Annotated in this window: 52 protein-coding genes, 1 tRNA gene and 1 other RNA gene (2 of these 54 only partly in view); 17 read left to right on the top strand and 37 right to left on the bottom strand. The window is 68.5% G+C overall.

Annotated features, from left to right (window positions below):
* A protein-coding gene (locus D6860_RS09045; protein WP_017468429.1) for a hypothetical protein crosses the window boundary here: on the top strand, positions 1–13 show its 3' portion. Its footprint begins 182 nt before the window's first position; only the last 13 of its 195 coding nucleotides appear in the window; its start codon lies off the left edge, out of view; the stop codon is at positions 11–13.
* 80 nt (positions 14–93) lie between these two features.
* Here D6860_RS09045 and ilvC read toward each other — a convergent pair whose 3' ends face one another.
* Positions 94–1,143 (bottom strand): ketol-acid reductoisomerase, encoded by a 1,050-nt coding sequence (gene ilvC, locus D6860_RS09040; protein ID WP_256359818.1) that lies wholly within the window; start codon positions 1,141–1,143, stop codon positions 94–96.
* A 105-nt stretch (positions 1,144–1,248) separates the two neighbouring features.
* Between ilvC and D6860_RS09035 the strand changes: the two genes are divergently transcribed.
* The 3 genes from D6860_RS09035 to D6860_RS09025 all read left to right on the top strand — a co-directional run bounded on the left by D6860_RS09035 (position 1,249) and on the right by D6860_RS09025 (position 3,451).
* Complete coding sequence (locus D6860_RS09035) at positions 1,249–1,704, top strand: Lrp/AsnC family transcriptional regulator (RefSeq protein WP_076623711.1); 456 nt, start codon at positions 1,249–1,251, stop codon at positions 1,702–1,704.
* Positions 1,701–2,168 carry an Lrp/AsnC family transcriptional regulator gene (locus tag D6860_RS09030; RefSeq protein WP_076623712.1) on the top strand — a complete coding sequence of 156 codons (468 nt, stop codon included), beginning with the start codon at positions 1,701–1,703 and terminating at the stop codon, positions 2,166–2,168. The genes D6860_RS09035 and D6860_RS09030 overlap by 4 nt, the downstream gene beginning before the upstream one ends.
* 158 nt (positions 2,169–2,326) lie before the next feature.
* Positions 2,327–3,451 carry an aminotransferase class V-fold PLP-dependent enzyme gene (locus D6860_RS09025; protein WP_076623713.1) on the top strand — a complete coding sequence of 375 codons (1,125 nt, stop codon included), beginning with the start codon at positions 2,327–2,329 and terminating at the stop codon, positions 3,449–3,451.
* A 190-nt stretch (positions 3,452–3,641) separates the two neighbouring features.
* Here D6860_RS09025 and D6860_RS09020 read toward each other — a convergent pair whose 3' ends face one another.
* From D6860_RS09020 to D6860_RS09010, 3 genes are all read right to left on the bottom strand, one after another.
* Positions 3,642–4,835: a UbiH/UbiF family hydroxylase gene (locus D6860_RS09020; protein WP_076623714.1), complete on the bottom strand. Its 1,194-nt coding sequence runs from the start codon at positions 4,833–4,835 to the stop codon at positions 3,642–3,644.
* Positions 4,836–4,913: 78 nt separating this feature from the next.
* A complete protein-coding gene (locus D6860_RS09015) occupies positions 4,914–5,135 on the bottom strand; it encodes a hypothetical protein (RefSeq protein ID WP_076623715.1) in 222 nt (73 codons plus the stop codon).
* 117 nt (positions 5,136–5,252) lie between these two features.
* Entirely contained in the window at positions 5,253–5,897 is a 645-nt protein-coding gene (locus D6860_RS09010) for a pyrimidine 5'-nucleotidase (protein ID WP_076623716.1), read from the bottom strand.
* 99 nt (positions 5,898–5,996) lie between these two features.
* Between D6860_RS09010 and D6860_RS09005 the strand changes: the two genes are divergently transcribed.
* Complete coding sequence (locus tag D6860_RS09005; protein ID WP_076623717.1) at positions 5,997–6,641, top strand: GntR family transcriptional regulator; 645 nt, start codon at positions 5,997–5,999, stop codon at positions 6,639–6,641.
* 6 nt (positions 6,642–6,647) lie between these two features.
* On the opposite strand, the gene D6860_RS09000 is transcribed toward D6860_RS09005, so the two are convergent.
* Together D6860_RS09000 and carA are read right to left on the bottom strand one after the other, a co-directional pair.
* Complete coding sequence (locus D6860_RS09000) at positions 6,648–8,546, bottom strand: glycosyltransferase family 2 protein (RefSeq protein WP_229743308.1); 1,899 nt, start codon at positions 8,544–8,546, stop codon at positions 6,648–6,650.
* 91 nt (positions 8,547–8,637) lie between these two features.
* Positions 8,638–9,777, bottom strand: a complete 1,140-nt coding sequence (carA, locus tag D6860_RS08995) for a glutamine-hydrolyzing carbamoyl-phosphate synthase small subunit (protein WP_093412062.1) — start codon at positions 9,775–9,777, stop codon at positions 8,638–8,640.
* Positions 9,778–9,973: 196 nt separating this feature from the next.
* Here carA and D6860_RS08990 point away from each other — a divergent pair, with 196 nt between their 5' ends.
* Entirely contained in the window at positions 9,974–10,441 is a 468-nt protein-coding gene (locus tag D6860_RS08990) for a GatB/YqeY domain-containing protein (protein ID WP_076623718.1), read from the top strand.
* A 15-nt stretch (positions 10,442–10,456) separates the two neighbouring features.
* Here D6860_RS08990 and D6860_RS08985 read toward each other — a convergent pair whose 3' ends face one another.
* From D6860_RS08985 to ctaD, 3 genes are all read right to left on the bottom strand, one after another.
* Complete coding sequence (locus D6860_RS08985; RefSeq protein WP_076623719.1) at positions 10,457–11,353, bottom strand: hypothetical protein; 897 nt, start codon at positions 11,351–11,353, stop codon at positions 10,457–10,459.
* Between the two features lie 30 nt (positions 11,354–11,383).
* Positions 11,384–11,881: a DUF2244 domain-containing protein gene (locus tag D6860_RS08980; RefSeq protein WP_017469991.1), complete on the bottom strand. Its 498-nt coding sequence runs from the start codon at positions 11,879–11,881 to the stop codon at positions 11,384–11,386.
* Between the two features lie 145 nt (positions 11,882–12,026).
* Positions 12,027–13,700, bottom strand: coding sequence for a cytochrome c oxidase subunit I (gene ctaD / locus D6860_RS08975; RefSeq protein ID WP_076623720.1), 1,674 nt, complete (start codon positions 13,698–13,700; stop codon positions 12,027–12,029).
* 294 nt (positions 13,701–13,994) lie between these two features.
* Here ctaD and D6860_RS08970 point away from each other — a divergent pair, with 294 nt between their 5' ends.
* Both D6860_RS08970 and D6860_RS08965 read left to right on the top strand, forming a co-directional pair.
* On the top strand, positions 13,995–14,216 hold the full coding sequence (locus tag D6860_RS08970; RefSeq protein ID WP_229743309.1) for a hypothetical protein: 222 nt from the start codon (positions 13,995–13,997) through the stop codon (positions 14,214–14,216).
* A 161-nt stretch (positions 14,217–14,377) separates the two neighbouring features.
* Positions 14,378–14,839, top strand: coding sequence for a GNAT family N-acetyltransferase (locus D6860_RS08965; protein ID WP_017468492.1), 462 nt, complete (start codon positions 14,378–14,380; stop codon positions 14,837–14,839).
* Positions 14,840–14,849: 10 nt separating this feature from the next.
* On the opposite strand, the gene lipB is transcribed toward D6860_RS08965, so the two are convergent.
* Entirely contained in the window at positions 14,850–15,500 is a 651-nt protein-coding gene (lipB, locus tag D6860_RS08960) for a lipoyl(octanoyl) transferase LipB (protein ID WP_017468491.1), read from the bottom strand.
* A 203-nt stretch (positions 15,501–15,703) separates the two neighbouring features.
* On the opposite strand from lipB, the gene D6860_RS08955 reads away from it, so the two are divergent.
* Positions 15,704–15,790, top strand: a tRNA-Leu gene (locus D6860_RS08955).
* Between the two features lie 199 nt (positions 15,791–15,989).
* On the opposite strand, the gene D6860_RS08950 is transcribed toward D6860_RS08955, so the two are convergent.
* Complete coding sequence (locus D6860_RS08950; RefSeq protein WP_254681406.1) at positions 15,990–17,213, bottom strand: putative bifunctional diguanylate cyclase/phosphodiesterase; 1,224 nt, start codon at positions 17,211–17,213, stop codon at positions 15,990–15,992.
* Between D6860_RS08950 and D6860_RS25660 the strand changes: the two genes are divergently transcribed.
* Positions 17,148–17,645 (top strand): hypothetical protein, encoded by a 498-nt coding sequence (locus tag D6860_RS25660; protein WP_254681407.1) that lies wholly within the window; start codon positions 17,148–17,150, stop codon positions 17,643–17,645. The two genes, D6860_RS08950 and D6860_RS25660, sit on opposite strands and share 66 nt — an antisense overlap.
* A gap of 264 nt (positions 17,646–17,909) precedes the next feature.
* Here D6860_RS25660 and D6860_RS08945 read toward each other — a convergent pair whose 3' ends face one another.
* Positions 17,910–22,202, bottom strand: coding sequence for a translocation/assembly module TamB domain-containing protein (locus D6860_RS08945; protein WP_076623722.1), 4,293 nt, complete (start codon positions 22,200–22,202; stop codon positions 17,910–17,912).
* Positions 22,199–24,001, bottom strand: a complete 1,803-nt coding sequence (locus D6860_RS08940; protein ID WP_076623723.1) for an autotransporter assembly complex protein TamA — start codon at positions 23,999–24,001, stop codon at positions 22,199–22,201. Before D6860_RS08940 ends, D6860_RS08945 begins: the two co-directional genes overlap by 4 nt.
* Before the next feature lie 246 nt (positions 24,002–24,247).
* Between D6860_RS08940 and D6860_RS08935 the strand changes: the two genes are divergently transcribed.
* A complete protein-coding gene (locus D6860_RS08935; protein ID WP_076625375.1) occupies positions 24,248–25,351 on the top strand; it encodes an NAD(P)/FAD-dependent oxidoreductase in 1,104 nt (367 codons plus the stop codon).
* Positions 25,348–26,265: an NAD-dependent epimerase/dehydratase family protein gene (locus tag D6860_RS08930; RefSeq protein ID WP_076623724.1), complete on the top strand. Its 918-nt coding sequence runs from the start codon at positions 25,348–25,350 to the stop codon at positions 26,263–26,265. The genes D6860_RS08935 and D6860_RS08930 overlap by 4 nt, the downstream gene beginning before the upstream one ends.
* A gap of 335 nt (positions 26,266–26,600) precedes the next feature.
* Here the strand turns inward: D6860_RS08930 and D6860_RS08925 are convergent, their stop codons facing one another.
* Entirely contained in the window at positions 26,601–28,364 is a 1,764-nt protein-coding gene (locus tag D6860_RS08925; protein ID WP_076623725.1) for a DNA polymerase III subunit gamma/tau, read from the bottom strand.
* Between the two features lie 388 nt (positions 28,365–28,752).
* On the opposite strand from D6860_RS08925, the gene D6860_RS08920 reads away from it, so the two are divergent.
* A complete protein-coding gene (locus tag D6860_RS08920) occupies positions 28,753–29,262 on the top strand; it encodes a phosphatase domain-containing protein (RefSeq protein ID WP_017468867.1) in 510 nt (169 codons plus the stop codon).
* 205 nt (positions 29,263–29,467) lie between these two features.
* Here D6860_RS08920 and ffs read toward each other — a convergent pair.
* Positions 29,468–29,566: signal recognition particle sRNA small type (ffs, locus tag D6860_RS08915), an RNA gene on the bottom strand.
* Between the two features lie 70 nt (positions 29,567–29,636).
* Positions 29,637–31,613 carry a bifunctional 2',3'-cyclic-nucleotide 2'-phosphodiesterase/3'-nucleotidase gene (locus D6860_RS08910; RefSeq protein WP_076623726.1) on the bottom strand — a complete coding sequence of 659 codons (1,977 nt, stop codon included), beginning with the start codon at positions 31,611–31,613 and terminating at the stop codon, positions 29,637–29,639.
* Between the two features lie 191 nt (positions 31,614–31,804).
* Between D6860_RS08910 and nudC the strand changes: the two genes are divergently transcribed.
* Both nudC and D6860_RS08900 read left to right on the top strand, forming a co-directional pair.
* The gene (gene nudC, locus D6860_RS08905) at positions 31,805–32,764 is read left to right on the top strand and encodes an NAD(+) diphosphatase (protein ID WP_076623727.1); all 960 of its coding nucleotides are present in this window, start codon (positions 31,805–31,807) and stop codon (positions 32,762–32,764) included.
* A gap of 47 nt (positions 32,765–32,811) precedes the next feature.
* Complete coding sequence (locus D6860_RS08900) at positions 32,812–33,300, top strand: SRPBCC family protein (RefSeq protein ID WP_076623728.1); 489 nt, start codon at positions 32,812–32,814, stop codon at positions 33,298–33,300.
* A 14-nt stretch (positions 33,301–33,314) separates the two neighbouring features.
* Here D6860_RS08900 and D6860_RS08895 read toward each other — a convergent pair whose 3' ends face one another.
* The 3 genes from D6860_RS08895 to D6860_RS08885 all read right to left on the bottom strand — a co-directional run bounded on the left by D6860_RS08895 (position 33,315) and on the right by D6860_RS08885 (position 36,879).
* Positions 33,315–33,962 (bottom strand): ATP-binding cassette domain-containing protein, encoded by a 648-nt coding sequence (locus D6860_RS08895; protein ID WP_076623729.1) that lies wholly within the window; start codon positions 33,960–33,962, stop codon positions 33,315–33,317.
* Entirely contained in the window at positions 33,955–35,595 is a 1,641-nt protein-coding gene (locus D6860_RS08890; RefSeq protein ID WP_076625376.1) for an ABC transporter permease, read from the bottom strand. Before D6860_RS08890 ends, D6860_RS08895 begins: the two co-directional genes overlap by 8 nt.
* A gap of 78 nt (positions 35,596–35,673) precedes the next feature.
* Positions 35,674–36,879, bottom strand: a complete 1,206-nt coding sequence (locus D6860_RS08885; protein ID WP_076623730.1) for an ABC transporter substrate-binding protein — start codon at positions 36,877–36,879, stop codon at positions 35,674–35,676.
* Between the two features lie 163 nt (positions 36,880–37,042).
* On the opposite strand from D6860_RS08885, the gene D6860_RS08880 reads away from it, so the two are divergent.
* Entirely contained in the window at positions 37,043–37,642 is a 600-nt protein-coding gene (locus tag D6860_RS08880; RefSeq protein WP_076623731.1) for an SAM-dependent methyltransferase, read from the top strand.
* 19 nt (positions 37,643–37,661) lie between these two features.
* On the opposite strand, the gene D6860_RS08875 is transcribed toward D6860_RS08880, so the two are convergent.
* From D6860_RS08875 to D6860_RS08815, 13 genes are all read right to left on the bottom strand, one after another.
* Entirely contained in the window at positions 37,662–38,357 is a 696-nt protein-coding gene (locus D6860_RS08875) for an HAD-IA family hydrolase (RefSeq protein ID WP_076623732.1), read from the bottom strand.
* A complete protein-coding gene (gene gph, locus D6860_RS08870) occupies positions 38,354–39,019 on the bottom strand; it encodes a phosphoglycolate phosphatase (RefSeq protein WP_076623733.1) in 666 nt (221 codons plus the stop codon). The genes D6860_RS08875 and gph overlap by 4 nt, the downstream gene beginning before the upstream one ends.
* A gap of 23 nt (positions 39,020–39,042) precedes the next feature.
* A complete protein-coding gene (locus tag D6860_RS08865) occupies positions 39,043–39,597 on the bottom strand; it encodes a thioredoxin family protein (RefSeq protein ID WP_076623734.1) in 555 nt (184 codons plus the stop codon).
* A gap of 4 nt (positions 39,598–39,601) precedes the next feature.
* Positions 39,602–40,303: a ribulose-phosphate 3-epimerase gene (gene rpe, locus D6860_RS08860; protein WP_076623735.1), complete on the bottom strand. Its 702-nt coding sequence runs from the start codon at positions 40,301–40,303 to the stop codon at positions 39,602–39,604.
* A complete protein-coding gene (gene cbbX, locus D6860_RS08855; RefSeq protein WP_076623736.1) occupies positions 40,300–41,226 on the bottom strand; it encodes a CbbX protein in 927 nt (308 codons plus the stop codon). The genes rpe and cbbX overlap by 4 nt, the downstream gene beginning before the upstream one ends.
* A 95-nt stretch (positions 41,227–41,321) precedes the next feature.
* Positions 41,322–41,741: a ribulose bisphosphate carboxylase small subunit gene (locus D6860_RS08850; RefSeq protein WP_017470096.1), complete on the bottom strand. Its 420-nt coding sequence runs from the start codon at positions 41,739–41,741 to the stop codon at positions 41,322–41,324.
* Positions 41,742–41,807: 66 nt separating this feature from the next.
* Positions 41,808–43,271, bottom strand: coding sequence for a form I ribulose bisphosphate carboxylase large subunit (locus D6860_RS08845; RefSeq protein ID WP_076623737.1), 1,464 nt, complete (start codon positions 43,269–43,271; stop codon positions 41,808–41,810).
* Between the two features lie 24 nt (positions 43,272–43,295).
* The gene (fba, locus tag D6860_RS08840; RefSeq protein ID WP_076623738.1) at positions 43,296–44,375 is read right to left on the bottom strand and encodes a class II fructose-bisphosphate aldolase; all 1,080 of its coding nucleotides are present in this window, start codon (positions 44,373–44,375) and stop codon (positions 43,296–43,298) included.
* Positions 44,376–44,391: 16 nt separating this feature from the next.
* A complete protein-coding gene (pgk, locus tag D6860_RS08835) occupies positions 44,392–45,600 on the bottom strand; it encodes a phosphoglycerate kinase (RefSeq protein ID WP_076623739.1) in 1,209 nt (402 codons plus the stop codon).
* A complete protein-coding gene (gene gap / locus D6860_RS08830; protein WP_076623740.1) occupies positions 45,600–46,601 on the bottom strand; it encodes a type I glyceraldehyde-3-phosphate dehydrogenase in 1,002 nt (333 codons plus the stop codon). The genes pgk and gap overlap by 1 nt, the downstream gene beginning before the upstream one ends.
* 17 nt (positions 46,602–46,618) lie before the next feature.
* Positions 46,619–48,604 (bottom strand): transketolase, encoded by a 1,986-nt coding sequence (gene tkt, locus D6860_RS08825; protein WP_076623741.1) that lies wholly within the window; start codon positions 48,602–48,604, stop codon positions 46,619–46,621.
* 11 nt (positions 48,605–48,615) lie between these two features.
* Positions 48,616–49,488 carry a phosphoribulokinase gene (locus D6860_RS08820; protein ID WP_017467522.1) on the bottom strand — a complete coding sequence of 291 codons (873 nt, stop codon included), beginning with the start codon at positions 49,486–49,488 and terminating at the stop codon, positions 48,616–48,618.
* Between the two features lie 28 nt (positions 49,489–49,516).
* On the bottom strand, positions 49,517–50,524 hold the full coding sequence (locus D6860_RS08815; RefSeq protein ID WP_017467521.1) for a class 1 fructose-bisphosphatase: 1,008 nt from the start codon (positions 50,522–50,524) through the stop codon (positions 49,517–49,519).
* A gap of 101 nt (positions 50,525–50,625) precedes the next feature.
* On the opposite strand from D6860_RS08815, the gene cbbR reads away from it, so the two are divergent.
* Positions 50,626–51,558: a LysR family regulator CbbR gene (gene cbbR / locus D6860_RS08810; RefSeq protein WP_076623742.1), complete on the top strand. Its 933-nt coding sequence runs from the start codon at positions 50,626–50,628 to the stop codon at positions 51,556–51,558.
* Between the two features lie 79 nt (positions 51,559–51,637).
* On the opposite strand, the gene D6860_RS08805 is transcribed toward cbbR, so the two are convergent.
* The 5 genes in view from D6860_RS08805 to D6860_RS08785 are tightly spaced (at most 4 nt apart) and all read right to left on the bottom strand, a layout consistent with a single transcriptional unit that may run on beyond the window.
* Positions 51,638–52,561, bottom strand: a complete 924-nt coding sequence (locus D6860_RS08805) for a hypothetical protein (protein ID WP_076623743.1) — start codon at positions 52,559–52,561, stop codon at positions 51,638–51,640.
* Complete coding sequence (locus tag D6860_RS08800) at positions 52,558–53,301, bottom strand: TSUP family transporter (RefSeq protein WP_076623744.1); 744 nt, start codon at positions 53,299–53,301, stop codon at positions 52,558–52,560. Before D6860_RS08800 ends, D6860_RS08805 begins: the two co-directional genes overlap by 4 nt.
* Positions 53,302–53,305: 4 nt before the next feature.
* Positions 53,306–54,619 (bottom strand): TRAP transporter large permease, encoded by a 1,314-nt coding sequence (locus D6860_RS08795; RefSeq protein ID WP_076623745.1) that lies wholly within the window; start codon positions 54,617–54,619, stop codon positions 53,306–53,308.
* Between the two features lies 1 nt (position 54,620).
* Positions 54,621–55,142 (bottom strand): TRAP transporter small permease, encoded by a 522-nt coding sequence (locus D6860_RS08790; protein WP_076623746.1) that lies wholly within the window; start codon positions 55,140–55,142, stop codon positions 54,621–54,623.
* Positions 55,139–55,813, bottom strand: the 3' portion of a protein-coding gene (locus D6860_RS08785) for a class I SAM-dependent methyltransferase (RefSeq protein WP_076623747.1). Its footprint extends 132 nt past the window's final position; 675 of the gene's 807 nt are visible here — the last part of the coding sequence; its start codon lies beyond the right edge, outside the window; it ends in the stop codon at positions 55,139–55,141. The genes D6860_RS08790 and D6860_RS08785 overlap by 4 nt, the downstream gene beginning before the upstream one ends.

Below are 55,813 nucleotides of genomic sequence, written 5' to 3'. Positions count from 1 at the left end.
CCCGGCGCTGTAAGCCCCAAGCCCGTGCCCGGAACGAGAAAGGCCCACGCCGGGGTGGCGCGGGCCTCGTGATGCGAACCGGATCGGTGGCGATCAGTTCTTTGCCTTGTCGACCATCTTGCCGGCCGAGATCCACGGCATCATCTCGCGCAGCTTCTCGCCGACCTGCTCGATCTGGTGCTCGTCGTTGATCCGGCGGGTCGCCTTGAAGAACGGCTGACCGACGGCGTTTTCCTGCATGAAGTCACGCACGAACTTGCCCTGCTGGATGTCGGTGAGCACGTCCTTCATGCGCTTCTTGGTCTCCTCGTAGGGGAGAATGCGCGGGCCGGACACGTACTCGCCGTACTCGGCGGTGTTGGAGATCGAGTAGTTCATGTTCGCGATGCCGCCTTCGTAGATCAGGTCCACGATCAGCTTCACCTCGTGCAGGCACTCGAAATAGGCCATCTCGGGGGCGTAGCCGGCTTCCACGAGGGTCTCGAAGCCCATGCGGATCAGCTCGACGAGACCGCCGCAAAGCACGACCTGCTCGCCGAAGAGGTCGGTTTCGCACTCTTCGCGGAAGTTGGTCTCGATGATGCCCGAGCGGCCGCCACCGATGGCGGAGCAGTAGGACAGGCCGATTTCAAGCGCCTTGCCGGTGGCGTCGGCATCGACGGCCACGAGGCAGGGAACGCCGCCGCCCTTGACGTATTCGCCGCGCACGGTGTGGCCCGGGCCCTTCGGCGCCATCATGATCACGTCGACACCCTCGGGCGCCTCGATCAGGCCGAAGTGCACGTTCAGGCCGTGGGCAAAGGCGATGGCCGAGCCGGGCTTGAGGTTGTCGCGCACGTGCTTCTTGTAGGTCTCTGCCTGCAGCTCGTCGGGCATGGTGAACATGATCAGGTCGCACCAGGCCGCCGCTTCGGCGATGCCCATGACCTGCAGGCCCTCGCCCTCGGCCTTCTTCGCCGACGGGGAGCCCTCGCGCAGGGCGATGACCACGTTCTTGGCACCGGAATCGCGCAGGTTCAGCGCGTGGGCGTGACCCTGCGAGCCGTAGCCCAGGATCGCGACCTTCTTGTCCTTGATGAGGTTGATGTCGCAATCACGATCGTAATAGACGCGCATCTCTCGCTCCTTCCTTGCTTTTGTTATGGGCTGCACCCTAGAGATCGCCCGGCGAGAGTGGTTGCGTTTTGCTTGCGAATTTCGCCGATTGGTGAAAAATCATTCTTGCATTCCGGCAATCACGGTGAATTCATGCTCGATGACACGGATCGGCGCATCCTGCGCCAGTACCAGGCCGACCCGGGTGCGCCCTCGGTCGAACTGGCGGAGCGTGCAGGCGTCACGCCCTCGACGCTGGCCCGGCGGATCGCCGCGATGCGCGAGGCCGGCGTGCTGCGGGGCGTGCGCGGGGTGATCCACTGGCCGGCGCTCGGCTACGACATCGAGGTGATGCTGCGGGTCACGCTCGACAAGACCGCGCCGCGCGCCTTCGACGAGTTCATCGCGGGCGCGCGCGAGGTGCCCGAGGTGACCGAGATCCAGACCTTCCTTGGCTCCATCGACGTGCGGCTGGCGGTGATCGCGCGTGACCTCGCGCACTACCAGGCGCTCTACCGCGAGAAGCTGCTGACCCTGCCGCACATCGCCGACATCGAGGCGCTGATGCACGTGGCCCTCGTGCAGTCCGACGAAACGGTGCCGCTGTGAGCGCGGGGCCGCTGGAGCTTGACGAGATCGACCGGGCGCTGGTGCGCGCGCTGGCCGAGGACGCGCACGCGAGCGCCGGGGCGCTGGGACGGCGGCTGGGGCTCTCGCAGCCGGCCTGCTGGCGCCGCATCCAGCGGCTGCGGGCGGCAGGGGTGTTTCGTGGCGCGCGGCTCGATCTGGATCTCGAGCGGCTGGGGTTCGGGGTGACGGTCTTCCTCGGGATCAAGCTCGCCACCAAGGGGCGGGTGAGTCTCGAGGATTTCGAGCGCGCGGTGCGGGCGATTCCCGAGGTCCAGGTGGTCGACCACGTGCTTGGCGCCTTCGACTACCGGCTGCGGGTCGTCGCGCGTGACCTGCCGGATTTCGAGCGCGTGCTGCGGCGGCGGATCATGACGCTGCCCGGTGTGGGCAACGTCGAGGCGAACGTCATGCTGAGCGAGGAGCGTCGGCCGGGTCCGCTGTAGCGGGGCCGTCGGGACGGCGCTCGGCCTTCGGCCAATCGCCCCGCCCGCCGTCCCGTCGCTTCGCAACGGCAGGAATGCGGGCGCCCGCGACTTATGGAGCCTTTGTGCATTGCGTGCAGCGGCGATAGGACTACACCCAGAGGGAAAAGGAGACAGCCATGCCGCTTCGCGATGACGTCGACCCCGAGGGGCTCGAAGAATTTTCCGTGGTCTTCACCGACCGCTCCCTGAACCACATGTCCGCCGCTTTCCAAGGGGTGATGCGCGACATCTCCTCGATGCTGCGCGAGGTCTACCGCGCCGACGGCGTGGCGCTGGTGCCCGGTGGCGGCACCTTCGGCATGGAGGCCGTCGCCCGCCAGTTCGGGCAGGGCGCCAGGGCGCTGGTCGTGCGCAACGGCTGGTTCTCGTTCCGCTGGTCGCAGATCTTCGAGGCCGGCGGCTTCGGCGGCGAGGTGACGGTTATGAAGGCCCGGCAGACCGCCAACGAACCCACCGCGCCCTTCGCGCCCGCGCCGATCGACGAGGTGGTCGCCGCGATTCACCGCGAGAGCCCCGAGATCGTCTTTGCGCCGCATGTCGAGACCTCGGCCGGGGTGATCCTGCCCGACGACTACATCAAGGCGCTGGCCGAGGCCGCGCATGAGGTGGGCGCGCTGATGGTGCTCGACTGCATCGCCAGCGGCTGCGTCTGGGTCGACATGGCCGCGACCGGCGTCGACGTGTTGCTCTCGGCGCCGCAGAAGGGCTGGTCGGCCACGCCCTGCGCCGGTCTCGTGATGATGTCCGACCGGGCGCTGGCACGGCTCGAGGAGACCGAGTCCAACTCCTTCGCGATGGACCTCAAGAAGTGGCGCCAGATCATGGCGGCCTACGAGGAGGGCGGCCACGCCTACCACGCCACCATGCCGACGGACGGGCTGCGGATGTTCCGCGACGCGATGGTCGAGACCCGCGACATGGGCTTCGAGGCCGCCAAGGCGGCACAGTGGGATCTCGGCCAGAAGGTCCGGGCAGCGCTCGCGGCACGCGGCGTGGCCTCGGTCGCGGCCGAGGGCTTTGCCGCGCCGGGCGTGGTGGTCTGCTACACCGATGACCCCGAGGTGAAGACCGGCAAGGCCTTCGTGAAGGAAGGCGCGCAGATCGCCGCCGGGGTGCCGCTGCAGTGCGACGAGCCGGCGGGCTTCTCCACGTTCCGCCTCGGGCTCTTCGGCCTCGACAAGCTGCGCGACGTCGATGCGACGGTGGCACGGCTGGAAAAGGTGCTCGACGCCGCGCTCTGAGCGGTATGTGTGCCGGGGTGGGCTACGAGCCCACCCTAAGAGCGGCGCCCTGCGCGGAACAAGGCGCGGAGCGCCGCCGCCCTGGTGAGGCCAGCGCCGCCTGTCTAGGTCATTCGGACGTGATCGAGATGAACCGCGAGGCTTTGCAGGCAGAGCGCCAGCCCATCGACCGGCGCTCACGCGGCTTTTCCTAGCCTCGCGCGCCCAGCCCGAGCTGCATCAGGGTCTTGCGCACCGGCGTCACGCTGTAGAGCGCATCGAGCGCATGGGCGCGGGCATCGCGCAGGGGCGCGGCCGACAGCATCGAGGTGCGGTTCAGCATTGTGATCCCGGCCACCCGCGCGCGGATGTCGACGATGCGCTTGCGGTGGTAGCTCTCGAGCATCTGCCGGTCGCCAAGCCGCTCCGGCGCGGCGGTGGCGAGATCGCGCAACACCCGCAGGTCGTTCAGCGACATGTTCAGGCCCTGCGCCCCGATCGGCGGCACCACATGCGCCGCCTCGGCCACCAGCGCCAGCCGTTCGCCGTAAAGCCACTCCGCGTGCTGGGCGATGATCGGCCAGATGGTGCGCTGCGAGGCAAGCGTCAGCTGACCGAGAATGTGGCACGACCGCTCGGACATGGCGGCCTCGAGCGCGGGCGTGTCGAGTTCGAAGAGTGCCTCGGCCTTGGGGCCTTCCTCCATCCAGACCACGGCCGAGCAGGGCTGGCCCTCGTGGTCGGGCAGCGGCACCAGCGTGAAGGGGCCGCCGGTGCGGTGGATCTCGGTCGAGACGTTGCCGTGCGGGATGGGATGGGTCACGGCGAAGGCCAGCGCCTTCTGCCCGAAGCGGGTGGTCTTCACGCCGATCTCGGCCGCCTGCCGCATCGGCGAGTTGCGCCCGTCGGCGGCGACCACCAGCCGCACCTGTGCGCTGCTGCCGTCGGAGAGGCCGACGCGCGCATGGGCCTCGCGGGTGAAGAGCGTCGAGGTGCCGGTGCCCGGGCGGAAGTCGACGTTGGGCATTTCGTCGAGATGCGCGGCCATCTCGCGACGCAGCAGCCAGTTCGGCAGGTTCCAGCCAAACGGCTTGTCGGAGATGTCGGTGGCGTCGAAATCCTTGACGATACGCGGCTCGGGCCGCTCGCCGCCGGCGTCGACGATGCGCATCACCTGCAGCGGCATGGCGTGGCTCTCGAGCCGGGCCCAGAGGCCGGTTTCCTCGAGGAAGGCCTGTGCCGGTTGCAGGAAGGCGGTGGTCCGCATGTCGGCGCCGGCGGCCTCGCGGGCGGTGACCGGCGGGGCGGGGTCGACGCAGAGCACCGAGAACCCGGCGGAGCCGAAGGCGGCGGCCGCGGTCAGACCCGCGATGCCGCCGCCCGAAATGAGAATGTCGTAATCCATGACCGCACTCCTTTGCCCCCTATCTAGGGCAGGCTGCGGCGGGTTGCCAATGCGACGTGCGAGCCCGGGGGCTCGGCGTCACTTGCCCAGCGTGATGAGCAGGATGATCACGAACATCACCGGCGTCAGGCTCACGCCGAGCAGCCCCAGTGCGACCAGCCCCCAGGTCTTCACCGCAAGCACCACGAGCGTGAGGACGATGAGCAGGAAGTAGTAGATGTTGCCCTCGAAGTCGCGAACGAGATCGCGGACGAAGGGCAGGCGGTGGGTGAGCGGAAGTCGAGTCGATGTGTCGGACATGTGCGTCTCCTGTGGCACGGATCGACGCCTAGATAGGGGCCCGGCGGGCCGGTTTACATGCTCGAATTGTCGCATCCCCGGCCCATCTTTGCGACGGGGCTGGGGATCGGGTCCACCTCAGCCGAGGCGACCGAGAAACGCGGGCAGGTCCGGTGCGTGATGCTCGATATGTCCGCCCTCGCCGCGTTCGGGAGCGACATGCACGGTCCGCATTCCCATGGCGTGCGGGGCCGTGAGGTTGCGCGGATCGTCCTCGAACATGGCGGCCTGCATCGGGTCGGTGCCGTCACGATCGAACACCGCGCGAAACGCCATCTCCTGCGGCTTCGGAAGGTAGCCGGCGTGTTCCACGCCGTAGATCGCGTCAAAGGCCGCATCGAGCCCGCGCGCGCGCAGGACCTGCGCCGCGTAGGGGGCGCTGCCGTTGGTGTAGACGATCCTGCGCCCCGGCAGCTGGCCGATCAGCTCGGCAAGATGCGGATCGGGCGCGAGCGCGTCGAAGGAGATGTCGTGAACCTCTTCGAGGTAGGCGTCGGGATCGACGCGATGTTCCGCCATGAGCCCCGCGAGCGTCGTGCCGTGCGCCTGCCAGTAATGCTTGCGCAGGCGGTCGGCCTCGTCGTGGTCGGCGCCGGTGATGCGCATGACGAAGCTGGTCATCCGACGCTCGATCTGATCGAAGAGCCGGGCCGCCGGTGGGTAGAGCGTGTTGTCGAGGTCGAAGACCCAGTGCCGGACGTGGGCAAAATGCTGTTTTACCATGGGTCTGATCTTACCCCTGCGCCGCGGGAGCGGCAATGGGCGCATTGATCCTGCCGGCGTGGTGGCGCTATCTTGGACCGATCGAGCGAGGAGAGACGAATGAACCAGATCCGGACGCCCAACAAGGACGCCTACACGCTGATCCTGGAGGCGATCGATTCCGGCGTGTACCGCCCCGGCGACCGGCTGGTGGAAAGCGAGCTGGCCGAACGGTTCGGCGTCTCGCGCACCCCGATCCGCGAGGCATTGCAGCGGCTTGAAACGCAGTCGCTGCTGACCCGCGACGGGCGCTCGCTGATCGTGGCATCGCTCGACCACAACCAGATGGCCGAGCTCTACGTGGTGCGCACCGAGCTCGAGGGTCTGGCGGCCCGGCTGGCGGCACGGCACGCCACAGAGGAAGAGATCCAGGTGCTGCGCGAGATGGTGGGCGAGGACCGGGCGCTGCTCGACGACCCTTCGGCGCTGGCACGCGCGAACCGTCGGTTTCACAAGATGATCCACCTTGCCTCGCACAACCGCTTCCTGGTGCAGCAGCTCGACCTCGTGCATCGCTCGATGGCGCTGATGGCCACGACCTCGCTCGCGGCGCAGGGCCGGGGCGAGATTGCGCTGGCCGAGCACAAGGCCATCGTCGATGCCATTGCTCGGCGGGATGAAGACGCGGCCTACAAGGCTCTGCGCGACCACATCTCTGTGGCCTTCGTGACGCGGCTGAAGCTCGACAGTCACAAGGTCGACTGAAGGCACTCAGCTTCGTTTCGCAGGCCCATCCTCGGGCAGGTCGGCACCGGCGTGGTCCGGCGCCGAGCGCCCGTGCGCGGTCTTGTCCCAGTAGAACGGCTTCGAGACCAGCTCGAAAGCGGCCTTGTAGGCGGCAATCGCCCCGAGCGGGAAATACAGGAAAAGCGTCGGTGCCCAGGGCAGGAGCCCGGTGTGCGGACTGCGCGAGATCGCGGCGATGCTGACCAGCAGCGAGACACCCTCGGTCGCGAGGAAGGTCCAGAGCAGGGCGCGCAACGCGTCGGTGCCGAACAACGCGCCGAAGGGATGCGACCAACCGGCCAGCACCAGCCAGAAGGACCAGAGCGCCGGCGCCAGCAGGAATTGCAGGAAGGCGGTCAGGAAGACCAGCTGGACCCCGAATGTCTTCCAGCTGCCAAGCTCGCGCCGAAGACGCCATGGCGCGCGCATGTGGACGCGCCAGGTGATCATGTAGCCCTTGAGCCAGCGGGACCGCTGCCGGATCCATGGCCAGAGCCGGTTGTTCGCTTCCTCGCGGGTGACGATCGGCAGCAGTTCCGTGCGGTAGCCGTGCCGCGCGAGCCGCACGCCGAGGTCGGCATCCTCGGTCACGTTGTGCGCGTCCCAGCCGCCGACCGCTTCGAGCGCCTCGCGGCGGAAGAACACCGTCGTGCCTCCGAGCGGGATCGCGAAGCCGAGCCGTGCGAGCCCCGGCAGCACCACCCGGAACCAAGTGGCGTATTCGATGGTGAAGCAGCGCGACAGCCAGTTGGCTTGCGGGTTGTAGAAATCGAGGATGCCCTGCAGGCAGGCCATCTCGGGCGGGCTGCGGGCGAAGTGCCCTACGACACGCTGCAAATGGTCGGGGGCGGGCGCGTCCTCGGCATCGTAGATCCCGACGATCTCGCCCCGGGCGAAGCGCAGCGCGTAGTTCATCGCGCGCGGCTTGGTCGTGATCGGTCCGTCTGGCACCTCGATCACCCGCACGAACGGCGGTAGACACAGCCCCTCTAGCGCCCTTCGGGTGGTCTCGTCCCGTGCCTCGAGGATGAACAGGATGTCGAGCCCGGCGCGCGGGTAGTCGAGCCGCTTCAGGCGGCGCAGCAGGTCACCGGCGATATCTTCTTCCCGGAAAAGCGGGATCAGCAGCGAGACGGTCGCGCGGGTGCCATGAGCCGCGCTTTCCGTCTGGCGGCTCAGCTGACTCGCAACGAGCGCCGCCACCTTCATCAGTTGCGCGAAGAGCAATGTCCCGATCGCCAGCAGGGTCGCCATGGTGAAGAAAAGGGTCGGAGCGAGTAGCAGCCCGACGAGACACGCAAGGGCACAGAGCAGGCCCAGCCCGAGCCGCTGAGCCGCGCCCGGGCCCATGTCTCGGCAGCTTTCATGGGTCGGAACCTGCGTTTCGGCCCGCCGCGCCATCTCGTCGCCGTGTCGATCCGTGATGATCTCGTGGAGCAGCCCCTCCGGAAGCAGCGCCATCTCGATAGGGTCTGTCTCGTCCGGCAGGAGGGCCGCGAGATCCTCGAACCGTTCGGGCCGGGCGGTGGCGACGGTCAGCCTGCCGCCGCTGCGACGCCACGGCAGCACAGCATGGCGAAGGCAGACCTCCGGGGGCAGAAGGCCGGCGAGCGCCGGGTCGGGCGGATCCTTCGCGGGGTCCAGAACGAGGGCGCCGTGACGTGTGGATTGCGCTGCAAGGATCGTTTCCGGCCGTGAAAGCTCTTCCGCGAGAAGCGCTTGCGACACGTCCGCACCGCTGCGATGGGCCTCGGAGAGGGCCGTCATCGCGTCTGCCGGGGCAAGCCCGTGATCCTGCATCAGGATCGACACAATGGGGCGACGGCGGCGGGGCACCGGGCGGTGCCTTGGGGCGGTCGCCAGCGACAAATCGGTTTCACTCATGACGTGGTCCTGCACCTGCACAGGGGAAGGACACGTCATTGAGGTAAACAGGGGGTTAATTCACCCCCTGTGCCGGGAAATTATGCGCGGCTTACATCGCCGCGACGAACCGCTCGAACAGGTAGAAGCTGTCTTGCGGGCCCGGGCTCGCCTCGGGGTGGTGCTGGACCGAGAACACCGGGCGGTCGGTCATGCGGATGCCGCAGTTCGAACCGTCGAACAGCGAGACATGCGTCTCGATCACGCCGGAGGGCAGCGACTGGCCGTCGACCGCGAAGCCGTGGTTCATCGAGGTGATCTCGACCTTGCCGGTCTCGATTTCCTTCACCGGGTGGTTCGCGCCGTGGTGGCCGTGGTTCATCTTGACGGTCTTGCCACCGAGCGCCCGCGCGAGGATCTGGTGCCCGAGGCAGATGCCGAAGATCGGCAGCTCGGTATCGTCGAGGATGCTGCGGATCATCGGCACCGCGTATTCGCCGGTGGCCGCCGGGTCACCGGGGCCGTTCGACAGGAACACACCGTCCGGAGCGAAGCCGAGGATATCTTCCTTGGTGGCGGTCGCGGGCAGCACGGTCACGTCGCAGCCGGCCGAGGCGAGGCAGCGCAGGATGTTGCGCTTGGCGCCGTAGTCGATTGCGACGACCTTCTTCTTCGGTGCGGTTTGGCGGGCGTAGCCCTCGGGCCAGGCCCACCGCATCTCGTCCCAGCGGTAGCTTTGCGCGCAGGTCACGTCGCGGGCAAGGTCGACACCGGTGAGGCCGGGGAAGGCGCGTGCCGCCGCGACCAGCTTCTCGACGTCGAAGTTGCCCTCGGGATCGTGCGCCAGCGCCACGTGGGGGGCGCCCGACTGGCGGATCGCACGGGTCAGCCGGCGGGTGTCGATGCCACCGATCGCCACCCGGCCTCGTGCCGCGAGCCACTCGGAAAGCTCCTGCACCGCGCGCCAGTTCGAGGCCGTCGTGGGCATCCACTTGACCACCATGCCGGCCGCCACCGGGTCGCCGGTCTCGTCGTCGTCGGGGTTCACGCCCACGTTGCCGATGTGCGGGAAGGTGAAGGTGACGATCTGGCCCGCGTAGGACGGATCGGTCATGATCTCCTGGTAGCCCGACATGGCGGTGTTGAAGCAGAGCTCCGCCTCGGTCTGACCGACGGCGCCGAAGCCCTGTCCGTAGAAGACGGTGCCATCGGCAAGGGCGAGGCAGGCGGTGGGCTTTTGTGTCTGGGGCATGGCGCGACTCCTGTGGCAGCGGGCGGGCGGCAAATTGCGCCATAGGTAAGGTGTGGGCCGCGCGGGGTCAAGATCCTCCCGGAAATGATAAACCTAGTAAATACAGTGTGTTATGATGGCGCGGGGCAGAGTTGCGCGGGGCGGGTGCTTTGGGTAGGTTGGGGCCTTCGGGATGGATTTGGGGATACCGTTCGACATGAATTTGCGTGAACGCATATCGGCTGCGACCAAGCAGGCGATGAAGGACAAGGCGACAGACCGCCTGTCGACGCTGCGGCTGATCAACGCCGCGATCAAGGATCGTGACATTGCCGCCCGTGCCGAGGGGATCGACGGCGGGGTCGACGATACCGTCATCATGGCCATTCTCGGCAAGATGGTGAAGCAGCGCCGGGAGAGCGCGCGCACCTACGAGGAAGGCGGACGGCTCGACTTGGCCGAGCGGGAGCTGGCCGAGGTGGAGATCATCGAGGAGTATCTGCCCAAGCCGTTGAGCAAGAAAGAGATTTCAAAAGCGGTGGATGGGGCCGTCGAAGAGGTGGGCGCAAGCTCGATCCGCGACATGGGGCGCGTAATGGGCGTGCTCAAGGCGCGCTACCAGGGGCAGATGGATTTCGGCGCCGTCGGACCCATGGTCAAGGAGCGGCTTGCCAACGCGAGCTGACCCGGTCGCGGCGGCTCAGGGCGACGGAAAGTCCTTGGCCGCCGCCTTCCACTCTTGCGGGTCGAGTGCATAGCGCGCCACGAAGCGGGTCTTGAACCCGACGCGCCCGCGCCGCGCACCGAAGTTCTCGCCGTGGTTCAGCACGTAAAGCACCGAAGGCCGCCGCAGCGCCGAGAGCCTGCGGCCCGCGAGGCGTGCGAGATAGGGAAACATCCGGTGTTCGTGCGCGGTCATGGCGCGCAGGAAGCGTCGCCCTTCCGGCTGCGCGGGGTCGTGATGCACCGCCGCGCAGGAGCCGCAGAGTTTCCAGAACGGCTTGCGCAGCGGCTGTGTCAGGCGGCGCGGGCCGGCGAGCGCGACGCCGCGGGTGGCGTGGTCCATGACGTATCCGGTCTCGACGAGGTAGCCGGGGGCCTGCCGGTCGAGCATCTCGGCGACGGTTCCGTCGCGCATCAGGTCGTCAGCATCGAAGCTCATGACGTAGGCCGGTTCCGGACCCATCTCGGGAAGATAATCGCAAAGTGCCGCGAGCTTGCGCCACTTGTCGTTTCCGGGCGTCGGATCGTCGAAGGGCAACCAGTGCAGCCGGTCGTCCTCTGGCAGGGGCGGGCGCTCCTGGCAGCAGATCACCGCCTGCCAGTCGCCGCTCTGGCGCAGGAAGCTCTCGAGCGTCTGCGAAAGCCGTTCCGTGACGGCCTGCCAGTCGCCGACGTCATGCGGCCCGACGAGCGGCACGAGGAAGATCACCCGCGTGGCGGTGGCGCGCGGCGATGCCTGCGCCGTGTCACGCAGGTCGAGCGCGGCCTGCTCCGAGGGCGCGGGCGAGAGCCTGCGCGCCAATGCCGGGCTCAGGGCCGCTGCCGCCAGCAGGGCGGCGCGTTTCAGTTTCGGCGTCGCTGGGGCCTGCGCCATCCGGGAGTCCTCGTGTGTCGGGGTGCCGGGTCAGGGCTGCGTCAGCAGCCGCACCCGGTCGGTGAGCTCGGCAAATAGCGCCTTGCGTTCGTCTTCGCTCAGAAAGGCGCCGATCTCAACCTCGCGTCCGCTACCCTTGAGGGTGACGTAGTAGGGTACCGGGCCGCCCTTTTCATGCATGCTGACGCGCACCCAGTAGGTGTTGCTCTGCCAGTCCTGGTCCGGGCCGCGCGGGTTGTGCCGCTCGAGCCGCGTGAGTTCGGGGCCGAGCGTCAGGATCTCGAGCACCTGCCGGTCGCGGCTGTTGCGCTTGATCGCGAACCACAGCCCGGCGACGGCGGCAAGCATGAAGGGCAGCAGGCCCCAGAGCAGCACGGTGCCCAGCAGGCCGAAGAATGGCATCAGCGCGAGCAGGAAGAAGCTTAGGATGAAGATCGAGAAGCCGTGGGCCGAGAGGGATTGGTGCGGCCAGAGGTGAAGCTCGGCCTGCTCCGCGGGTGAGGTGGTATGTTCCCAGCGATACGGCATGTCGGAGAGAGTTCTAGCACCGGGGCGTGTCGGGTCCATCAGAAAGATGCGGTGGCGATGCAGCTTCCCGGCGGGTTCGGTTGAAGGGGCGAAACGGAAAAGGCCCCGGATCGCTCCGGGGCCTTTCGATGATCTGCGGGGCAGCTTAGTGCGCGTGCTGCTTGTCCCAGTCCTCGCGCTTCGGGAGCTGCTCGAAAGTGTGCTCCGGCGGCGGCGAGGGCAGGGTCCACTCGAGCGTGTCCGCGTACTCGTTCCACGGGTTCTTCTCGGTGGCGGGTTTGCCCGCGCGCAGCGTGTAGATCACGATGCCGAAGAACAGCAGGAACGAGGCGAAGGACAGCAGCGCACCCCAGCTCGACACGGTGTTCCAGGTGGCGAATGCCTCCGGGTAGTCGATGTAGCGGCGCGGCATGCCCTGGCGGCCCAGGAAGTGCTGCGGGAAGAACGTCAGGTTCACACCGATGAAGAACATCCAGAAGTGCAGCTTGCCGAGCGCCTCGGGATACATCTTGCCGGTCATCTTTGGCATGTAGAAGTAACAGCCCGCGAAGATCGTGAAGGCCGCCCCCATCGACATGGTGTAGTGGAAGTGCGCCACGACGTAGTAGGTGTCGTGATATGCGCGGTCCACGGCGGCCTGGCTCAGGACGATGCCGGTGACGCCGCCCACGGTGAACAGGATCAGGAAGCCGATGGCGAAGAGCATCGGCGTCTTGAACTCGATCGAGCCGCCCCACATCGTCGCGATCCACGAGAAGATCTTAACGCCGGTCGGCACCGCGATGACCATGGTCGCCAGCATGAAGTAGCTCTGCTGGGTCAGCGACATGCCCACGGTGTACATGTGGTGCGCCCACACGACGAAGCCGAGCGCGCCGATCGCGATGATCGCCCAGACCATCGGCAGGTAGCCGAAGACCGGCTTGCGCGAGAAGGTCGCGATGACGTGGCTCGCGATGCCGAAGCCCGGCAGGATCACGATGTAGACCTCGGGGTGGCCGAAGAACCACAGGATGTGCTGGTAGAGCACCGGGTCACCGCCGCCGGCGGGGTCGAAGAAGGTGGTGCCGAAGTTCCGGTCGGTCAGCAGCATGGTGATCGCGCCGGCAAGAACGGGCAGCGACAGCAGGATGAGCCACGCGGTGATGAAGACGGACCAGGCGAAGAGCGGCACCTTGAACAGCGACATGCCGGGGGCGCGCATGTTCAGGAAGGTGGTGATGATGTTGATCGCACCGAGGATCGACGAGGCGCCCGAGACGTGCACCGCGAAGATCGCGAGATCGGTCGACATGCCGGCTTCGCTGGTGGAAAGCGGCGGGTAGAGCACCCAGCCGATGCCCGAGCCGAGCTGGCCGTTGCCTCCGGGCGCGAAGACCGAGCAGACCGCCAGCGCGGAGCCTGCGAAATACAGCCAGTAGCTGAGGTTGTTCAGCCGCGGGAACGCCATGTCCGGCGCGCCGATCTGCAGCGGCATGAAGTAGTTGCCGAAACCGCCGAACAGGGCCGGAATCACCACGAAGAACATCATCAGGATGCCGTGGCCGGTGATCAGCACGTTCCACAGGTGGCCGTTGGGCGTGCAGTTCTCGGTCGCGGTGGGAATCAGCCGCGCCCCTTCCATGCACATGTATTGAACGCCGGGCTCCATGAGCTCCAGTCGCATGTATACGGTGAAGGTCACCGACACGAGGCCCACGATCGCGGCGGTAATCAGGTAGAGAATCCCGATATCCTTGTGATTCGTGGACATGAACCAGCGGGTGAAGAACCCCCGGTTGTCCTCGTGCTCGTGGCCATGAATGGCGGCGTCTGCCATTGTCTGCCTCCTGTTGGTCTCGTCCCAGGCGCCTGCAAACATGCGCAGACCACCCCTCTATTCCATTCTTCCTTTTAGAAGGTCACTGCAGTTGCGGCAATATAGCCGTTTGATCTGGATCAAACTTTATTGTCGCACCCTCTTGCGCGACGCGCCCTGCATTCACAGGGCCGCAAGGTCGTGCCCGGGTCAGGTATTCCAGACCCCGAAACTGCCGCTGCGTCAGGTTTTCCTGACCTGCGTTTCGGCGCGGCAGGGCCTAGGCTGACGACAGTTTGCTACCAGAGATTTTCAATGTCCAGTTTCAGGGAATGCCGCACCATGGCCTGCTTCGACCTGCGTCCCGCCGATCCGCTTCTGCTTCGCCTTGCACGGTTGCTCGAGACCCCCTTCGCCCGCCGCCAGCGCCAGCTTGCCGCCCGTGTGGCGGACCTGCGGGCGCTTTCCGATGACGAGCTCGCGCGGCTTGGGCTGCGGCGTGACCAGATCCTCGGGCATGTTTTCGGGGTCCGCTGAGCGGGCCGTCATTGCCGACGATCGCCACGGGGTGTTCCGACCCGGCGGCGGTCGCGCCCGGACGGTGTTGTTCCCCACCGGATCGGGCTAGGCTGGCCGGAGCGGCCGTTCTCCCCCAAGTGAGGTCGCTCCGGTCTTTTTTCTGTTCTGGGACACGCATCATGACCCATGCCGACACCGAGCTTGCGGTCGCGGGCTCCGGCGATCTTTCCGAGATCGAGGCGCTCGTGCAGGACGCCTACGCGCCCTACGTCGCGCGGATCGGAATGAAGCCGGGCCCGATGCGCGACGACTACGCGGCGCATGTACGGGCCGGGCGGCTTCGCGTGCTGCGCGCGGACGGGCGGATCGCGGGGATTCTCGCGCTGGAGCCGCAGGACGACGCGCTGCTGCTCGACAACGTGGCTGTCGCGCCATGGGCGCAGGGCAGGGGATACGGGCGCCGGCTGCTCGATGCCGCCGAACAGGTGGCAAGGGCGCAGAGGTACGAGCGCATCCGCCTCTACACCCATGTGAAGATGACCGAGAACATCGCGATCTACGCCGGGCGCGGGTATCGCGAGACCGGGCGCACCGAAGTGAACGGACTGCATCGGGTCTACATGGAGAAGACGCTCGCCTGACCGGCGGCGATCACTCCCCGAAGACCTCGTCGAAGCTGCGCCGGAGGGCCACGTCGACATCGGCCATGCTCACCGGCAGACCGAGGTCCACAAGACTGGTCACACCGAAGTCGCTGATTCCGCAGGGCACGATGCCCGAGAAATGCTCGAGTTCCGGCTCCACGTTGATCGAGATGCCGTGGAAGCTCACCCATTTGCGCAGCCGGATGCCGATGGCGGCGATCTTGTCCTCGCTCATCCGGCCGTCGGGCAGGCGCGGCCGGTCGGGGCGCTCGACCCAGACGCCGACACGTCCCTCGCGGATGTGGCCGGTAACGTTGAACTCGGCGAGCGCCGCGATCACCCAGGCCTCGAGTTGCTGGACAAAGGCGCGGATGTCGCGGCCGCGCCGGTTGAGGTCGAGCATCACGTAGACCACGCGCTGTCCGGGTCCGTGGTAGGTGTACTGCCCGCCGCGCTTGGTGTCGAAGACCGGGAACCGGTCCGGCGCGCGCAGGTCCTCGGCGCGGGCCGAGGTGCCGGCGGTGTAGAGCGGCGGATGCTCGACCAGCCAGATCGCTTCGGGCGCTTCGCCGCGCGCAATGGCAGCGGCGCGCTCCTCCATGAAACGCACGGCGTCTTCATAGCCGGTCAGGCCGTCGCTGGTGATCCATTCGGTCATGGACAAGCGGGCTAGGCCCAGACGCGGGGGGCGTCAAGATGGCAGGTGCGGGAGGTATGCTTTACGGGACCGCCGCGGCCATCCGGACGGGCGATTTTCGCCCTGTCCGATGGTCGGAAAGAAAAAATGCGCAAAGATGCGATTTCCCTCTTTTCATCCCCGGCGGGCAACTGTAAAGAGCGCGTCACCAAGTCAATGACAGTGCGGTCGTGGCGGAATTGGTAGACGCGCAGCGTTGAGGTCGCTGTGGGGTAACTCCCGTGGAAGTTCGAGTCTTCTCGACCGCACCATTTACTCTCCCGGACATGCCGGCGCGTTCCGTAAGGTTTTCGTATCGGCCTGATGATCCGTCAGTGACTTTCCCCCGTATTGCAGAAAATTCGTAGGCCAAGCCGCGTCCGATCGTGTCGGGCAGGGGTCTTGGGCTCAGCAGCTGTGACCAGGTTGCCTTTCGTAGTGAGCCATGACGAGGACCCGTGGCCCGCTGCCTCAGTCCGCGCCGAGTGGGCCGGGCGACCCGTAGTGGTAGCCCTGGACGAGATCGCATCCGAGTTTGCGCAACAGCGATGCGGTTTCTTCATCTTCCACGCCTTCAACAATGAGATCGATGCCGAAGGCCGTCGTGAGCTGAAGAAGCGCACTGACGAAGGCCGAGTCCCGGGGGCTGCTCGCGATATCCTGGATGAAGCAGCGGTCAAGCTTGAGCATGTCGACGGGCCAGCTGCGCAAATGGGCGAGCCCGGCATAGCCGGTTCCGAAGTCATCGAGCGCCACGCGTGCTCCGCGGTGCCGCAGGTTTGCAAGGGTGCGGAAGATCGGTCCCTGAACCTCACCCAGCATGGTGGTTTCGGTCACCTCGATGACGATATGTTCCCAGTCGAGTCCGTGCCGCTCGAGTGCACGGTCAAGATCTTCGACGAGCTCGGAGCGGAGGAGATCGCCTGCGCCGACGTTGAGGGTCAGCCAGAGCGGGTCTCTCTGCGGCAGGCCGGCGAAATGCGACAGCGCTTCGCCGATGATGCGCCGGCTGAGCTTCTCCGCAAGCTCGGGGGTCGAGAGCGCGAGTGAAAAGGCCTCCGGCTCCAGAACGCCCTTCTCGGGGTCGATCCAGCGCACCAGCACCTCGTATCCGGCGATCCGTCCGGAAAGCAGCGAGCGGATGGGTTGGAAGAAGGGCTGGATCCTTCGCTCTTCGAGGGCCTGCAGGAAACGCGGCCGCATGAGGCGTGCACTGAAGTTTTGATGCGTTTCAGGAGTGTAGACGGCGCCCTTGCGGTGATCGGCCCGCTTGCTCGCGTAGAGCGCGGCATCGGCGCGGTGAAGCAGGCGTGACACGTCGCGCAGTTTTTCGGTCGTGATGGCGCAGCCGATGCTGACCCGCCCGAGATCCGGTTTGCCCAGATCCGCGGCGCCGTCCTCGATGCCGGTGAAGCAGTCCCGCATGAGGCGGTCGACCGTGGCGCTGTCACCGTCCGGGAGCGCGATGAGCGCGGCGAATTCATCGCCGCCCAGTCTCCCGAGCAGCGACTTCGAGGGGAGGGCGCGGATCAGAGCGCGCGCCACTGTCTGCAGGTATTGATCGCCGAAGGGGTGCCCGTACACGTCGTTCACGGTCTTGAAGTTGTCGAGGTCCAACAGCAGCAGGGCGTGGTGGCGGATGTCCGTGCCGAGACGGTGCCGGCACCGACGTTGAAAGGCGCGGTTGTTGAGCAGGGCCGTGAGCGCGTCGCGGTCGGCCTGTCGCGACAGCGCATGCGATTGCCGGACTTCACCGGAGAGCTCTTCCTCGAGCGTGAGAAGGTCGTCCCACTGCATGAGCGTGTTGCCGAGCAGACGTGCCGCACGTTCCGCCCGGACGGAAGCCGCGGGGTCCGGGGTGGGGGCAAGTCGCAATCCAAGGGCGCCGCGAAGATTGCCGGCACTGTCCTCGATCCGGCGAGCCACGAGGGTCTCTTGCGGAGTGTGCATTATCAGAAGCGGATCGCCGCAGGTCGGGTCGGCGGTGAAGTCGACAAGCTGAAGGGTCTGCCGCCGCAACCTGGTGTCGGTATCGCCGATCATGACGCGGGGTTTGCCGGGCTCGGGAAGCGGCAGAAACAGTGCCGCATGCAGATCTTGCGAGCGCATCGCGTCGAGCGCGTCTGATACCAGACGCTCAAGCTCTTCAGGAAAGGAGTGGCGCGTCATGCCATCCGGGTCGAGAGCCGTAATCGGTGCCAAGAATACCCTTATCCCTTGTTCATGACACCCCGACGACGGGGAGGACGGGGTGCCAGAACTTCACCTCTGACAAGTAGAAATCAATTTTCCGTTAAGAGTCCCCGGGCCGGGAAACGAAAGCGCCCCGGCTGTCATGGAGGGGACAGCCGGGGCGGATCTGGTCTGGCTTGCGACGTCGCGGGCGGGGCCTCAGTAATCCTTTTCGTAGAAGATCCCGAGGCTGGTGTCGCCCGCGCTGGTTGCGCGGCCCCGCGCCTTGACGTTCTTGTTCACCTGGAGGTTCAGGTCGATCGAGGTCTCGCCGCTGCTGTCGACCTCGACGTCCGTGTAGATGTTCTCGGACAGATACTTGCCCGCCCGCAGGCCGGCGTTGCCCTCCGCATCCGTGGTGACGTCGAAATCATCCAGTCCGAAGCCCTGCCGCAGGTTGCCGATGATGCCCTCGCCGCCGCGCCCGGCGAGCGTGTTGACCGCCGCCGCGATGCGCAGCGCCTGGAAGGCCGACAGCTCGCCCACGTTGCGCCCGAAGAGCAGCAGCGCGAGCACTTCTTCCTCTGGCCGCGACGGTGTCGAGGAGAAGCTTACCTCGGGGGAGGTCGCCTCGCCCTCGATGGCGACGGTGATGGTGTTGCCGTCACGCTCGGTCACGGCCTCGACCTCGATGGTGGGAATGAAGTCTCCGGTCAGCCGCAGCACCGCCCGTTCGAGCGTGAGGCGCTGGCCGAGGATGTCCAGCCGGCCGCGGATCAGGTCGAAGCGCCCCTCGGGCACGATATCCTGCGAGGTGCCGCGCAGGCGCAGCGTGCCGCCCAGCTCGGCATCGAGGCCACGGCCCCGCACGAAGATGCGGGCCGGCGCGCGGATCTCGAGGTCGAGCGGCAGGCTGTAGGCCGAGCCACCGCCGCCATCGCCAGACTGTTCGAGCAGCCCGGCGCGGGCGCGGGTGGCGCGCACGTCCGAGGGTTCGGCGACGTGGTTGAGCGTGAAGCTGCGGCTGCCCGGGCCCATGCCGGTTTCGGGAATGCGCAGCTCGGCCTCGTTGATCTCGACCCATCCGCCGATGGCGGGGCCGGTCAGGAGCGGGCCCTCGACGGTGATCCGCCCATCTGCACGCGCCTGGTAGAGCCGGCGATCCTCGAGCAGGAGATCGCGCAGCCGCACGGCAAGATCGGCCCGGTAGGGCGCGGTCATGCCGATGGTGCCCGTGGTCTCGAGCGTGCCGCCGGTCGAGAGGCCGCCGGTGACCGACACCTGCGCCTGCCCACCGCCCAGCCGGGTCTCGATGTCGAGCCCGGTCAGGCTGAGCGCCGGTCCGGGCAGCACCGCCTCGGCGCCGTCGACGCGGATCGTGCCCGAAAGCGACGCGGGTGCGAGCGGCCCGTCGAGCCGCAGGTCGAGCCTGGCGAGACCCGACAGCAGGTTCGGCTCGATGAACGTATTGGCCAGCGACAGCGGAGCGCTGCCAGTGATGCCGAGGTTCGCATTGTCGAAGCTCTGCGCAATGCTGCCGGTCACGCGCGCCTGCGTGCCGCCCGGCGCGGTGAGGTCGGTGTTGACCTGCCACGGCCCGGAGCCGCTGCCGCTCAGCGTGCCGGTGGCGGTGGCGCGGCCCGGAAGCTGCTCGACGATCACGCCGAGGTTGTTGAGCACCACGTCGTAGCTGAGCGCGCTGTTGCCGGACTGGCCGAGGCTGCCGCTCATGGTGGCGCTGATCTGCGAGGTGGTCACGTCGAGCGTGTCGACGGTGATCGTGCCGTCGGCATCGCGCCGGGCCGAGACCACCGCCCGCCCGGTGCCGCCGATGAGCTGGTCGACCGTTGGAATGCCAAGCGCGATGTCCTGCGTGGTCAGCCGGCCTTCGGCCGAGAAGGCGCTGCTTTCTAGCGTGTAGGAACCGCCGCCGTCGAAATCGAGCGAGCCGCGCAGGGTGCGCCCGACGAGCGGGGCGAAGGCCGACAGCGCACCTGCCTCGGCGGTGCCGTCGAAGCTTACGGAGGCCACGCCCATCGGGCCGCTGCCGTCATCGCTCTTGGTGGCGGTGAGCTCGCCCGAGGCGCCGGTCTGTCCCGGTCCGCTGGCGGAGAAATCGAGCAGGTAGGCGTCGGCGCTTTCGGTCAGCTCGCCCTGCAGGCTGGCCGAGCCGGTCATCCCGGCGGCCGCGCGCGACAGTTCCGGCAGGGTGATGTCGAAGGTCGCGGTGCTGGCATCCGACAGCAGCGTGCCGTTGGCGGTCATTCGGATGCCGGGGCCGTTGACGCGCGCGTCGCGGATGGTGATGCCGCCGTCGTCGCGCACCGCGTCGACCTCGGCGCGGGTGGTGCCCTGCAGAAGCCCGTCGACCTGCGGAATGCCGATCTCGAGATCCTGCGTCACGAGCGTGCCGGAGGTGTCGAAATAGCCGGTCTCCAGGGTGTAGCTGCCGGAGCCGTCGAAGGTCAGCCCACCGGCGAGCGGCCGGTCGATAAGAGGCGCGAAGGCGGCGAGCCGTTGCGAATCCGCCGTGCCGTCGAAGCCGACCCCGACGATGCCGCCATCCTCGCCCTTGCGGGCGGTGACAACGCCGTCGATGCGGGTGTCGCCGGGACCGCTGGCCTCGAGGTCGAGCGCATAGGCGGCCTCGCCCTCGTCGAGCGTGCCGGACGCCGTCAGCTGTCCCGAGGCGTTCGGATCGACCAGCGACAGGTCCGGCAGCGTCAGGTCGAAGGTGCCCGAGCTCTCGCCGGTCTTGAGCTGGCCGTTGGCCGACAGGGTGATCGACCGGCCATCCAGATCGAGCTGGCGCAGGAAGGTGCCGCCCTCGTTGCGCTCGGCGCTCGCGGCAAGCGTCAGCCGGCCCGCCAGCAGCCCGTCGAGCTGCTCGATGTCCGCCGAAAGGTCGTCGGCGGTGCCGCTCAGGGACAGGTCGAAGCGTCCGGCGACGGGCTCCATCGTGCCCTCGAGCACGAAGTTGGCAGCCCCGCCGAGGTCACGGCCCGCCACGCCCGAGAAGCGCGACAGGTCGTCGGTGCGCACGCTGATATAGGGCTCGACCGTTGGGTCGTTGCCCTCGCTCAGGCCGAAGAGGGTGACGTCGCCGGCGACCTCGATCCCGGCGCCGTTCAGGTCGATGCCGGTGATCTCGAAGGGCGCACCCTCCTGCCAGTCGAATTGCAGCCCGCCTCTGAGGTCGCGGCCGGTGGCGTCGGCGAGCGACGCATCGGCAAGGTCCAGCCCTTCGAGCGCGAGGCTCAGCTGTCCCGAGACCTGCCCGGGCACCGAGCTGCCGGCGTTGCGCGCGATGGTTCCCTGGCCCGAGAGCGTCGCCCGCTCCAGTGCCATCTCGGGGCGGTCGAGCCCCTCGACCAGCGCCCGCAGGGTGAATTCGTCGCCCTGGGCCCGGTCGTAGAACAGCCTCAGCGTCGCCTGGTCGAGGCGCGTGACGTCCTGCGTGAAGGCGATCTGCACCGGCTCGCCATCCTCCGAGGCGATGCGGCCGTCGAGCAGGAGGCGCTCGGGCCAGCCGTCCGCGCCGATGCGCGCCGAGCCGTCGAGCGAGACCGTGGCGGTCTCCAGGTCCAGCGCGTCAAGCTGGATGGCGCCGCCGTTTTCGATCATCCCGCGGGTCTCGATGCTCTGGCTCGCGCCGAGAAAGGCACGCTGGTCCTCGGGCAGGAGCGGGCGCAGGTCACCGGACAGATCGGCGGCGAAACGCTGGCCTTCGTCGGCCACGCCCTCGAGCGTCACCGTGCCCGAGAAGCGGTCTTCGCCGTCGGTGGCGAGGGCCACGTCGGCGGTGAAATCGTCGACCGGGCCCTCGCCGTTCACCGTCAGCTTGAGCGCCGGGGCGCCGGGCAGGTTGGCGAGCTTCGTCACCAGCCCGTCCTGCGCGCCGTCGACCGCGAGGTCGATGGCGAGCTGCCGGCTTTCGTTGACGTAACTGCCGTCGAAGGTGATGGCGTCACGTGGCCCGTCGAGCCGTTGCACCGAAAGCTGGGCCTCGCCTTCGCCGTCGGCAAGCTGGGCCGACCCGGCAACCCCAAGAGCTACGGCCTCGCCGAGGATCGGTTCGCCCAGCTCGACGCGCTCGATCGACATCTCGCCGATGTTCACCGACACGGGCAGGTCGGGCAGCGAGAAGCTGCCGCCGCTGGCCTCGGGGGCGGGGGCGTCGCTGCCGCCTGCGGGCAGGCGCGCGACCTCGAGCCGCTGCGCGGTGATCTGCGAGACCTCGACGCGGCCGGTCAGCAGGGCGGCGCGGCTCCAGTTGAGCTCGGCATCCTCGAGCGTGAGCCAGATGCCCTGTTCGTCGGCGATGGTCATGCGGTCGAGCGTCGCCTCGGAACTCAGCGCGCCCCGGAAGCCGCGCACCCGGACGGTGGTGCCGTCCGACGACAGCGCGCCCTCGATCAGCCGTTCGAGACGGGTGCCTTCGTCGTCATCCTGCGCGTGCGCCGGAAGGGAGAGGCAGAACAGAAGGGGGAGTAGTGCGAGAAGCCGTTTCAAAATGCCTGACCTATGCCGATGTAGATCTGAACGCCGCTGCCGGTGTCGCCACCGGTGGGCGTTGCGACGTCGAGCCGGATCGGTCCGATGCCGGTCTGGTAGCGCACGCCGAGACCGGCGCCGGACTGCCATTCGCCACCGCTGCCGGGCGTGGCCTCGGCGCTGATGTAGCCGGCGTCGGCAAAGGCGACGACGCCCCAGCTTTCGCCGATGTCCTGACGCAGCTCTCCGGACAACCCGAGGAAGCTGCGGCCGCCGGTTTCGTCGCCGTTGCCGAGATCGACGGTCAGCGACTGGTAGGGCTGGCCGCGCACGGTGCCGGCGCCGCCCGAGTAGAACAGGAATTCCGGCTGCGTCTCGTCGAGTTCCGGGCCGACCACGGAGCCGACCTGCAGCCTGCCCGCGAGAACCGTGCCCTTGCTTTCGCCGATGCCGTAATAGCCGCGCAGGTCGCCGTAGAGCCGCGCGCCGCTGCCGGTGTCGTTGACGTTCAGGAAGGGCGTCGCCTCGGCGCCGATGTACCAGCCCGACTTGGGGTTCAGGTCGTTGTCACGCTTGTCCCACGTGAGCGACAGCGGCATCGTGAGCAGCAGGAACTCGCGGTAGCCGAGGTCGTCCTCGGTTTCCGAGTAGTTGAGCCCGAGCCCGAGCTCGCCGGTCAGGTCCTCGGTGAAGCGCCGGGTGAGGCCGGCGGTGAGGTCGATGCTGTTCGAAGTGTAGGTCGGCTCGTTCTCGCTCGCCAGTGCCGCCTGGAAGAAGGCGTCGGTGTCGGGCCCGAGCCGCGCGATGGCGGCGGGCACCTCGAGACGGGCGGTGATGCTCGCGTCGATCTCGCCGGTGTTGCCGGAGATGTCCGATACTTCGCCGTCGACACGGAAGCGCTCGGCGCCGCCCATGAAGTTGCGGTGCAGCCAGAAGCTGCTGAGCGTCAGCCCCTCGAGCGACGACAGCTCGGCGCCGAAGCCGAAGCGTCGCGGCTTGGCATCGACCACCCGCAGCTCCATGTCGAGCGTGCCGTCGGGGTTGGGCCGGTCGGCCTCGCGCACGGTGACGCTCGAGAAGGCGCCGGTGCTCGTCAGGCGGCGGGTCACGTCGTCGACCACGTCCGGGTCGAAGCGCTCTCCGGTGGGCAGCCCCGCGATGCGGCGCTGCGCGGCGGTGCGCACGGCGCTGTCGTTCACGGTGATGAGCCGCCCGAACCGCAGCTCGGGGCCGGGGGCGATGCCGATATCGACGTCGAGCTGCTGGGCGCGATGATTCGCGGTCACGTCCTGGTAAGCGAGGTCCGCCTTGGCGTGGCCCACCTGTCGCCAGCCGTCGATGGCTGCGTCCGCGGCCTCGCCCACCAGCCCGGCACGGGCCGTCGACCCGGAGGTGAAGTCCTCGGGCAGGGTCGTGTCCGGCGCGAGCGGCGCCACCCGTGTCGTGCCGAACTTGAACGACGGCCCCTTCACCACGGTAACCATGACCGTGTCGATCGTGTCCGGGGACGAAAGCAGCGGAATTTCCGAGGCTTCTCGCCCGTCGAGCGTGATGCTGATGGTGCCGCCGTAGTAACCGTTCGCGTAGAGCGTCTCGAGCAGGACGCCGTAGTCCGATAGCGCGGCGGCCAGCACGTCCTGCGTGCCGGTGCGGTCCTCGTCCTGCGCGGCACTGAGCGCGGAGTTGTTCTCGATCTGCGATCTCAGGTCCTCGTCCATGCCGGGGGTCGAGAAATTGAGATTGTCGAAGGCGGCCGCCGGCTGGGCGGCGAGGATGAGCGATATGCCGACAGTGGCGGGAACGCGCCAAATGGTCACTGAGCTGGTCCTTTCCTGCGCGGCAGGGGTGTTTGGCGCCGCGTCCTGCGTGCGTACAGACTATGGCAGCCATGGCAGCATGACCAGAGGTTAAGGCCGAATGGACGCGGCTGTTTCGGGCCTGTGATCGGGGGGCTGCAGACACCCCCGGCGGGAGGCGCGGCTTGCGCCGTGGCCGTCCCCTGACTATCCCGGAAGGAACCGGTGCCGCCGTGGCGCCGCCGGCTGGAACGCAAGGGGGAAGCCATGCCTGACATCATCGTGATCGGCGGCGGAATGGCCGGGGTCAGCGCCGCCGCCGCCCTGTCGGAGACAGCGGATGTGCTGCTGCTCGAGGCCGAACCCGGCACCGGGCGGCATTCCACCGCCCGCTCGGCGGCGATCTTCATCCGCAACTACGGAAACGCGGCGCTGCGGGCGCTGAACGACCGCTCGGCGGTGTTCTTCGAGACGCCCGACATCGAGGTCGACGCGCCGCTGCTGACCCCGCGCGGCGAGATGATGCTCGCCACCGAGGACCAGCTCGACCTGCTCGACGATTACATGGCCGGCAGCGCCGGGCTCGAGCGGCTCACCGGCCCCGAGGCCGAGGCGCTGGTGCCGATCCTGAAGCCGGGCCATGTCGCCGCGGCGGTCATCGAACGCGACGCCCGCGACATCGACGTGGAGACGATGATGCAGGGCTACCTCCGCCAGCTCCGCGCGCGCGGCGGCGAGGTCCGCGTCAAGGCGCCGGTCTCGTCGCTAAGACGCGAAGGCGGGGCCTGGCAGATCGTCGCCGGCGGCGAGACCCACGCCGCGCCGGTGGTTGTGAACGCCGCCGGGGCCTGGGCCGGCGAGATCGCCCGCATGGCCGGCGCGCAGCCGATCCCGATCCAGCCGCACCGGCGCTCTGCCGCCGTGTTGCCGGCGCCGGGAGGGCATGACGTGGACGGCTGGCCGCTCTTCGCCTCCATCGCCGAGGACTGGTACGCCAAGCCCATGGGCGGCCGGCTGATGGTCAGCCCGGCGGATGCCGATCCGGTGCCGCCGCAGGACGCCTGGGCCGACGACATGGTGCTGGCCGAGGGGCTGCACCGCTACGAATGTGCGGTGACCGAGCCGGTGACGCGGATGCTGTCGAACTGGGCCGGGCTGCGCAGCTTCGCGCCCGACAAGACTCCGGTCTGTGGCTTCGACGCCGGGGCCGAGGGCTTCTTCTGGCTCGCTGGGCAGGGTGGGCACGGCATCCAGACCGCGCCGGCGCTGGCCGAACTGACGGCGGCGCTCTGCGCCGGACGCCCGCCTGCGCTCGGCCCCGAGACCTGCGCGGCGCTGTCGCCCGCCCGCTTCGCCGGGGCCGACGCGTGAGCCGCGTCTATGTCACCGGCTCGTCCGGCGTTCTCGGCTTCGAACTGCTCGCCCATCTCACCGCGACGCTCGGCCCCGACGTGAGCGGCGTTGCGCGGCGGAGGCTGCCGCGCGGCGCGGGCCGGCTCGCGCAGATCGTCACGCCCGACGTGCTTTGGCCGGTCTGGCTGCCGCGCGACGCGCGGGGCGCCACGATCGTGCATTGCGCGGGCCTCGCCAGTCCGCGCGTGCCCTTCGAGTCCTACGCTGACCTCAGCCGCCGCGAGATCGAGCCGCAGGTGGGCTTTGCCGAGGCGCTGGTGGCGCGTGGCTGGTCGGGGCACATGGTCTATGTCTCGTCGGCCGGGGTCTACGGCGACACCGATGACCTTCCGATCGCGGAAAACGCGCCGCTCAACCCCAAGTCGTATTACGCGCTGCAGAAGATGGTGACCGAGCAGGCGCTGCTGCAACTCGCCAACCGTCACGGCTTTCGCCTGACGATCCTGCGGCTGGCCAATGCCTACGGCTCGCCGCTGGCCGGGCCGGGCTACGGCGTCGTGTCGATCCTGCTCGATGCGCTGCGGACGGGGCGTGAGTTCAAGCTCTTCGGGACCGGCGAGAGCCTGCGCGACTACATCCACGTCGCGGATTTCCGCACGGCGGTGGAGCAGGTGTGCACGCTGAAGCTGCCCGACCGCATCACCACGCTCAACCTCGGCACCGGGCAGGGCACCTCCCTCGCGCGGCTGGTGACGCTGGTGCAGGAAACGACCGGTCGGACTCTGGCTCTGCGCCGGGCACCGCTCGACAGCGAGCTGAAATCGAGCGTGCTCGACATCCGCAAGGCGCATCGGCTGCTCGGCTGGCAACCCCGCATCGGCATCGAGGACGGCTTGCGCCTGACCATCGAGGCCATGAGCCGGGTTGGGTGAGGCGAGCGTCCAACGGTTGGATTGATAACTCACCCTACAGGCGTTGCGCTGTGTGCGGAGCCGGGGATTGGACTGCGGGAGGCCTTCACCGCACGCGGGTCCGGGGGATCCGTCGTAGGTGGGTTTGCAACCCAGCATGTGGCCGGCCGTCCGGGCGCCGATCCCTTCGGCGATGATGGCCGCCCCGGTCCCGGAACGGCCTTTCGGCCACCTGTGATCTCGCAGGTCTTTCCCTATCGGATGCGGTCGCGGCCGAAGGCACCGTCAATGGCCTCGCGCGGCGGCGAAACGCATCCGTTTTGACGTGGACGACCGCGCCGGTCCCGGCGCAGCCGTCAGTCTTCCTCGAAGGGATCCCACTCGTCCTCGACCTCGGGCAGGGCTTCGGCGCTGGCTTCCTGCGCAACCTCCTCGGCGGTGCGGATCTCGAGAATCTTCGCCTTCGGAAAGGCCTCGAGCGCGGCCCTGACAAGCGGATGCTCGGAGGCCTCGGCCTTCAGGGCAAGCTCGGCGGCGTTGTTCTTCTCGTAGATCGTCGGCGCGTCGCAGCCGTTCACCACCGAGACGCCCCAGCGGTTGCCGGTCCAGCGTTGCAGGGCGCTGCCGAGGCGCTGGGCCAGGTCGGCCCGGGCGCCCTCGGCAGGCGTGAACTCGATCCGGCCCGGCTGGTAGGCCGCGAGGCGCACGCCGCGCTCGACCTCGACCAGGAGAGTCATGTCGCGGTTGGCGCGGATCAGCTCGACCGCGTGCTCGAAGGTGGGGAAACGCGCCAGCGCGTTCTCGGCAGCTACCGCCCGCACCGCGTTGCCCTGCGTGGCAACGGGGCCGGACGGGCCGGGATGCGTGGGCTGCGGCTGGCCGGTCGCCTGCGCGTTGCCGCCGCCGGGGGCTTGCGCATAGCCGCCGCCACCGCCGTTCGGGCCCGGAGCGGGCGGCGGCGGCGTGTCCTGCAGCTTTCGGATCAGCTCCTCGGGCGAGGGCAGCTCGGAGACATGGGTGAGCCGGATCACCGCCATCTCGGCGGCCATCATCGCGTTCGGCGCCTGCGCCACCTCGTCGAGCGCCTTGAGCAGCATCTGCCACATCCGCGTCAGCGCCCGCATCCCGAGGGTCTCGGCAAGGGTCTGGCCGCGGGCACGTTCGTCGGGCGAGATCGTCGGATCCTCGGCGGCCTCGGGGGTGATCTTGACCACCGAGACCCAATGGGTGAGCTCGGCAAGGTCGCACAGCACCGCCAGCGGGTCGGCCCCGTCGGCATATTGCGCCGACAGCTCGGTCAGCGCGCCGGGCGCATCGCCGCGCATGATCGTCTCGAAGAGGTCCATGACCCGCTGCCGGTCGGCGAGCCCGAGCATGGCGCGCACCTGCTCGGCGGTGGTCTCGCCGGCGCCGTGGCTGATCGCCTGGTCGAGCAGCGAGGTCGCGTCGCGGGCAGATCCCTCGGCGGCGCGAGTGATGAGCGCCAGAGCGTCGTCGGTGATCTGCGCGTTCTCGGTGCCGGCGATGCGCTTGAGCAGGCCGATCATCACCTCGGGTTCGATCCGGCGCAGGTCGAAGCGCTGGCAGCGCGACAGCACCGTTACCGGCACCTTGCGGATCTCGGTGGTGGCGAAGATGAACTTGACGTGCGCAGGCGGCTCCTCGAGCGTCTTGAGCAGCGCGTTGAAGGCCGAGGTGGACAGCATGTGCACCTCGTCGATGATGTAGATCTTGTAGCGCGCGCTGGCCGCCCGGTAGTGCACGCTGTCGATGATCTCGCGGATGTCGCCGACGCCGGTGTTCGACGCGGCGTCCATTTCCATCACGTCGACGTGGCGCCCGTCCATGATCGCGCGGCAGTGCTCGCATTCGCCGCAGGGTTCCGTCGTGGGCCCGCCCTCGCCGTCGGGCCCGATGCAGTTCATGCCCTTGGCGATGATCCGCGCGGTGGTGGTCTTCCCGGTGCCCCGGATGCCCGTCATGATGAAGGCCTGCGCGATGCGCCCGGCCTTGAAGGCGTTCTTGAGGGTGCGCACCATGGCATCCTGCCCGACGAGATCGGCGAAGGTCTCGGGTCGGTACTTGCGGGCGAGAACCTGGTACTTGGGGCTGTCGGTCATTCGGGGGCCTGTGACGAGAAGGGGTCGCTGCCAAGGTATGCGCCCGGCGGGTCGAGGTAAACCGGCCCCGGGCGAAAACAGACGGAACGCGCGGCGCGCGGCGCGACGAAGGTCTGCACCGGTGCGACGTCATTTTGCCTTAACGGTGCGGAGGCGGAACGGTATCATCGACCGAGGTTTCGAGGGGAGAGCAGGTCATGCGGTCAGGGCGTGCGCGCATTCGCCGTGACATCGGCGGGGGGAGCTGCAGGTTGCAAGCGACCTGCAGCGAAACCGGTCGGGTGGCGGTCTACCTCGCTTGTCGTCTTTCAGCCGCTGACCTGTCGGTGCCAGTGTCCGCCTCACATCGCGATGTGCCCGCGCAGCGAAGGATGGAGGCGGCCCGCGCATGATCATCCATGCACTTCCCGTATCGGGCGGTATCCTCGCCATCTCGCCGATGCCCGGAGCGGGCGGCGACGTGGAGGGCGACCTGCTACACATCGACGAATGGCGGCCGGCGCTGGTGATCTCGCTGGTAACCGCCGAGGAGCTTATCGAGGTGGACGCCCTGCAGATCGGCCAGCATGTGCAGGATCACGGCGCACGGTGGGAGCATCTTCCGATCCCGGACTACGGTGTGCCGGGCGAGGATGTCATCGGACGCTGGCCCGCCGTGAGCGGATTCGTCCGCCATGCGCTGCTCGGCGGCGGTCGGGTCCTGCTGCATTGCCGGGGGGGCTGCGGCCGCTCGGGGATGGTGGCGCTGAGGTTGATGATCGAGGCGGGCGACGCGCCGGACGAGGCGCTGGCGCGGCTTCGCGCGGTGCGGCCCTGCGCGATCGAGACAGAGGCGCAGATGGGCTGGGCCATGGCGGCCCGACGCCAGGCGGCGGTTTTCCAGCGCCATGCCGAGTGACCGCGCAAGAAAATTCGGACGAATTTTCTTCAGCGAAGATTTTTCGAATGAAAAATCTCGGTCTGCCGCGCCGTTCTCCTGGCAGCGAGATCTTTCTTGCGAAACATCTCGCCCCACGCCGGAACCGGCAGCAACATCTTGTCGGGGAAGACGGCTGCGCCGCCCGTTCATCAGCGCATGGCCATGCGAGAGGCGCACGGCGCTGAAGTGAGAGGCTGGACAACGACCCAAGCGGGGCTCGTTACGGCTGCTTCCTTCCGGACCTGACCGGGTTGGCGAGGCGCTTGCCCGCGCCAACCTCTCGAGCCCTCATCTAGGGAACCTGCGATGGATTCGCAACCCCGTGCGCGCAGCCGGTGCCGCGCGCGAACGACCTAGAGCGTGATGCGGTAGAGCGCGAAGCCGTCCTCGGACTGCCCGGCCGCGCTGATGTCGAGCGTGTCCAGCGCGTCGATGTATTGCTCTGCCGTCGGGCCGGTCTCGAAGAGCACGGTGGTGTCCTCCATCGGCACGAACGACCAGTTGCCGTCGGCGGCAGGGTCGATGGTGCCCTGCTCGACGATGTAGCGGACGATGACGTCGCGGTTGGTGTCCGGCGCCTCGAAGATGACCGTGTCGCCGGTGCCGGGGAAGCTGCCGCCGCCCGACGCCCGGTAGTTGTTGGTCGCGATCACCACCTCCATGTCGTCCGCCAGGGGCGCGCCGTCGATGGTCAGGTCCTTGATCCGGTTGGCCTCCGGGTGCGCGATCTCGCCGTCCGAGGTGAATTTCGAGGGCTCCGACAGGTCGATCCGGTAGTTCACCCCGTCGATCACGTCGAAATTGTAGCTGGGGAAATCGGGGTTCAGCAGCGGCGCATCCTCGGCGCCCGGTTCGATCCGGTTGAACATGCCCGCCGAGCGCTCGAGCCAGTCGCGCACCTGCTTGCCGGTCACCTTCACCGCACGCACGGTGTTGGGGTAGAGGTAGAGATCGGCCACGTTCTTGATCGCGATGTCGCCCGCGGGGACGTCGGTGTAATACTCCGGCCCGCCGCGACCGCCGGCCTTGAACGGTGCCGCCGCCGAGAGGACCGGCAGGTCCGCGTACTCGGTCTCGGCCAGCATCTGCTCGATGTACCATTTCTGCGCATTCGACACGATCTGCACCGAGGGGTCATCGGCCACCAGCGCGAAATAGGAGTGCAGCGGCGCCGAGGTCTTGCCAACGGCGCGCCGGACATAGGCGAGCGTCGCCTCGTGGGCCTCCTGCGAGGCAGCGATGATCTCGGGATCGTCCTCGACCAGCGCGGTGACCGACCGGTCCTCGTTGCGCTTCGCGATGGGCCGCGCCTCGGTCTCGGCCGAGACCACGCGCCAGCCGTTGCCGTCGCGCTCGAGCAGCAGGTCGATGAGCCCCATGTGCGAGCCCCAGAAGCCGCCCATCACGGCGGGCTTGCCGTGCAGCGTGCCTTTCTCCGCGTCGACGGCGGCAAAGCCCGCGTAGGTGGGCGAGGGGAAGACAAGGTGGCTGTGGCCGGTCATCACCGCGTCGATGCCCTCGACGCCGGCGAGCGGCACGCTGGCGTTCTCCATGCCCTCGGTGTGGTCGGCCGAGCCGATGCCCGAATGGCTGAGCGCCACGACGATGTCGGCGCCTTCCTCGAGGATCTGCGGCACCCATGCCTCGGCTGTCTCGACGATGTCGCGGGCCTGCACGTTGCCCTCGAGGTGCTTGCGATCCCAGTTCATCACCTGCGGCGGGGTGAAACCGATGACGCCGACGCGGATCGGGTGGGTGTTGCCGGCGCCGTCGGTGACCTCGCGGTCGAGGATCACGTAGGGCTTGAAAAGCGTCCTGTCGCCGCGCGGGCCGCTGCCGGTCTCGGTGGCGATGTTGGCCAGCACGACGGGAAAGTTGGCGCCCGCCGTGGCCTTCTTCAGGAAGTCGAGCCCGTAGTTGAACTCGTGGTTGCCGATGGTCGCGGCGTCGAAGCCGAGTACGTTCATCGCGTCGATCACCGGGTGGGTGTCGCCCTCTTTCATGCCACGCTCGTAGGCGACGTAATCGCCCATCGGGTTGCCCTGAAGGTAGTCGCCGTTGTCGACGAGCATGGTGTTCGTCGCCTCGGCGCGGATATCGTTGATGATGCTTGCCGTGCGCGACAGGCCGACCGTGTCGACCGGCTTGTCGGCGTAGTAGTCGTAGGGGCGGACGTGCACGTGAAGGTCGGTGGTCTCCATGATCCGCAGATGCGCCTGGTTGCCCGCGGCATTGGCGGAATAGGGGTGAAGCGCGATCAAGGCAGAGCCCGCGGCGGTGCCCGCCAGGAACGAGCGGCGGGTCAGGTCTGGATGTCGGGTGCGGGCCATGCGGGCTCTCCTTGTCTCGTGCGCGTCGTCTTTGCGGGAGTTTTCCAACAGACCTGCGACAAGGGGAGGGTGACGTCGCGTCGCGCAACCTTCGCAAGAACGATACGCGCGATTTGCCCGCAGGTTGAAACCGATTTGCCACGCCCCGGTGGCCGTGCCATGGCTTGTGCCGCCGCAAAGGAGAACGATGGATGCGACACGCGGAAGAGGTGACCTTCGGGGGATCGGGGCTGGATCGCGCGGCAGAGCTGCGCGGCGACATCCCCGCCATGGCCGCGCTGATGCAGGCGCCGGAGACCCGCACGCTGGCGCTGTGGCGCGGCAAGCTGCTGATCTCGGACGATGCGGCCTGCCGGCTGCCGCTCGATCACCCGGTGCTGGCCGAGGCCCGCGGCACGCCGCTGTTTCTCGGCCGCGAGGAAAGCGGGGCGGCGATCTTCGCGCATGACCTGTCGGGCTGGGAGCCCGGGGACGGTCAGGCCGAGCCGGGCGGTTTCACCGACACCAGCGAGCAGCATCACCCGGCCTGTGCCGAGGACGAGGTTTTCGTCGAACTGCGGGCGTTGCTGACGCGGTTGGCTCCGCGAGACGCGGAGCTGGCGGCGACCGCGCGGGGGCTGTTCTCGTGGCATGCGACGCACGGGTTCTGCGCCCGCTGCGGTGCTGAAAGCGACGTGACGCAGGCCGGCTGGCAGCGCGTCTGCCGCAGCTGTGGCGCCTCTCATTTCCCGCGCACCGACCCGGTGGTCATCATGCTGATCACCCGGGGAAATTCCTGCCTGCTCGGGCGCTCGCACGGCTGGCCCGAGGGCATGTATTCCTGTCTCGCGGGCTTCGTCGAGCCGGGCGAGACCCTCGAGGCCGCCGTGCGCCGCGAGGTGCACGAGGAATCCGGCGTGCGCGTCGGGCCCGTGCGCTATCTCGCCAGCCAGCCGTGGCCGTTCCCGGCCTCGCTGATGATCGGCTGTCACGGCCTTGCCGAAAGCGACGAGATCGAGATCGACCCGGTCGAGATCGAGACCGCGCGGTGGGTCAGCCGCGAGGAACTGGTGACCGCCTTCGCCGGCGAGCACCCGGGGCTTCACCCCGCGCGCAGAGGCTCGATCGCGCATTTCCTGCTGCGCAACTGGCTTGCGGACCGGCTGGATTGACGCGAAGGTAGCCTCAAACAACAACCTGAACGACGGGGACGGGGCAGATGGAGCTTTCCACACGCGAGGATATCGAGGCGCCGCTCGACCGGGTCTTTGCCGAGGCGACGGATTTCGAGCAGATGGAGCGTCTCATCATGCGCCGTGGCGTCGACGTGCGGCAGGTCTCGGGCGATCCGGCCGCGCCGGCCGAGGGCATGTCCTGGCACGCCGACTTCCGCTTCCGGGGCCGCGCGCGCGAGGCCGACATCACGCTCATCGACTACGATCCGCCCAACGCGATGACCTATCGCACCGTGATCGGCGGGCTCGAGGCGATCACGGTCGTTGATTTCATGGCGCTCTCGCGCACCCGCACGCGGGTCGGGCTGGCGATCGAGCTCAAGCCCAAGACGCTCTCGGCGCGGCTTGTCGTGCAGTCGATGAAGCTTGCGCGCGGCAGTATCGAGAAGAAGTTCCGCGTGAAGATGGCGGAATACGCCAAGGATCTCGAGGACCGGCTGAAGCGCAGCGACCCGGCAGGCCAGACGGGCTAATCGGGCCGGACCGGCTAGGGCGCCTCAGGGTCCAGGCGGATCACCCGCCCGCCCGCCGCGGCGGCATCTTCGGCGTCATGGGTCACCAGCAGCACCGGCAGCCGGTCCGCGCGGGCGCGGTCGAAGACCAGCCGGCGGACCTGGTCGCGCAGATGCGCGTCGAGCCGCGAGAACGGCTCGTCGAGCAGCAGCGCGCGGGGCGCGGCCAGCAGGGTGCGCATCAGCGCCACGCGGGCCTTCTGGCCCCCTGACAGCGTCGCCGGATCGCGCCCCGCGAAACCGGCCAGCCCGACCTCGGCGAGAGCCTCCTCGACCCGCGCCCGCCGCGCCGCCCGTCCGCGCACCGCGCGTGGCAGGCCGAAGGCGAGGTTTCCACCCACCGAAAGATGCGGAAACAGCAGCTCGTCCTGGAACAGGATGCCGGTGCGCCGGGACTCGGGGGGCAGGGCGGTGATGTCCCGCCCGTCAAGCAGCACCCGGCCGCTCAGCGCGAAGGCCGGCGCGAGCGTGCCGGTGATCGCCGCGAGCAGCGTCGACTTGCCCGAGCCCGAGGGGCCCATCACCGTCAGCACCTCGCCGGGGCCGACGGCCTCGTTCAGCGCGACGAGCATGCGCGCGCCTTGCGCGATGCGGAGGTCATCGAGGATCAGCCCCTCAGCCATGTCGCAGTCCTCTCCGGTTGCGCCACACCAGCGCCGGCACCAGCAGCGCCAGCGCGAAGGGCAGGAAGGCGGCGGCGGTCTGGGCCAGCGCCGTCACCCCGATCACCCGCCGCGCCCCGCCCGAGGCCAGCGCCACGGCCTCGGTGGTGAGCGTGGGCACACGGCCAGCGCCGAGCAACAGGGTGGGCAGGAACTGCCCCACCGAGACCGCGCAGCCGATGGCGGCGGCGGTGAGCAGCGGGCGCAGCATCATCGGCAGCCGCACGCGCCAGAACACGCCCGACGGCCCCGCGCCAAGGGCTCGTGCAACGGTTGCGTGGCGCCGGTCCCACGCCCGCCACGGGTCCGACAGCGACAGGAAAACATAGGGCAGCACGAAGACCACGTGCACCGCGATCACCGCCGCCCGCGTGCCATCGACCCCGCTCACCAGCGCGAGGATCTGCAACCCCGGCAGGAAGGCGATCTGCGGCACGATGAGCGGCAGGTAGAGCAGCCAGAGCGCGCGGGTGGAGGGGCGCAGGCCGAAGCGGTCCTCGGCCTCGAGGCAGGCGGTCACCAGCACCAGCGCCACGGCCACGGCGGCGAGCGCGATGGTGGCGGTCTGCAGCGCCGGGGACAGCAGCGCCGGGCCTTGGCGCATCCAGCTTTTCAGGGTGAACGCATCTGGCAGGAACGCGGGAAAGCCCCAGAAGCCGGCGACCGACCAGACCGCCAGCGCCGCGAGGCCGAGGAACACCGCCGCCGCGCAGAGCGTGCCCAGAACGAGCGCCGCACCGCGCAGCGCGCCGTCATGCGGACCGGGCGCACCGCTTTCGAGCCAGCCGTGGCCCAGACGGGCGATGACCATCTCGCCAAGCCGCCACAGCCCCAGCGCCGCGACGGTCAGCACCAGTTGCAGCACCGCGCCGGCGGCGGCCTGCAGGCGCATGTCGAGGTCCGGGTCGTTCATCCAGCGCAACACCTGCACCGACAGCGTCGGCGGCGTGTTCGGACCGAGGATCATCGCCACGTCGACCACGCTCATGGAATAGGCGAGCACCGCGTAGAGCGGCAGCCGGATCTGCGGGTAGAGCCTCGGGAAGATCGTCTTGAGCCAGCCCGTGCTGCGCCCGTAGCCGAGCGCCCGCGCGGTGTTCAGGCTCTGCCCGGGGCGCAGCGCGGGCAGCGCGGCGAGGGTCATCAGCAGCAGGAATGGCACCTCCTTCACCACCAGCCCGGCGATCAGCGACAGGCAGAGCGGGTCCTGCACGATCAGCAGGTCGGGAGGCCGCTCCCAGCCGGCAAGTGGCGCGAGCGCACGGGCGATCCAGCCCGAGGGCGCGATGAGAAAGGCCAGCCCGAAGGCGGCGGCGGCATGCGGCACCGACAGCAGCGGCGACAGCGCCCGTTCGAGCCAGCCGAAGGCGCGGGTGCCCTGCCAGCCGGCGCAGATCAGCATGGTGACGACCAGCGCGAGCGCGGTGGCGATCAGGCCGGAGCCAAGGCTCTGGCCGACCGCGCGCGGCAGCCCCGGCCAGCCCGCCAGCGCCTCGAAGGCGGCCAGCGTCGGCTCGGCCCGCCCCAGCGCCGGCATGATGCCGAAGGCAGGCAACAGCGTGCCCGCCAGCCCCGCAAGCACGGGGCCGAGCATCACGACAAGCGTCAGGGCCGGGGCGAACCGGAGCGGTGTCACGTCACTGGGCAGATCGCTGGGCGTTCACCGGGCAGGTCACTGGGAGACACCGTAGCGCGACGTCCAGTCCTCCTCGAGCCGTTCCATCCACGAGGGATGCGGCTCGGGCAGGGGCGTGCCCAGCTCGTCCGGCGTGAGGGTGGCGGGGCCAAAATCGATCTCGTCGAAGCGCGCCCGGTCTTCCGGCGCGAGCCGCTCGAGGTCGAGCACCGTGCCGAGCCCCCAGACATCGGGGTCGGCCATGCGGGCCTGCGCCTCGGGTGACAGCAGGATGTTGGCCACCACCATCGCGCCGGCCTTGGCGGAGGCGTTGTAGGGGATGGCGACGAAGCTCGCGTTGCCGAGCGTGCCGTCCTCGTGCAGGTGGCTGCGCACGGTGTCGGGCAGCTGTCCGTTGGCGATGGCGTTCGACGCGGCGTTTGGGTTGAACTCGAAGCCGATGTCGATCTCGTTGTCGGCCATCAGCTGGATGAGCCGCGCGGCGTTCTGCGGATAGGCGCGGCCCTGCCGCCAGAGCAGCGGCGTGAGGTCGTCCATGAAGTCCCAGAGCGGGCCGGTGGCGGTCTCGTAGTCGGCCTTGGTCACCGGGTGGGCCAGCGCGTCGGGCGTCGGCGTGAGCTCGATCAGCGCCTGCTTGAGAAATGTCGAGCCAAGGAAATCCGGCGGCTGCGGAAAGGCGAAACGTCCGGGGTTGTCGCGCAGCCAGTCGAGCAGCGCCTCCATCGAGCGCGGCGGTTCGGGCAGGCGCGCGCTGTCGTGGTAGAAGACCAGCTGCGCCGCGCCCCACGGGCTTTCGAGTCCCTCGGTGAGGACTGTGAAATCGGCGCTCAGCGCGTCGTTGGCGGGATCGGTCAGGTCGCGGTTCGGCAGGTCCTCGGCCCAGGGACCGAAGAGCAGCTCCTGCTCCTTCATCGCAGCGAAATTCTCGCCGTTGATCCAGATGAGGTCGATGCCGCCGTCGTCGTCGCGCCCGGCGGTCTTCTCGGCGAGCACCCGGCTCACCGCCTCGGCGGTGTCGGTGAGCTTCACGTGCTCGAGCGTCACGCGCTGCTCGGCGGCCTGCTCGCCCACCCAGGCGATGTAGTCGTTGACCACGTCCGAGCCGCCCCATGCGTTCCAGTAGACGGTCTGGCCCTGTGCCGCCTCGACGACCGCGTCCCAGTCGGCGGGATCGGGGTCGGCTGCGGCCGCGGGCAGCGCGAGCGTGAGCGAGGTCGCGGCGGCGATGAGCGTGGCTTTCATGTCTCTCTCCCAGCGGAGCCGGACGGGCCGGCGGATTGCCCGGCATCAGGACGATCCGCGGGCGTCCGGTCAAATGACATTCCGGTGCGTCAAGTTGCAAGCCCTGCCTTGTCGGGGTCGGTACGGCCGCCTAGCTCATGTGGAAACATCGCGAGGTTTGCACATGTGGGAAGAGCGCTACGACACCGACGATTACCTGTTCGGCCGCGCCCCGGCCCGGTTCCTGAAGACGCACGAGGCGTGCCTGACGCCGGGCGCAAAGGCGCTGTCGGTGGCTGACGGCGAGGGCCGCAACTCGGTCTTCCTCGCGCAGAAGGGGCTTGAGGTGACGGGGTTCGACTACGCGCCCAGCGCCGTCGAAAAGGCCCGGGCGCTCGCGGCCGAGGCGGGAGTGAACGTGCGCTACGAGGTCGGCGACATCGAGACGTGGGGCTGGCCCGAAGCGGCCTATGATCTCGTGGTCGGTATCTTCATCCAGTTCGCCGGCCCCGACCTGCGTCCGCGCCTCTTCGAACGGATGAAACGGGCACTGAAGCCCGGAGGTGTGCTGCTGCTGCACGGCTACACGCCGAAGCAGCTCGACCACGGCACCGGCGGGCCGAAGGTGCTCGAGAACCTCTACACCCCCGAGCTCCTGCAGGAGGCCTTCGGCGACATGGAGATCCGCGAGCTCGAAAGCTACGAGGCCGAACTCAGCGAAGGCACGGGCCACGTGGGCCGCTCGGCGCTGATCGACCTCGTCGCCGTGAAGCCCGCCCCCTGAGCATCGGCCCGGTCACGGCTCAGGTGCGGACCGACAGCATTTCGTGCAAGTCGCGGGGCAGGTCGGCGGGGGCGAGCGAGGCCACCGTCTCGGCCCCGGCGAAATCCTCGCCGATGGTGTAGATCGAAGGCCGGACGATGACGCGCAGCCCCGCTGCCCGAGCCGCCAGAACGCCGTTGCGGCTGTCCTCGAGCGCGAGCGCCGCCTCGGCGGCGATCCCGAGCCGCGCCAGCGCAAGCGTGTAGACATCGGGCGCGGGCTTCTTCGCGGCGACCTCGTCACCGGCGGCGATCACCTCGAACATCTCTTCGGCGGGCCGGCCCCAGCAGCAGCGGCAGAGCGCCTCCACGTTCGGCCGGCTGGTGGTCGTGGCGATGGCAAGCCGCAGGCCGGCCGTGCGGCCTGCGTCCATCAACTCGGCAACGCCCTCGCGCAACTCCAGCCCGCCGCGTTCGAGCAGGCTGACGTAGCGCGCCGTCTTCTCGGCGTGCAGGGCGGCCACGTCGACCGCATCGCCCGGCGCGCCCGTCTCGGCGAGATACGCGCGGATGCGCTCCTTGCCGCCGGTGGTCCGCAGCAGGCGGCGGTAGTCGTCGCGGCTCCAGCGCCAGTCCAGGCCCTCCGCCGCAAAGGTCTCGTCGAAGGCCTGCCGGTGCGCTTCCTCGGTCTCGGCGAGCGTGCCGTCGACATCGAAGAGTAGCGCCCGCAGCGTCATGCCACGGCGTCGGCGAAATGCGCCGCGACGATATCGGGCAGGCGGTCCCAGTGGTCGAAGGCATGGGCGTGCGGCAGCGCCTCGAGCGGGGTCTTGCGATAGCCCTCGGTGTAGATCGCGAAGGGTATCCCGGCGCGCTCGGCGGTCTCGGCGTCGACCTCGCTGTCGCCGACGTAAAGCGCGGTGCCGTCGGCGAGCGCGCGTGCGACGTGATGCAGCGGCGCCGGATCGGGCTTGCGCTGCGGCAGCGTGTCGCCGCTGGCCACGGCCTGCATGTAGCGGTCGAGCCCGAAGTGGCGCAGCGCGATACGGGTCGGCTGCTCGGGCTTGTTGGTGCACAGCCCCATGGTGCAGCCCATCGCCTCGAGCCGCGCGAGCGCATCCACCACCCCGGGGTAGAGCGTGGTAAGCCCCGGCTCGCCCTCGTAATGCCCCATGAACTTCGCCAGCAGTCGCGCGTGTTCCCCGGCATCGTCCCCGAGCCCCGACGCGCGCATCACCTTGCGCATCAGGTCCGCGGCGCCGTGGCCGATGAAGCTGCGGGCCTGTTCGAAACTGATGGCCGGCAGGCCCTCGCTCTGCAGCACGAGGTTGGCCGCCCGGTGCAGGTCCGGCGCGCTGTCGATCAGCGTGCCGTCGAGATCGAAGATCACGACTTTCATGAAGGCTCCTTTCCGGGCGGCGTCTAGGCCGCCTTCCACTTGATCGAGCAGCCCATCGAGGGGATCTGTTCCCGCGGGCCGTGCCCGGTCTCGGCCACCTGGCGCATCGCCTCGTAAAGATCGCGGCGCAGGTCGGCGGGGCCGGCCTCACGGCGCGAGGCGTCGAGCCGACCGCGGTACTGCAGCCCGCCCGAGGCGTCGAAGCCGAAGAAATCCGGCGTGCAGGCGGCATCGTAGGCACGCGCCACGCCCTGTCCCTCGTCGTAGAGGTAGGGGAACGGGAACGCCTTCTCGGCGGCCATCTTCCGCATGTTCTCGAAGCTGTCCTGCGGGTAGCTCTCGGCATCGTTCGCGCTGATCGCCGCGACACCGATGCCCAGCCGCTGCAGGTCACGGGCGTCGCGGATGATGCGGTCGATCACCGCAAGCACGTAGGGGCAGTGGTTGCAGATGAACATCACCAGCGTGCCCTTCGGCCCGGCGATATCCGCGTAGGTGTAAGTCCGGTCGTCGGTGCCGGGCAGCGAGAAGCCCGGCGCCGGCCAGCCGAAGTTGCAGACGGGAGGCATCACCGGCATGGGATCAGGCCGCCTCTGCCCGCGCGCCCTCGGCGGCGTCGCGGATCGCCCGCATGTTCGCGCCGTAGACCTCGGGTGTGTCGACCGAGCCGCCCTTGAACACCGCCGACCCCGCGACGAGCACGTCGGCCCCGGCCTCGGCCACCAGCGGCGCGGTCTCGGGGGTGATGCCGCCGTCGATCTGGATGTGGATCGGGCGGTCGCCGATCATCTGCCGCATCTTGCGGGTCTTCTCGACGCCGGAATGGATGAACTTCTGCCCGCCGAAGCCGGGGTTCACCGTCATGATGAGCACCATGTCGCAGAGGTCGAGCACGTCGGCCACGGCCTCGGCGGGGGTGCCCGGGTTCAGCACCACGCCGGCCTTCACGCCCTGCGCCTTGATCGCCTGCAGGGTGCGGTGGATGTGCGGCCCGGCCTCGACATGGGCGGTAATCATGTCGGCGCCCGCCTCGGCATAGGCCTCGATGTAGGGATCGACGGGCGCGATCATCAGGTGCACGTCCATGAAGGTCTTCACGTGCGGCCGGAAGGCCTTAACCGCCGGCGGGCCGAAGGTCAGGTTGGGCACGAAATGCCCGTCCATCACGTCGACATGCACCCAGTCGGCGCCCTGCGCCTCGATGGCGCGGATCTCGGCACCGAAATTGGCGAAATCGGCCGAAAGGATCGACGGGGCGATCTTGATCGAACGGTCGAAGCTCATGCGCTGGTCTCCTCTTGCGCGCGGTCCGCGCCCAGCCCTCCGGCAAAGACGCGGCTCGGGCGGATGTCCGCCTCGGTGATCGTGCTCAGCGCCGTCGCGTCGAGCGGGCCGTCCGCGGTTTCGAACAGCCGGTTGGCCTGCCGCAGCCGCGCCCGGTCGAGCGCATTGCGGATGGAGCGCGCATTGGCGAAATGCGGCTGCGCGCGCCGCTTGCCGATATACTCCTCCATCGCACGCTTGCCACCCGCGTCAAAGACGTAATTCTGCTCGCCGAGCATCGTCTCCGAGATCTGCGCGAGCTCGTCGTCGCTGTAGTCGGGAAACTCGATGTGATGGGCGACCCGCGACCGGAAGCCCGGGTTCGACTCGAAGAACCGGTCCATGCGGTCGGCGTAGCCCGCCAGCACCACGACAAGATCGTCGCGGTTGTTCTCCATCACCTGAAGCAGGATCTCGATGGCTTCCTGGCCGTAATCGCGTTCGTTCTCGGGGCGGTAGAGGTAATAGGCCTCGTCGATGAACAGCACGCCGCCCATCGCCTTCTTCAGCACCTCCTTGGTCTTCGGCGCGGTGTGACCGATGTATTGCCCCACGAGATCGTCGCGCGTCACCGTCACCAGGTGGCCCTTGCGGACGTAGCCCAGCCGGTGCAGCAGGTCGGCGATCTTCAGCGCCACCGTGGTCTTGCCGGTGCCGGGGTTGCCGGTGAAGCTCATGTGCAGGGTCGGCGTCTCGGTGGCGAGTCCCATCTCGCGCCGCGCCCGGTCGACCAGCAGCAGCGCCGCGGTTTCCTTGATGCGCTTCTTCACCGGGGCAAGGCCGATCAGCGTCTCGTCGAGCTCGCGCAGCACGTCCCGCACGCCGGACTCCTCGTAGGAGGCGGCAAGATCCACCGTCGTCGGAATCTGTGTCTCGGCATTCATGAGGCGGGCTCCCTGTCTTCTTCTGGCTGAAAATATCCTGCGGGGGTCCGGGGGCGCAAAGCCCCCGGTCCGGAGGTCGCGGCAGGCGCGACGGCTCAGGCGTAGCGTGCGCCCTCTGGCTCGCGCATGGCGTAGCTCTCGATGGTGTAGCGGATCGAGCGTCCCTCGGCCTCCTGCCGTACCACGCGGAAGCCCGGCTCCTCGGCGGGGCGGTTGACGATGAAGCTCATGCGGATCGATTCCCATCCGGCGGTGGCGTCGAAGGCAAGCACCCGGATGTATTTCGAGCCGTGCTCCTTGCGGCACTCGTTCACCTCGAAGACCACGGCGGCGGCGTCGCGGTTGTCGAACATCGGGTGGCCCCACATCTCCCAGTAGCTGTTCCGGGGGTGCGGATCGTCGGTGTATTCGACCGACACCGCCCAGCCCTGGTCGATGGCGTATTGCGCCTGGGTGCGGATGTCGTCGTCGGTGAGGTCGGGAAGAAAGCTGAACTGGCCCTGTCTCAGTCGCATGGGGTTGGTCCTTTCGGTATGAGGGTCACGGGGTAGGGTGGGCAATGCTGCCCACCCGGGGCTGGGTCAGGCGGACACTTCGGGCGTCGGCGCGAAGTCGGGCGCGTCGGTCGAGGCGTAGTCGAAGGTCACGTCCTTCCACGTGTCCAGCGCCTGCTTCAGCGGCGTGCAGGTGCGGGCGGCATCGCGCAGGATGTCCTCGCCCTCGTTCCAGATGTCGCGGCCGGCGTTGCGGGCAAAGACCATCGCCTCGAGCGCCACGCGGTTCGCCGTCGCCCCCGCCGCGATGCCGTGCGGGTGGCCGATGGTGCCGCCGCCGAACTGCAGCACCACGTCTTCGCCGAGGTAGGTGAGCAGCTGGTGCATCTGGCCGGCATGGATGCCGCCCGAGGCCACCGGCATCATCTTGTTCAGCGAGGCCCAGTCCTGGTCGAAGAACACGCCGTTCTCCAGCGCCATCGGGTTATATTCCTCGCGGAAGATGTCGTAGTAGCCCTTGGTGGTGGCCGGGTCGCCCTCGAGCTTGCCCACGACCGTGCCCGCGTGCAGGTGGTCGACGCCGGCGAGGCGCATCCACTTGGCGATGACGCGGAAGCTGACACCATGGCTGCGCTGGCGGGTGTAGGTCGAATGCCCCGCGCGGTGCAGGTGCAGGATCATGTCGTTGTCCCGCGCCCATTTCGCCATCGACTGGATCGCCGTGTAGCCGATGACGAGGTCGATCATGATGATGACCGAGCCGAGCGACTTGGCGAACTCGGCGCGGGCATACATCTCCTCCATCGTGCCGGCTGTGACGTTGAGATAGGTCCCCTTCACCTCGCCGGTCGCAGCCGAGGCGCGGTTCACCGCTTCCATGCAGTAGAGGAACCGGTCGCGCCAGTGCATGAAGGGCTGCGAGTTGATGTTCTCGTCGTCCTTGGTGAAGTCGAGCCCGCCCTTCAGCGCCTCGTAGACCACGCGGCCGTAGTTGCGGCCCGAAAGCCCCAGCTTCGGCTTCACCGTGGCGCCCAGCAGCGGGCGACCATAGGCGTTGAGCCGCTCGCGTTCCACCACGATGCCCGTCGCCGGCCCCTGGAAGGTCTTCACGTAGGCCACGGGCAGGCGCATGTCCTCGAGCCGCAGGGCCTTCAGCGGCTTGAAGCCGAAGACGTTGCCGATGATCGAGGCCGTCAGGTTGGCGATCGAGCCCGGCTCGAACAGGTCGAGATCATAGGCGATGTAGGCGAAGAACTCGCCGGGGCTGTTGGGCACCGGGTCCACGCGGTAGGCCTTGGCGCGGTACTTGTCGCAGGCGGTCAGACGGTCGGTCCATACCACCGTCCAGGTCGCCGTGGAGGACTCGCCCGCGACGGCCGCCGCCGCTTCCACCTCGTCCACGCCATCCTGCGGGGTGATGCGGAAGAGCGCGATGATGTCGGTGTCCTTGGGGGTGTAGTCCGGCTCCCAGTAGCCCATCTGGGCATATTTCATCACGCCCGCGCTGTAGCGCTTCTTGGCGTCGGTAACGGTCTTTGCGTTGTCCAGCATGGTTTTCTCCTCCTCTGGATGTCGTCAGGCGGCCCGGGCCGCGGCAATCTGGGGGTCGAGCGCACCGCTTGCGTAGCGGCGCGCCATCTCGTCGAGCGAGACGGGCTTGATCTTCGCGCTCTGGCCGGCGGTGCCGAAGCGTTCGAACCGGTCGCGGCAGAGCGCCGTGAGCTCTTCCATCGCGGGGATGGTGAACTTGCGCGGGTCGAACTCCTCGGGCTTCTCGGTGGCCACGCGGCGGAACTGGCCGGTCATCGCCATGCGGCAGTCGGTGTCGATGTTGACCTTGCGCACGCCCATGGCGATGCCGCGCTCGATCTCCTCGACCGGTACGCCCCAGGTCTGCGGCATGTGCCCGCCATTCTCGTTGATGAGATCCTGCAGGTACTGCGGCACGCTCGACGAGCCGTGCATCACGAGGTGCGTGTTCGGCAGCTTCTCGTTGATCCGGCGAATGGTCTCCATCGACAGGATCTCGCCGTCGGGCTGGCGGGTGAACTTGTAGGCCCCGTGCGAGGTGCCGCAGGCGATGGCGAGCGCGTCGCACCTGGTCGCCATGACGAACTCCATCGCCTGGTCGGGGTCGGTCAGCAGCTGGTCGTGCGACAGCTTGCCCTCGGCGCCCGAGCCGTCCTCGGCCGCGGCCTCGCCGCTTTCCAGCGAGCCCAGCACGCCCAGCTCGCCCTCGACCGAGGCGCCGACCGCATGGGCGGCGGTGGTGACACGGCGGGTGATCTCGACGTTGTACTCGAAGCTCGCGGGCGTCTTCATGTCCTCTTCGAGCGAGCCGTCCATCATCACGCTGGTGAAGCCGTGACGGATCGCCGAGAGGCAGGTGGCGTCGTTGTTGCCGTGATCCTGGTGCAGCACGACGTGGATGTCGGGATACATCTCGCACAGCGCCTCGACCATGTGGCGCAGCATGATGTCGCCGGCATAGGAGCGCGCGCCGCGGCTGGCCTGCAGGATGACCGGGGCGTCGCAGGCCTCTGCCGCCTTCATGATGGCCAGGCCCTGCTCCATGTTGTTGATGTTGAAGGCGGGCACGCCGTAGGCGTTCTCGGCGGCGTGATCCAGAAGTTGTCTCAGCGTTATCAGTGCCATGGTGTTCGGTCCTCCCTCAGGCCGCTTGCTTGGGCGCGCAAAGCGCCGCGATGCCGGGCAGCGTCTTGCCTTCCAGCCATTCCAGGAATGCCCCACCGGCGGTGGAGACATAGGTGAAGTCGCCCGTGACCCCGGCGGCGTTCAGCGCCGCGACGGTGTCGCCGCCGCCGGCGATGGCCACCGCGCGGCCCTCGTGGCAGAGGTCGGCGGCCTTCCGCGCCACCGCGACCGTCGCCGCGTCGAAGGGCGGAATCTCGAAGGCGCCGAGCGGGCCGTTCCACAGGATCGTGTGGGCGTGGTTCAGCCGCGCCATGAAGGTCGTGGCCGACCGTGGCCCGGCGTCGAGGATCATCGCGTCCTCGGCGCATTGGTCGGCGGCCACCGTCTCGCAGGGGGCGCCGGCTTTGAACTCGCGGGCGACGACCACGTCCTCGGGCAGCAGGATTTCGCAGCGCGACCGTTCGGCCAGCGCCTCGATCTCGCGCACCGTGGCGACCTGGTCGGCCTCGTGCAGCGAGCGGCCCATCGGGCAGCCGCGTGCGAAGAGGAAGGTGTTGGCCATGCCGCCGCCGACGATCACCGCGTCGAGCCTGCCGACGAGGTTCTTCAGCACCGCGATCTTGGTCGACACCTTGGCGCCGCCCACCAGCGCAACCGAGGGCCGTTCGGGGGCCTCGAGCGCGGAGGTGAGCGCCTCCATCTCCTCGACCAGCAGCGGGCCGGCGTAGGCCGGAAGCAGACCCGCGACGGCGGCGGTCGAGGCGTGGGCCCGGTGCGCACAGGAAAAGGCATCGTTGACGTAGAGGTCGCCGAGACGGGCCAGTTCCGCCGCGAAGCCCGCGTCGTTCGCGGTCTCGCCGGGGTTGTAGCGCAGGTTCTCGCAGAGCAGCACCTCGCCGTCCGCCAGCTGCTTCGACAGGATCACGGCGCCCTCGGTGGCGCAGGTGTCGGAGAAGCGCACTGGCACGCCGAGCGCCTCCGACAGTGCCGGGCGCAGCTTGTCGACCGAGAACGACGGGTCGAGCTCGCCGGGCTTCGGCCGCCCGAAGTGGGTGAGGATCACCAGCCGGGCACCGCGTGCCAGTAGCGGCTTCATGCCCTCGGCGAAGCGGGTGACGCGGGTGGCGTCCGTGACCCGGCCGTTTTCGACCGGCACGTTCAGGTCGGCACGCACGAGCAGGCGTTTGCCGGTGACGCTTTCGCCGCTGATCGGACGGATGCGCATCAGATCAGCCTCCCCATCGCGACGGCAGTGTCGGCCATGCGGTTCGAGAAGCCCCACTCGTTGTCGTACCACGACAGGATGCGGACCATGCGGCCGTCCATCACCTTGGTCTGGTCCATGTGGAAGACCGACGAATGCGGATCGTGGTTGAAGTCGATCGAGACGTTGGCGGCGGTCGTGTAGCCCAGCACCCCCTTGAGCGGGCCGTCGGCGGCGGCACGGATTGCGGTGTTGACCTCGTCGACGGTCGTGTCGCGGGCGGCCTCGAACACGAGATCGACGACCGACACGTTCGGGGTGGGCACGCGGATGGCGACGCCATCGAGCCTGCCGTTCAGTTCAGGCAGCACGAGGCCCACGGCCTTGGCGGCACCGGTCGAGGTCGGGATCATCGACAGCGCCGCGGCGCGGCCCCGGTAGAGATCCGCGTGCATGGTGTCCAGCGTCGGCTGGTCACCGGTGTAGCTGTGGATCGTGGTCATGAAGCCCTTTTCGATGCCGATGGCATCGTTGAGGGCCTTTGCCACCGGCGAGAGACAATTCGTGGTGCAGGAGGCGTTCGAGACGACGACATCGTCGGCGGTCAGGCTGTCGTGGTTCACGCCGTAGACGATGGTCTTGTCCGCGCCCGACGCCGGGGCCGAGACCAGCACGCGCTTCGCGCCGTTCTCGAGGTGCAGCGCGGCCTTGTCCCGGGCGGTGAAGAGGCCGGTGCATTCCAGCGCGATGTCCACGTCACCCCAGGGCAGGGCGGCAGGATCGCGCTCGGCGGTGACCATGATCGGTCCGGTGCCGGCGTCGATTGTGTTGCCGCTGACCGTGACCTCGCCGGGGAAGCGCCCGTGGACGCTGTCGTAGCGCAGCAGATGGCCGTTGGTCTCGACCGGGCCGAGGTCGTTGATGGCAACCACCTCGATGTCGGTGCGACCCGATTCCGCGATGGCGCGGAGCACATTTCGCCCGATACGGCCGAAGCCGTTTATCGCAACCTTGACAGTCATGGATGTCCCTTTGTCTTTTAGATCAGGTCCTTGGCGAGGCCGGTCGCGGCCTCTGCCGTGATGCCGAAATGGCGGTAGAGCTCGGGGGCGGGCGCCGATGCGCCGAAGCCGGTCATGCCGATGAAGCCGTCCTCGGGCCGCAGCATGAGATCCCATCCCTGCCGGATCGCGGCCTCGATGCCGACGCGGGGCGCGTTGCCCAGCACCTCGGCGCGATACTCCGGCGTCTGCTCGGCAAAGAGCTCGAAGCAGGGGGCCGAGACAACCGCGGCGGCGATGCCTTCGGCGGCCAGTGCCTCGTAGGCGGCCAGCGCGATCTCGACCTCGGAGCCGGTGGCGATCAGCGTCACGTCGCGCTTTGCCACGTCGCGCAGGACATAGGCGCCCCGGGCGGTGAGGTTCGCATCGGTGTGGGTCGTCCGCACCGTCGGCAGCCCCTGCCGCGACAGCGCCAGCGTGCTGGGGGTGGCGGTCTGCGTCATGGCGATCTGCCAGGCCTCGGCGGTCTCGACCGCGTCGGCGGGCCGGAACACGAGATGGTTGGGCATGGCGCGCAGGCTGGCGAGGGTCTCGACCGGCTGATGGGTCGGGCCATCCTCGCCGAGACCGATGCTGTCATGGGTCATCACGTAGACCACCGGCACGCCCATCAGGCTGCTGAGCCGCATGGCGGGCCGGCAGTAGTCGGCGAAGGCGAGGAACGTGCCGCCGTAGGGCTTCAGCCCGCCGTGCAGCGCGATGCCGTTCATCGCGGCGGCCATGCCGTGCTCGCGGATGCCGTAGTGGATGTAGCTGCCGGCGTAGTCGCCCGGCGTGACCGGCGTCTGGCCGCTGGTCTTCGTGTTGTTCGAGCCGGTGAGGTCGGCCGAGCCGCCGACTGTGTTGGGCAGCGTGCCATTGACCACCTCGAGCGCCATCTCGCTGGCCTTGCGGGTGGCGACCTTGGGCGCATCGGCCGACAGCCGGTGCTTGTAGGCGGTGATCGCCGCGTCGAGCGCAGTGGCATCGGTGGGCGCATGGGCGGCGCGGAAGGCGTCGGCGCGGGGGCTCTCGAACAGCCGCCGGGCCCATGCCGAGCGCGCCTCGGCGCCGCGCGCGGCGACCGCGCGCCAGGCGTCACGCACTTCCGGCGGCACCTCGAAGGGCGGCCAGCTCCAGCCGAGCGCCTCGCGGGTGGCCGCGATCTCGTCGTCGCCGAGTGGCGCGCCGTGCACACCGTGGGTGCCTTGCTTGCTGGGCGCGCCGTAGCCGATCACCGTCTTGCAGGCGATCATCGAGGGGCGGCCGTCGGCGCGCGCGGTCTCGATCGCGGCGGCGATGGCCGTCTTGTCATGACCATCGACGGAGGCCACGTGCCAACCCGCGGCCGCGAAGCGCGCCAGCTGATCGGTGGAGGTGGAGAGGTCGGTGCCCCCGTCGATGGTGATCCCGTTGTCGTCCCAGAAGACGATCAGGCGGGAGAGGTTCAGGTGGCCGGCAAGGTCGATGGCCTCGTGGCTGATGCCCTCCATGAGGCAGCCGTCGCCGGCGATGACATAGGTGTAATGGTCCACGAGGTCGGAGCCGAAACGCGCGTTCATCATGCGCTCGGCCAGGGCCATGCCGACGGCGGTGGAAATCCCCTGGCCGAGCGGCCCCGTGGTGGTCTCGATGCCCTTGGCGTGGCCGTATTCCGGGTGGCCGGCGGTGCGGCTGCCAAGCTGGCGGAAGCGCCTGAGCTGGTCGATCGGCATGTCGTCGTAGCCGAGCAGGTGGTTGATCGCGTAGACCAGCATCGAGCCGTGCCCGGCGCTCATCACGAAGCGGTCGCGGTCGGGCCATGTGTCGTCGCGCGGATCGACCGACATGAAGCGGTTGAACAGCACGGTCGCCACGTCGGCCATGCCCATCGGAGCGCCGGGATGGCCCGAGTTCGCGGCCTGGACCGCGTCCATCGCGAGCGCGCGGATGGCGTTGGCCATCAGATCCTCGGTGCTGGTCGAGATTGTCTGCTGCAGGGTCATCGCTCTCTCCTTCAGGCGCGCTTGGATTCGTGAACGAGCCGCTGGACCATCGGCGTGAAGATGAGCTGCATCGCGAGGTCCATCTTGCCGCCCGGGATGACGATCGAGTTCGCCCGGCTCATCCACGAATTCTGGATCATCGAGGTCAGGTAGGGGAAATCGATCCCCCGCGGGTTCTTGAAGCGGATCACCACGAGGCTCTCGTCGGCGGTGGGGATCCAGCGGGCGATGAACGGGTTCGAGGTGTCCACCACCGGCACCCGCTGGAAGTTCACGTCGGTCTCGGTGAACTGCGGGCAGATGCAGTGCACGTAGGCATGCATCCGGCGCAGGATGACGTCGGTCACCGCCTCGGTGGTGTAGCCGCGGCTGGCCTTGTCGCGGTGGATTTTCTGGATCCACTCGAGGTTGATGACCGGCACCACGCCGATCTTGAGGTCCGCCAGCGCCGAGAGGTTCACCTCGTCGTTCTTCACCGCGCCGTGCAGACCCTCGTAGAACAGCAGGTCGCTGTCGTCGTCGAAGGGTTTCCAGTCGGTGAAATGCCCCGGTGGCGTGCCATGCGCCTGGGCCTCCCGGTCGTCATGGATGTAGTGGCGGGTCTTGCCGGTGCCGGTCTCGCCGTAGGTGCGGAAGATGTCCTCGAGCGCGCCCAGCTCGTTGGCGTCGTAGGAGAAATGCGAGAACGTCTCGTCGCCGGCCTCGAGCCTGCTGGCCAGTTCGGCCTTCATGTCGGCGCGGTTGTAGCGGTGGAAGGCGTCGCCCTCGATCGACACGGCCTTGATCCCCTCGCGGCGGAAGATCTGGTCGAAGGTCGCCTTGACCGTCGTGGTGCCTGCGCCCGACGAGCCGGTGACGGAGATGATGGGGTGCTTCTTGCTCATGGTCTTGTCTGGTCTTTCGGATCTGGGGTCAGACGCGGAACAGGCCGCGATTGCCGAAGAGGGCGGAGACTTCCTGCTCGGGCAGGTCATGGTAGGCGGTGACCCGGTCGACCTTGGTGATCGAGCCGAAGACGAAGGGGGTGCGGGCGTGAAGCTCCGCCGGGACCTTGTCGAGAATGCGGGTCGTGGTGTCGGTGGCGCGGCCCTGCGCCTGCTCGACGAGCATGGCGATGGGGGCGCATTCGTAGACCATGCGCAGCCGGCCCATGTCGTAGCCGGGGCGGTCGTCGCGCGGGTAGAGGAACAGCCCGCCGCGCACGAGGATGCGGTGGGTCTCGGCGACGAGCGAGGCGATCCAGCGCATGTTGAAGTTCTTGGCGCGGGGTCCCTCGCTGCCGGCGAGGCAGTCGTCGATGTAGGCGCGCACCGGCTTCGACCAGTGCCGGTAGTTCGACGCGTTGATCGCGAACTCGGCGCTTTCCCCGGGGATCGTGAGCTGGCTGTTGACCAGCGTGAAGCGCCCGGTCTCGGGGTCGAGGATGTAGTCCTGCACGCCGTCGCCGAAGGTCACCAGCATCATGCACTGGGGGCCGTAGATGATGTAGCCAGCGGCGATCTGCTCGTGGCCCGGGCGCAGGAAGCTCGCCTCGCCCTCGGGGCCGGCCTCGCGGATCGAGAAGATGGTGCCGATGGAGACGTTGGTCTCGATGTTGGACGAGCCGTCGAGCGGGTCGATGGCCAGCGCCAGCGTGCCGCGCGGGTCGAGCTCGACGACGCCCTCCTGCTCTTCCGAGGCATACCAGCGCACGCCGGTTCCGGCGAGATCGCGGGCAAAGGCCTCGTCGGCGAGCACGTCGAGCGCCTTCTGCCGGTCGCCGTCGGCATTGTCGCCCACGGTGGCGGCGAGCTGGCCGCCGAGCGGGCCACGGGCGATGCGGCGGGACAGATCGCGGCCGACACGGCCGAGGGCTTCCATCGCGGGGCGCAGACGGGCCGGGATCGGCGCGTCGGGGGAATATGGGTTGCGGTCGGTCATCAAGGCCTCCTCCTCCTCGACGGGTGACTTGACCTTGATCTTGACGATTGCCGCTTGTTAGAAAATTTAAAAAATCTGACCACGCATTAGGAAAATGTGAAATGCGAAGACTGGCCTCGCTGACCTTCAAGCAGCTCCGTGCACTGGAAGCCGTTGATCGCACGGGATCTATTTCGCGCGCGGCCGAGGAACTGGGGCTTTCGGCGCCCGCCGTCCACAGCCAGTTGAAGGCGCTGGATCAGACCTTTGGGTGTGCCATGCTGTCGCGGGACGGCGCCGGTCCGTTCCACGCCACCCCCGAGGGCGCGGCGCTTCTACAGGCTCACGAGAAGGCCGACGCCGGTTTCCGCATGGCGCTGCACCGAATCGATGCGCTGCAGAAGGGCATGGCCGGCACCGTGGTGCTCGGCGTGGTCTCGACCGGCAAGTATTTCGCGCCGGGCATCGTCGCACGCCTGCGCCGGAGCTGCCCCGACATCGAGATCCTCCTGCAGGTCGGCAACCGCGACACGATCATCACGGCGCTGCAGGACGGGGCGCTGGATCTCGCGATCATGGGACGGCCGCCGCGCGCCCCGCCGCTCGAGGTGATCTCGCTCGGCGATCACCCGCATGTGCTGATCGCACCGCCGGACCATCCGCTTGCGGGGGCGGAGCGGATCACCCCCGACGACGTGCTGGCCGAGACGATCCTCATGCGCGAGCAGGGCTCGGGCACGCGCATCCTCGCGACGCGGTTCCTCGACCGGATCGGCGAGGGCAAGACCTACGAGCGCGTCGAGATGGGCACCAACGAGACCATCAAGCAGGCGGTCATCGCGGGGCTGGGGCTGGCGCTGATCTCCTATCACACGGTGGTCGAGGAGCTGCGCAGCGGGCGGCTGGTGGCGCTCGACCTGCCGGGGCTGCCGATCACCCGCCACTGGTTTCTGCTGCACCGCGCCGAGGCCCCGTTGAGCGGTGCGGCGCGCACCGTGTGGGAGTTCATCGCCGCCGAGAAGGACAGCTTCCTGCCCGCCTGGCCGCCGGCGTGAGGCGGAAAAGATTTTTCGTCCGAAAAATCTTGGACCAGGTGCGGAGGGGGCAAGAATTTTCGGACGAAAATTCTTTGGCTCAGGCCCGGGCCCGGTAGAAGCGGGTCATCAGCAGCGGCGTGAGATACATCGGCACCTGGTAGCAGCCGATGAACAGCAGCAGCGCCTCGGTGGTCTGGGGCGGAAGGGCCACGAGAAACAGCGCGATGTTGCGGTTTCCGGCGGTGATCGCGAGCGCCGGCACGCGGGCGTTCGGCATCCTGCCGCGCAGGAGCCTCGCGACCACCATCTGCGGGCCGAGGTTCGCAAGACAGGCGAGCGCCAGCCATCCCAGCAGCGCCACGGGCCGCTCGGTCATCGCCGGTCCGACGGCGGCCATCAGTCCGAGCACCATCACCGTCATGGTCAGCGCCGAAAGCCCGTCGATCTGGCTCAGTGCCCGCTCCGATGGCTGTTTCAGCACCGTGAGCCTCAGCGCGAACGCAAGGCCCGCCGCGAGGACGATGGTGGTCAGCAGGCGCAGCACCGCGGCGGTGACGGCGGGGGCATCGCCGAGCGCCGGCAACCCCCAGAGCACCGGCACTACCGTGAGCGGCAGGGCCGCCGTGCCGAGGACCAGCAGCCGCAACGCCGGCGCCGGATCGGCGCCGACCAGCATGGTGAGGTTCGGGCTGCCTGCAAGCGGCGGGGCGGCGAGCATCAGGATCGCCGCCAGCGCGGCGGGCGTGCCGAGGCCACCCAGCGTGGCGACGATCGTGAGCGCGGTCAGCGGCAGGACCAACTGCCAGACCAGCGTGACCGCCGCCGTCTCGCGCAGCTCGTGCAGCGCGCCGAGCGCCCGCCGGGGGCCGATCCGCAGCGCCGCGAGGAACAGCATGAGCGCCACCAGTTCCGGAAGCCAGGGCCGCACGACGCTCGCGGCCCCGGGCAGCGCCACCCCGGCCACGAGCCCGGCCACGAGGAGCCAGCGGGCGTGCCGGGCGCAGGCGAGAAGCGGGCTCATGCGAGCCCCTTCACGACCAGCGCGGCCCCGGCCGCCGCGCTGATGCCAAGCAGTGCCAGCCGGTAGCGCGCGTCGATCCTGCGGCCCAGGGTGCGCGACGCGAAGAACCCGGCCAGTGCCGCGGGCGACAGCAGCAGCGCAAGCCAGAGGTCCGTCAGGGTCGCCCAGCCGCTCGCCCAGAGGCCGGTGAGCGAGAACACCGTGCCGCAGGTGAAGATCGCGGCGAGGGTGGGTCTCGCGCGCGAGATCGGTTCGGACTGGAAGACCATGGCCAGTGGCGGTGCCCCGACCGAGGTGATGGTGGCCATGATGCCCGAAACTGTGCCCATCGCCAGAAGGTTGCGCGGCCGGTAGGCCGGCCGCAGTCCCGCCACCGACAGCCCGACCGCGCCCAGCACCAGCGCGCCAAAGACAAGCGAGAAGCCGTCTCCGGACGCGATGCTTCCCAGCAGCGCCGCCGCGACGAGCGCCCCGATGCCCCGGCCTCCGGCGGCCATCGCCGCGTCCGCCCAGCGGATCGCCCGGACCTCGCGCAGCGCGCCGCCGGCCGCCACGACGAAGCTCATCAGCAACGCCGGGACCGGCACCAGCGCCGGATCGAGCAGCGCGAGGATCGGTGCCACGGTCAGCCCGAAGCCCATGCCGAGCGAGAACTGGACCACCGCCCCTGCGAAGACCACCGCCAGAGCGAGCGCGGCGACCCATGGGGCCGCCGCGAAATGTGCAAGCGCTTCCGTCAAACTGTCAGCTCGCCGGACCCTTGCGGATGTTGTCCGGCAGCCATGTGGCGAGGTCGGGGAAGGCGATGAGCACGAAGACCATCACCACCATGATCAGGAACATCGGAATCGCCGCGCGGGCGATGAAGTTCATCTCGTGGCCGGTCATCCCCTGCAGCACGAAGAGGTTGAAGCCGATGGGGGGCGTGATCTGCGCCATCTCGACGACGACCACGATGAAGATGCCGAACCAGATGAGGTCGATGCCCGCCGCGCGGATCATCGGCTCGACCACCGCCATGGTCAGCACCACCGAGGAAATGCCGTCGAGGAAGCAGCCCAGCACCACGTAGAACACCAGCAGCGCCATCAGCAGCTGGAAGCGCGACAGCTCCCAGCTGGCGATCAGGTCGGCAAGCCCGCGTGGGATGCCGGTGAAGCCCATCGACAGCGACAGGAAGGATGCGCCTGCGAGGATCAGCGCGATCATCGCCGACGTGCGTACCGCGCCCATGAGGCTTTCCGAGAAGGTGCCCCAGGTCAGCGAACCCTGCGTCGCGGCCAGCAGCATCGAGCCGATGACGCCGAAGGCCGCGGCCTCGGTGGCGGTCGCCCAGCCCATGTACATCGAGCCGATGACCACGAGGATCAGGCAGATCACCGGGATCAGGAAACGCGAGTTCCGGAGTTTCTCGGTGAAGCTCATCGGCGGCTCGGGGTCCGGGTCGAAATCCTTGGAGACGAAGGAAGTCACCGCTACGTAGCCCATGAAGAGCGCCGCCAGCACGAGACCCGGGAACACGCCCGCCATGAAGAGCTTGGTGATGCTCTCGTTGATGGTCACGCCGTAGACGATCAGCGTCAGCGAGGGCGGGATCATCAGCCCCAGCGTCGCCGCGCCCGCGAGCGTACCGATCACCATGGTCTCGGGGTAGTTGCGCTTGCGCAGCTCGGGAATCGACATCTTGCCGACGGTGGTCAGCGTCGCCGCCGACGAGCCCGAGACGGCGGCGAAGACCGTGCAGCCGACGATGTTGGTGTGCACCAGCCCGCCGGGCAGGCGCGCCATCCATGGCGACAGGCCACGGAACATGTCCTCGGACAATCGGGTCCGGTAGAGGATCTCGCCCATCCATATGAAGAGGGGCAGGGCGGTCAGCGTCCAGCTCGACGAGGACGACCAGATCTTGGTGATCATCGCGTCGCCCGCCGGGCGCGAGGTGAAGAGCTCCATGCCGACATAGGCCACGCCCATGAGCGCGAGGCCCACCCAGACGCCGGAGCCCAGGAGCAGGAAGAGCACGAAGAGGAAGATACCGATGGGGATCAGCTGTTCCATGTCACTCTCCCTGGCTCTGGTCGACGAGATCGGTGGTGATGCCGTGGCTGCCGGTGACGATCAGGCGGATCAGGTGATCCCAGAAGGCCACGGCCAGCAGCACGGTGCCGATCGACATCGACAGCTGCGGGATCCAGATCGGCGTTGCGTCGAGCCCCTGGCTCAACTCGTTGAACCGCAGCGAGATCTGGTTGCCCCGGATGGCGTACCACGCGAACCAGGTCGAGATGGCGGTGCCGATGCCGAAGCACCAGATCTCGCCCCACTTGCGGTGGCGCCCCAGCGCGGTGAGCAGGATCGACACGCGGATATGCGCGCCGTGGTTCAGCGCGTAGGCGAAGGCGAAGAAGGATGCGGCGGCCATGCAATAGCCGGCGTAATCGGTGGCGCCCGGAAAGACCTGTCCGGTCCAGCGCGCCAGCATCTGCAGCACGATGATGACCAGGATCGCGATGAGGAAGAACGAGGCGATGACGCCCCCGATGAGATAGGCCGTGTCGAGCGTCCGGCGTAAGAGCTTCATGGTTTGCGTCCTGCGTAGAGAATGGCGGGCATCGGCACCTCGTAGCCCTGACTTGTGCGAAATCGCTCCATCCGGGCGTTCATCGCCTCGCGGATGGTCTGGCGGGTGGCGTCGTCCTGGGCCTGCACGACGAGCGGCACGCGCACGCCGAAGGACATGAAAAAGTCGAAGAAATCGCCTTCGGGCGCGCGCAGCAGCACCTGCACCACGCGGGTCTCGATGTCCTCGAGCCCGGCGTCGCGCATCATGGCGCGGGCGGCTTCCGGGTCCGACAGGCTGTAGGCGTCGGGGGCGGGCTCGGTGCGGCTCATGTCGGCATGGGCGTTCAGCACCGCCCGCAATTCGCGGTAGAGGTCCGAGCGGTCGGGGCCGAGCCACTGGCTGAAGGCGAACCGGCCGCCGGGTTTCAGCACCCGTACGCCTTCGGCGATCGCCCGGGCGGGGTGGGCGACATGGAAGAGCACGATGTTGCTGGCCACGACGTCGAAGCTCGCGTCGTCGAAGGGCAGGGCCTCGGCCTCGCCCTCGATCACCTCGAGCGTGGGGAAACGGGCACGGGCGAGCGACACCATCGCGGGCGCGAAATCGACGCCCGTGGCGCGGGCGCCGAGCGCCTGTGCGGCGCCGGCAAGATAGCCCGGTCCGCAGCCGACATCGAGCAGCCGCGCCCC

It is taken from the genome of Salipiger sp. D13, from assembly GCF_003703915.1.
In the GTDB taxonomy this organism is placed as follows: domain Bacteria; phylum Pseudomonadota; class Alphaproteobacteria; order Rhodobacterales; family Rhodobacteraceae; genus Salipiger; species Salipiger profundus.
This window is presented reverse-complemented; position numbering and strand designations above follow the sequence as displayed.

Coding starts and splice junctions, on each gene's coding strand:
- cbbR (WP_076623742.1), top strand. CDS start 50,626: ATGCGAAGACTGGCCTCGCTGACCTTCAAGCAGCTCCGTGCACTGGAA.
- nudC (WP_076623727.1), top strand. CDS start 31,805: ATGCGACACGCGGAAGAGGTGACCTTCGGGGGATCGGGGCTGGATCGC.
- D6860_RS08805 (WP_076623743.1), bottom strand. CDS start 52,561: ATGAGCCCGCTTCTCGCCTGCGCCCGGCACGCCCGCTGGCTCCTCGTG.
- lipB (WP_017468491.1), bottom strand. CDS start 15,500: ATGACCGAATGGATCACCAGCGACGGCCTGACCGGCTATGAAGACGCC.
- pgk (WP_076623739.1), bottom strand. CDS start 45,600: ATGCGCATCCGTCCGATCAGCGGCGAAAGCGTCACCGGCAAACGCCTG.
- D6860_RS08845 (WP_076623737.1), bottom strand. CDS start 43,271: ATGCTGGACAACGCAAAGACCGTTACCGACGCCAAGAAGCGCTACAGC.
- D6860_RS08815 (WP_017467521.1), bottom strand. CDS start 50,524: ATGACCGACCGCAACCCATATTCCCCCGACGCGCCGATCCCGGCCCGT.
- gap (WP_076623740.1), bottom strand. CDS start 46,601: ATGACTGTCAAGGTTGCGATAAACGGCTTCGGCCGTATCGGGCGAAAT.
- D6860_RS08880 (WP_076623731.1), top strand. CDS start 37,043: ATGTGGGAAGAGCGCTACGACACCGACGATTACCTGTTCGGCCGCGCC.
- cbbX (WP_076623736.1), bottom strand. CDS start 41,226: ATGAATGCCGAGACACAGATTCCGACGACGGTGGATCTTGCCGCCTCC.
- D6860_RS08895 (WP_076623729.1), bottom strand. CDS start 33,962: ATGGCTGAGGGGCTGATCCTCGATGACCTCCGCATCGCGCAAGGCGCG.
- D6860_RS09000 (WP_229743308.1), bottom strand. CDS start 8,546: ATGAGTGAAACCGATTTGTCGCTGGCGACCGCCCCAAGGCACCGCCCG.
- D6860_RS09015 (WP_076623715.1), bottom strand. CDS start 5,135: ATGTCCGACACATCGACTCGACTTCCGCTCACCCACCGCCTGCCCTTC.
- D6860_RS08795 (WP_076623745.1), bottom strand. CDS start 54,619: ATGGAACAGCTGATCCCCATCGGTATCTTCCTCTTCGTGCTCTTCCTG.
- D6860_RS09025 (WP_076623713.1), top strand. CDS start 2,327: ATGCCGCTTCGCGATGACGTCGACCCCGAGGGGCTCGAAGAATTTTCC.
- rpe (WP_076623735.1), bottom strand. CDS start 40,303: ATGAGCTTCGACCGTTCGATCAAGATCGCCCCGTCGATCCTTTCGGCC.
- ctaD (WP_076623720.1), bottom strand. CDS start 13,700: ATGGCAGACGCCGCCATTCATGGCCACGAGCACGAGGACAACCGGGGG.
- carA (WP_093412062.1), bottom strand. CDS start 9,777: ATGCCCCAGACACAAAAGCCCACCGCCTGCCTCGCCCTTGCCGATGGC.
- D6860_RS08980 (WP_017469991.1), bottom strand. CDS start 11,881: ATGCCGTATCGCTGGGAACATACCACCTCACCCGCGGAGCAGGCCGAG.
- D6860_RS09035 (WP_076623711.1), top strand. CDS start 1,249: ATGCTCGATGACACGGATCGGCGCATCCTGCGCCAGTACCAGGCCGAC.
- D6860_RS08900 (WP_076623728.1), top strand. CDS start 32,812: ATGGAGCTTTCCACACGCGAGGATATCGAGGCGCCGCTCGACCGGGTC.
- D6860_RS08790 (WP_076623746.1), bottom strand. CDS start 55,142: ATGAAGCTCTTACGCCGGACGCTCGACACGGCCTATCTCATCGGGGGC.
- tkt (WP_076623741.1), bottom strand. CDS start 48,604: ATGACCCTGCAGCAGACAATCTCGACCAGCACCGAGGATCTGATGGCC.
- D6860_RS08925 (WP_076623725.1), bottom strand. CDS start 28,364: ATGACCGACAGCCCCAAGTACCAGGTTCTCGCCCGCAAGTACCGACCC.
- D6860_RS08820 (WP_017467522.1), bottom strand. CDS start 49,488: ATGAGCAAGAAGCACCCCATCATCTCCGTCACCGGCTCGTCGGGCGCA.
- D6860_RS08985 (WP_076623719.1), bottom strand. CDS start 11,353: ATGGCGCAGGCCCCAGCGACGCCGAAACTGAAACGCGCCGCCCTGCTG.
- fba (WP_076623738.1), bottom strand. CDS start 44,375: ATGGCACTGATAACGCTGAGACAACTTCTGGATCACGCCGCCGAGAAC.
- D6860_RS08885 (WP_076623730.1), bottom strand. CDS start 36,879: ATGAAAGCCACGCTCATCGCCGCCGCGACCTCGCTCACGCTCGCGCTG.
- D6860_RS08920 (WP_017468867.1), top strand. CDS start 28,753: ATGATCATCCATGCACTTCCCGTATCGGGCGGTATCCTCGCCATCTCG.
- D6860_RS08970 (WP_229743309.1), top strand. CDS start 13,995: ATGTCCAGTTTCAGGGAATGCCGCACCATGGCCTGCTTCGACCTGCGT.
- gph (WP_076623733.1), bottom strand. CDS start 39,019: ATGAAAGTCGTGATCTTCGATCTCGACGGCACGCTGATCGACAGCGCG.
- D6860_RS08875 (WP_076623732.1), bottom strand. CDS start 38,357: ATGACGCTGCGGGCGCTACTCTTCGATGTCGACGGCACGCTCGCCGAG.
- D6860_RS08935 (WP_076625375.1), top strand. CDS start 24,248: ATGCCTGACATCATCGTGATCGGCGGCGGAATGGCCGGGGTCAGCGCC.
- D6860_RS09010 (WP_076623716.1), bottom strand. CDS start 5,897: ATGGTAAAACAGCATTTTGCCCACGTCCGGCACTGGGTCTTCGACCTC.
- D6860_RS08910 (WP_076623726.1), bottom strand. CDS start 31,613: ATGGCCCGCACCCGACATCCAGACCTGACCCGCCGCTCGTTCCTGGCG.
- D6860_RS08890 (WP_076625376.1), bottom strand. CDS start 35,595: ATGCTCGGCCCCGTGCTTGCGGGGCTGGCGGGCACGCTGTTGCCTGCC.
- D6860_RS08990 (WP_076623718.1), top strand. CDS start 9,974: ATGAATTTGCGTGAACGCATATCGGCTGCGACCAAGCAGGCGATGAAG.
- D6860_RS09020 (WP_076623714.1), bottom strand. CDS start 4,835: ATGGATTACGACATTCTCATTTCGGGCGGCGGCATCGCGGGTCTGACC.
- D6860_RS08965 (WP_017468492.1), top strand. CDS start 14,378: ATGACCCATGCCGACACCGAGCTTGCGGTCGCGGGCTCCGGCGATCTT.
- D6860_RS08850 (WP_017470096.1), bottom strand. CDS start 41,741: ATGCGACTGAGACAGGGCCAGTTCAGCTTTCTTCCCGACCTCACCGAC.
- D6860_RS08865 (WP_076623734.1), bottom strand. CDS start 39,597: ATGCCGGTGATGCCTCCCGTCTGCAACTTCGGCTGGCCGGCGCCGGGC.
- D6860_RS09005 (WP_076623717.1), top strand. CDS start 5,997: ATGAACCAGATCCGGACGCCCAACAAGGACGCCTACACGCTGATCCTG.